Below are 47,988 nucleotides of genomic sequence, written 5' to 3'. Positions count from 1 at the left end.
CATATATATTGTCCTAAATTCTTGAACGCCATAGTACATCTACTTTGCGGATCCTAGCAATTAAAATCATTATAATTAGCCTTCTGATGGAAATTTTTTATCTTATTGATTTGTAACAAAATATTATTCATGAATTCTGTAACTTTATGATATTTATATATTTATTTTTACATGTGATAAAAATATTTGTTAATCAAGCGGATTGATCCTCAAGACACCTTTTAAATTCATTCATGATAAGTATTATCTGCTTATTGCCGAAGAGCAATTTTTAAATGGCAAGATAGCCATATATCTAAAAAAATAGCGTTTAATTTTTAAATCACTTTGTCATTACCACGCGAACGATAAATATCGGTCGCTGTTTTTATGTGTCTTGCTAAGGGTTTAATAATGAGAGACCAAAGATTTTTTGACTATATGACTCGGTTTGGAAACAACAAGAATCGCTCAATGTTTGGAGGCCGAGGACTGTTTTTAGATGGTGCAATGTATGCGCTTATCGCTAAAGGGCGGTTGTTTTTGAGAGGGGGAGGTGATCTCGACTCAAAATTGGAAGCTCTGAACTGTCAGCGTTATTGCCAAATTAAGAAACAGAAAGTAACGACAGTAAATTACTTTGATGTTACTTATCTGCTTGATTCTGACTATGAAGAGTTAGACCTATTGGTTCGAGAATCAATCCAATGCGCTTTAAACTTTAAATCCTGCCCCAAGTCACTTGATAGTTTGCGGCTTAGAGACCTACCTAATATGCAATTAAATCTCGAGCGAATGGCCATTCGTTCGGGCATTTCTGATGTTAAAACCTTTATGTCATTAGGTGCGGTTAAATCTTTTATGCTGGTAAAAAAAGAGTACGGTGATGATGTGGATGTCAAATTGCTGTGGAAATTTGCGGGCGCCTTAGAGGGCATTCACTGGACACTGGTGCGTGATAATAAGAGAAATACTCTGTTGTCTGACTGCCATAATGATTAAGTGCACTGTAAATACTCAACTAACTTAAAGATGCTCATTCTTGCGTGAGATAACCTTGAAAGGGGAAGGCCATTTCTTCGATTATCTTTCTTGAACGGAACCTGTTGATGTAACTCTGAATCTAATCCATGGAGGTCACTTGAGTATATCCGCATATTGTTAGATTAACCGTAAATTACCACTTATAAACAGTACCGTAACTCCCTCTCACTTGTTAGGGGCGTTATTGTGCTGTTTTGTGCCTAGAGAGTGCTTGTTAATACGATGGCTTTCACTTAACTGTTTAATTAAAATCATGTTTTTACCTCACCAGTATTATCCAATAAATGCTTTTACTGTACGCATTGAGTAATTTATCTATTATTTATAGAGAATGCTGTCCGTTAACTTAAAGTTGTTAACAAAATGATCTATACTGCCTTTATAGAATGGAAATAAATGTGGCTAAAATTCATAGTGTTAGGCTTTTTCCCCATGTCCACACTAGGGTTTGAAGTAGCAAGTAAAGCAATATTTGATGGATAGCAAATATACTCAAGTGACCTCAAGGTGCTTGTTCAGCGAGAGTTTATTGGCTGCTGATCAAGGCACTGATTTGAAGGCATAATCATTCTACGGCAAGAATCAGTAACACAGAGCAGGGGCCAATAAAACTCGCCCTTTGGGAGCACATCAACACGCCCATTTCTGCGTCAGATAATCTTGAAAGGGAATACCATTCCTTCCATTATTTTTCTTGAACTGAACTTGTTGATGTTGCTATGAATCCTGCATATTGAGGTCACTTGAGTATAAGATTGGTCACAAACGGAATTGGAGAATTGATTGAGTGCTTGACTACTTTTTACGCAGAGCTGCGTTAGTCATTCCTACATTTATTGGCATCACCATACTGATTTTTGCTATTACTCGGCTGGTACCGGGTGGGCCAGTGGAGAGGATGCTGTCGAGTATGCAGTTTAGCGGCAGTGAGACGGCTGTTGCAATAAGTGATGTCGGTGCCAGTAGTGCTTTATCACAGGATCAAATTGATCAGCTAAATCAGTTCTATGGTTTGGATAAACCGGTCGTCGAGGCATATTGGCAATGGCTAACCAAACTGCTTGCTTTGGATTTTGGTGAGTCAACTCGTTATTATGAACCAGTAACCGATATGATAGCTGAACGTCTGCCTGTCTCTCTGTTCTATGGTGGAATGACCTTTTTCATCGCTTACTTTATATCCATACCACTTGGTTACTATAAAGCCATTAAGCATGGCTCCTTTTTTGATTCAGCATCCTCCATCGCCATTTTTATTGGTTATGCTCTACCGGGTTATGTTGTGGGTGTATTACTGATCACTTGGTTTTCATATCATCTTGAATGGTTTCCTATGGGAGGATTCACAGGAGATGATTTCGATGACTTATCTTCTCTCTCTGAACAAATTAAAGATATTCTCTGGCATGCTGTTTTGCCGCTAATTTGTTATTTGATTGGTGATTTTGCCACTCTCACCATGACCATGAAAAATAACTTGATGGAAAACTTATCGGCTGATTACATCCGCACGGCTATCGCTAAAGGCTTGCCTTTTCGCAAGGCGGTTCGTAAGCATGCTTTACGAAATAGCTTGATTCCTATCGCAAGCCACTTTGGTAATTCACTGCTGTTTTTTATGACAGGCTCATTTTTAATCGAGGTTATTTTCGATATAGATGGTATTGGCCTGTTAGGTTACGAGTCTATTATTGAGAGGGATTATCCGGTGGTAATGGGTATTGTTGCCATTAACGCCTTGATGCTGTTAATAGGAAACATTGTTTCCGATATCTGTGTTGCCCTTGTGGACCCACGTGTGAAGTTTGGGGGCGCATGATGATAGAACTTGATCCTGTTACCTATAAGAAAATACGTCGATTTAAGCAGATTAAACGAGGGTATTGGTCGTTTATCATCTTATCTTGCATGCTGATTTTGTCTATTTTTGCTGAGCTGCTGATAAATAGCAAAGCCTTGGTTGTTCGTTATCAGGGTGAATACAGTTTTCCCATTGTGAGTGATGTAAAACTCGGCAGCGATTTTGGTCTTGGCTACAGTGCCGAAGTGAATTACCGGCAGTTAAAGGCTCATTTTCAAAAACAAGATAATGGTGACTTTGTCCTGCTGCCGATTGTGCCATGGAATCCTTACGAACAAGATTTTTCCGGTGACTATCCTCCAGTAAGCCCAAATTTTGAGTCTAAACACTACTTGGGTACAGACGTCATCGGGAGAGATGTGCTAGCCAGACTGGTTTATGGTTTTCGCATCGCAATGGGGTTTGCATTAATTACCATGATTATCTCTTATTCCATCGGCACTGCGGTTGGGTGTGCAATGGGTTTTTGGGGAGGGAAGTTTGATCTTATTGTACAAAGATTGATAGAAATTTGGTCTATGGTGCCATTTTTGTATGTGATTATGATATTAGTTTCGATCATTCAACCTACATTTACTCTGTTTGTTTTAATCAATGTACTGTTTGGCTGGATGGGTATGACTTGGTACATGCGAACCATGACTTATAAAGAATCAGCTAGAGAGTATGTGTTGGCCGCTAGGGCTATTGGTGCGACCACATCACGAATACTATTTAAGCATATATTGCCAAATACCATGGTAATGATAGTTACTTTAGCGCCTTTTACTATTGCCGGTAATATCACAGCATTAACCGCATTAGATTACTTAGGCCTTGGATTGATGCCTCCAACACCAAGCTGGGGAGAGTTGTTGCAACAAGGCAAGTCGAACTTAGATTCTCCATGGATAGTCATATCTGTGGTTGTCGCAATTGTATCAGTATTGGTGATGGTAACCTTTATTGGAGAAGCAGTAAGAGCGGCATTTGATCCGAAAAAATTTACTCGTTATAACTGACGCAAGGATGACGAAATGAAAACAGTTTTTAAACTTATGAGTGTAATTCTGTCTGGTGTTTCAACCATGGCAATGTCAGCGTCTGAACTGCCAGCCAACCTGAAATGGCAAACCAATTTGGATGACCCTGTTTTTGCCTCTGAACAAGCCATATATGGCGGGACCTTCAGAACTTATATTTCAAGCTTCCCACAAACGTTTAGAACTGTAGGCCCGGATGCTAATGGTTCTTTTCGTTCTTGGTTGTTAGACGCACACCCTTCGTTGGTAACTAAGCATCCTGATACAGGTAACTGGATCCCTTCAATTGCTACGGATTGGGCATTCTCTGATGACAACAAAACGGTGTATTACAAAATAAACCCCAAGGCTAAATGGTCAGATGGTAAGCCTGTTACAGCAGATGATTTTACGTTTGTACTAACGTTAATGCGTTCTAAAGATATCGTGGCTCCTTGGTATAATACCTTTTATGAGAAGGTTATTACTGATGTTATTAAGTATGACGCCCATACGATATCTGTAACCTTGTCAGAGCCTAAAGATAAGAAAGATCTACTCAACTGGACATCATTAGGCCCAAAACCGAGACATTTTTATCAACCAAGTACTGATAACAATGGCGATGGTATTGATGATAACTTTGTTCGAAAGTACAACTTCAAAATGGAGCCAACTACATGGGCTTATAAAATGGATAAAGTTAAGAAAGGGCGCTCTATTACCTTTAAACATGTCGGTCAAGATTGGTGGGGATACAGTAACCCTTACTATAAAAATCGTTACAACGTAGAAAAAATTCGAATACAAGTGATTCGAGACAATGACATTGCTCGTAAGCATTTTGAAAAAGGCGATCTTGACGCTTTTGGCTTAATTCTTCCCTCGCTATGGCATGAGAAGTCGAATAGTAAACCTTATCAACGAGGTTATATCCATAAGTTCTGGGGCTTTAACCAAGTTCCACAAGGAGCGGGAGGACTATGGATCAACACAGCAAAAGCCAATTTAAGTAACCTGCAAGTGCGAAAAGGTCTCGCATATGCCAGTGATTTCGATGGCATGATTAAAAATATTCTTCGAAATGATTATGTAAGGAAACCTAACGGGTTAGGGGTTGGCCAAGATGAATTTACCAATGCGGAGGTAAAAGCTGCACCATTTGACCCAGAAAAAGCGGCTGAATATTTTAGCCAAGCTGGTTTTAACAACATTGGTCCCGATGGAATAAGAACAAACGATAAAGGCGAGAGATTGTCATTCGCGATTACCTATTCAGCTCGCCATCATACGCCTAGGATGGCCTACCTGAAAGAACAGGCAAAAAAAGCGGGTCTTGAATATACTTTAAATCTGATTGACGGCTCTTCAGCGTTTAAATATGTGAATGAAAAGAAACATGACATTTCGTTTCATGACATGGCTGGAGGCGATGTACCGCAGTACTGGGAGTATTTGCATTCAACAAATGCCAATAAACCACAAACCAATAATTTTACTAATTACAGCTCTGCCAAAATGGACAAGTTGGTCACTGAATATCGTGGAGAATTTAGCCGTGAAAAACGACAAGTTCTTTCTCGTGAGATTCAAAAAATCGTGGCAGATGAGTTTGTGATTGTTCCCGGCTATATGGTTCCTTATACCCGAGAAGCGTATTGGCGCTGGATGCAATTTCCTAAGCAGCCAATGACCAAAAAGAGTGAGGCGCTATTTAGTACGGGTACACCTTCGGACTTAGGCAGTTATTGGATTGATCCTGCAATAAAGAAAGAGACATTAGACGCGATTAAAAAAGGTGAAAGCTTTCAACCGGTCACAACCATTAATGATAAGTACCAGTTTTAATGAGTATTGCAGTGAACAGTGAAGAAGTAATCTTAAGCGTACGCAACTTACATACTGAGTTTGTAACAGATGATGATGTGGTTCGAGTGCTTCATGGTGTCAATTTCGATGTTAAGGCGGGAGAGACGCTAGGGCTTGTTGGTGAGTCAGGGTGTGGCAAAAGCGTTACCTCCATGTCGATATTAGGTTTGTTGCCTAAGCCTTATGGGAATGTCGTTGAGGGAGAGATTCTATATCGAAATGTGGATCTACTCGCTGTTCCTCACAATGAGATGCATAAAGTCCGCGGCAATAAGATTTCAGTGATTTTTCAAGACCCGATGACGGCACTAAATCCCGTTCACACTATCGCTAAGCAGCTAGAGGAGGTGTTAATTCTTCATCGACCTGAACTGAATAAAAAAGATAGACAAAGTTATGCGTTAGATATGCTCAACAAGGTAAGAATTCCTCAAGCGGAGAAACGCCTGCGAGAGTATCCGCACAACCTCTCTGGGGGAATGAGACAGAGGGTGATGATAGCGATGGCATTAGCGTGTAAGCCCGATATTCTAATTTGCGATGAACCTACGACTGCGCTGGATGTGACTGTGCAAGCGTCAATTTTGGATCTGATGGTGGATTTGCAACGTGAAACAGGGATGGCGATGATTTTCATCACTCATGATCTCGGTGTAGTGGCGGAAATGTGCGACAGCGTTGCGGTGATGTACCAAGGGAAGATTGTTGAGCAAGGAGATGTTTTTGAGTTATTTGACCATCCTAAGCACCCTTATACACAACATCTATTACAGCTTATGCCAAGTATAGACACACCCCTTAAAAGCAGGGCTGCAGTGACAACATATAAAGCGGATGGCGATAAGTAACAGTCTCTCGCTGGAATTTCAAACCCGTGTCAGTTAGTAACAGATAATAGGCCAACAGACGACAATGACAGAGATATTACGGATAGAAAATCTTACTCAATACTTTCGTTCCGGAGGTGGAGTATTCCGAAAAGGCTATACGGTAAAAGCAGTTGATGGTGTGTCTCTGTATGTATCAGAAGGAGAGACATTGGGTCTGGTTGGGGAGTCTGGTTGTGGCAAAAGTACCCTAGGTAGAACGATTCTAAAACTCTATCAGCCTACTAGCGGTGACATTTACTTTAAAGGCACCAATATTACTCAACTGTCAGATAAAGAGATGCGCCCGCTAAGGAAAGAGTTGCAGATAATTTTTCAAGACCCTTTAGAGTCTCTAAATCAGCGCCATTCAATAGGGATGATAATTGAGGAGCCTTTTATCATTCATAACATTGGTACTAAGCAAGAGAGGCGTCGCTGGGTTGAGGAACTGCTTGAGAAGGTAGGCTTAGCCAAAGAGAGTATAAACCGTTATCCGCATGAATTTTCTGGTGGCCAGAGACAGAGAGTGGGAATTGCTCGAGCGATAGCACTTAAACCTAAACTACTAATATGTGATGAATCAGTGTCAGCGCTAGACGTTTCAGTTCAGGCACAAATAATTGATCTGTTATTAAAACTGCAGAAAGAGATGAATTTAGCGATGATCTTTATTTCACATGACCTATCTGTCATTCGTCAAATTTCTGACAGAGTAGCAGTAATGTTAAATGGGAAGATAATTGAAGAAGGTAGTGTTAGCGACATTTTTGAAGCAGCAAAAGAAGAGTACAGTAAAACTTTGTTAGCGGCTATTCCAGCGAGCCACCCAAAGAATAGACGCAGAAAATAAAAAAACCGAAGCTATTATGCTTCGGTATTTTTAAATCAAACAGGTTTAGAATTTAAAACGTGTAGTGAACATTAACTGGTCACCATAGAAATCGTTAAATTTGCCTTCTAAGCCCATTGAGAATAATTCTGTTGAATGAAAACGTGCGAAAACTGTAGTCACAAAGTCATCATCGTTGTCGATTTCAACGTAACCGAGGCGGCCACCAACTTCTAACTGAGGCCCTAACCACTGACGTACACCAATGTTTAATTCTAGGCCGATGTCATTGCTATGATTTTTATCATCAACCATACGCATTAGCATTTCGCCTGTAAGGTCTGCCCAATTGTTGATAGGTGCGTGAAATCCAAAACCTGCACCCATGTTGTAATCATTTTTGAATTTAGAGTCTGCACGGATAATGGCATGAGCGTTAGGGTGGATTGACTTGCTATAAGCGCCACCGAATGTGACAGGATCAGCACCAATACGTGCTTCAGCGTAGTCGTAGTTGAAATTGCTCATGCTGATACGCTCAGGATCCTGTGCTGCAAACACTGAGCTAGAAGCAAGCACAAGACCTGCAACAAGAAGAATTTTACGCATAATAAAAGTAAACCTATGTCCTATATTAATCAATGGTGATAGTAAGCCAATTACTACTGTTATCCAACACAGTATATTAACCATTCACAGGCGTTAGTCACCAAAAATTTGTCGCTAATGCGCTGTTAAGCTAAATCTTAAGCAATATAAATGCCAAAAACAAATGATTCGGAATGTAATTATTCACCAAATTGATTTCTTTTGGCAGCAATGGCATTAAATATCTTTTCTGTATCAAGTATTCGTCCCCATGGCATAAGATCCGTTTCATTATCAATCATATATTGAGTAAGTTGTTGAGTTAATGTATTGACCAACTCTTCGCCTTTCCAAGGCTTAGCAATATAAAAATCCAGACTTGCGCTATTGACTGCTTGTACGGTCGCTTCAAGATCGGCTTGCCCGGTTAATAACAATTTTTTCGCACAGCGGGTTTCATCTTGGTTATTTAGCTCTATAAGGAAACTGATCCCAGTTTGCTCCGGCATAATATGATCACAGAGAATCAGTGCCAGTTTGGTGTTCTCTTCCGCGTACTCTTCTATCACTTCTTTCGCTTCAGATACCGATTCCGCTCCCTCAATAATAAAGTTATCTTCAAAATGAGATAGGTCTTGTACAACGCTGTCTAATACTTCTCGTTCGTCATCTACACAGAGAATAAGATATTTTTTCATCGTATTTCCTTATTGGTGTTTACCACTGCATTAGCGGGTTGAAATGGTAGCCATACAATCATTTTTGTATATTCATTTTGGCTGGATTCGACTTCTATCCAACCACTGTGCTGGGCCAATATTTGTTGGCAGACCGATAGGCCAATACCAAGTCCAAAATTGCCCTCTTTTTTAGTGGTGTAGTTAAGTTCAAAAATCTTGTCTTGTTGTTCTTGAGGGATACCTTCACCATTATCCTCAAAGGTGATCTTTGCATAGTGAGTGTTGTCTTTAATCGCTTGCTCGGTGCTGACGGTAAGTACACCATGCTCGGGAAATGCATCAATGGCATTGGATACAAGGTTGGTCCACACTTGCTGCAATGCGTTTGTTAAGCAGAGTATTTCAGGTAGAGATTGATACTCTTTTATCACCGTATGCCGTTTCAGCTTGTTCTCGAAAATGACTAAGGTATCTTCAATGCCTTCATGAAGATCAATGACGTGCATGATCTCATCATCTTGGCGAGCATATCCTTTCAGGCTTTTTACCATATCTGCAATTCTTTTGGCACATACCTGAATAGAGCGTAGAGTTGAGCCGGTTACATGATATTTTTCGAGTCCGGTAATGGTGCCAGCCAGATCTTTGGTCTCCTTCGCTAACTGAATGACTTCGTCGAGATCATGGTGCAAGTTAAGTTGAACCACTTTTTTAGCCAGTTGTTTATCGCCAATGGAAGGCAGAATGGATTTGGTCTGCTGACGAATCTCTGATGTAGACATAGGACGAGAGAGAAGAGACTCGTTGAGAATACTTGCACCAAGTTCTTGATGAGACGCAGGGAGAGGCGAGTGTATCAGTTCATCAATTTTTGATGTTAATGTATCGGCTCCTCTCAAAATCGCGGCAACGGGATTATTTAATTCATGTGCCACGCCAGCAACGAGCTGACCCAGTATCGCCATTTTTTCTCGTTCAATGAGTTGCTGATGTGCGGTTTCTAGCGACTCATAAGTTTGCTGTAGTTCAAGTTTGGTATTAATGCTGCGTTGCAATCGTCTATTAAAGTGACGTAATAGTAAATTAGTAAACAGAGGTAACAGTTCACTGTCTGAGTGCATGACTTGAGCAAACACGTCTTTATTCAGTTTGATGACTTTGGTTTTGGTTAGCGTTATCGCGGTAGAGAAGGAGAGTTCACCTGTAACAAATGACATTCCTCCAACGATATTGCCTTTCGCATGCCGAACAACTTCACGCTGTATTTGTAGCTCATCGGCTTTATAAAGCGCGACTTCACCTTCCACGATAAACCACAAAAATTGATTGGGTTCGCCTTCTACTGTTAATAGATGGTCTGGCGAGTAAGTTCGGCACGCTTTTGTTTCATCTTTCTCAGAGAAAAACTCCAGTAGTGAACCGATAAATTGATCAGCTAAGTAAGTGTCACTAAGTTCATGAAAGTTGTGAATGAACCCCGTTCGAAAAGAGTCGAGCTTATTCTCAATATGAGCGCTTAGAATACGAGATTGATCAAGGACGCCGCTGTAATGTAACCAGTTTTCATCTTTGATGCCGAGGATAAACGTTGTGAGCTCTTTTTTGGCGGTATCGAGTAGGGCGTTACGTTTAAGCGGTTTGGTCAAGCAGTGATCGAGGCGTCCTTCATTGACTGCCGCGAGAATGCTATCAATGTCCTCGCCATCACTGAGCAATACTTTACGAGAGTCTTTACTGTGCTCGGTTTTGTCTAAATGGATTAAAAAATCGGCACCGTTAAATGATTGGCTACTAGCCGCAATGGCCATTGCCACTTTTTGCTGCTGTTCTTTGGCATACTCCAAGGTCTGCATTGCTTCCTCTGGAGAGTCAACACAGTAAATATCAAACAAATTTGATAGTGGCGATAGCTCTTTTCTCAATAACTCAGCGGATATTGGATCATCATCTAAATATAATACTAGGTAAGGATTCACAACTACCTCATTTAGGTTTTATTGCTCAATGTAACAACTTTCGATCGTGCGAGTTGAGAGGTGAGTAAAGTTCTTTCACTTATCTGTTGGAAAAGCCTGATATAACTCAAGGTTTTAACTTAAATTCAACTAGGCTAAACTAGGTTTAATTCCTTAGCGATTATAAAGAGAAGTCATGAAAGAGTTGAAAAAAATAGCAGCAATTGGCGGAGCAGTTGTTCTGGTGGCATGTTGGCCGCTTGCTGTCGGACAAATAGCGCAAAATGTGTTAACGGATGGTGCTAACCAACTGAATAATGGTGACTATTCTGTTGAGATAATCAGTTATGATAGAGGGTATTTGTCTGCTCAAGCGGTAACCAGATACTCCGTTAATGATCCGCAACTTAAAGAACAGTTGAGCTTGGATGGCCTTCCTACTGAGTTTGAAGTTGAACATGATATAAAGCATGGTTTGTTGCGCATAGCGGCAGAATCTCGATTAGTTGATGTTCCAGACGTTCCTCTCACCCTGACTACAACAACTCAGCTAAATGGAAATACAGAGTTTTCTCTGTTGTTGGATAAGGTAAATTACAGCTTGGATGATGATCAGGGTGCTATCTATATCAGCAAGTCGACGATAGAGGGAAATGCCACTGTTCTTGGTCAGCTTGATTTTAACTACGACTTTCCTTCTATCCAGCTCGCTTTTAGTAATAATGAGCACGTCTCGTTCTCGAATATGACAGGCAGCGTGAGCGGCAAGAAAGTGAATCAGTTTTGGCATGGTGAACAGTCACTGAATATTGAAACCATCTCTATGATGACCGGGCAAGGTGAGACTTTAGCCAGCGCAAAGGATATTCGCTATAAGTTTTCATCCAATACTAATGAGGGTGGAGACAGAATTGAAACTAACCATCTGTTAAGTACCGGCGAAATCACCTCTAGCGATGGCCAGTTGCAGCAGTTACAGGTGGATTTCTCACTTGGTGGTTTAGATTTAAACTCTTTTGAATCCTTGGTTTCAACTTATCAAAATAATCCGGTTATAACCGAGCAAGTGCTTGCAGAGTCTGCGCCACAAATTGATGTCTTATTTGAAAAAGGTTTTTATCTGGCCATGAATAAGATGCAGTTTAATTTGGTTGACGGTCAGTTTGATTCTCAGTGGCGATTAGAGATACCTGAGGGCATGCAAAGTATTACTCAAGACATCAATCAATTGATACCTCAGTTAACGGGCAACTTAGATACCTATATTTCTAATGGCTTAGCTGATGCGTACCCATTTGTGCATCAGGGAATTGATGAGTTGCTGGTTATGGAATATATGTTTAAAGCGGATGATGGCTATAGAATGGATGCAGAAATTGCCAATGGAAACTTGCAGTTTGCTAGCGGTGAAAAAATTCCACTTATTGCTCTATTGATGTCCGGAATGGCGAATTAAGCATAGATTTTTTTCTCATTGTTAAAAAAGGGCTCTTTTGAGCCCTTTTTTGTGCTTTTTTATCATGGGAAAACATGTTATTACTTGAGAATATAGAAAAGTAATATCCATTCAATTTAATAACCGCAGGAGCAATGACCGTCATGGGAACGATTTACAATTTCAGTGCAGGACCCGCCGCCTTACCTAAAGCAGTAATGGAAAAGGCGCAGTCTGAATTAGTTAACTGGAATGAGTTAGGCACATCGGTGATGGAGATTAGCCATCGTAGTAAAGAGTTTATTCAAGTGGCTGAGACTGCGGAGCAAGATTTACGAGATCTTCTGGACATTCCTAGTAACTATAAAGTGCTGTTTTGTCAGGGCGGAGCGAGAGCTCAGTTTGCTGCTGTTCCTATGAACCTACTTGGTGATAGTGATACTGCAACGTATATTGATGGCGGCTACTGGGCAGAAAGTGCGGTAAAAGAAGCGAGAAAATATTGTCAACCTGATGTGGTGGATGTGAAGAGTGAAAAAGAGGGCAAAGTAGCTATAAAACCGGCGTCTGATTGGACGATAGCTGAAGATGCTGCTTATGTTCATTTTTGCCCTAATGAAACCATTGATGGCATAGAAATAAATGAACTACCCATCACGGATAAACCGATTGTCGCGGATATGTCATCAACTATTTTGTCTCGTAAAATCGACGTTAGCAAATATGGAGTGATTTACGCTGGTGCGCAAAAGAACATTGGTCCTGCTGGCATCTGTATCGCGATAGTGAGAGATGATTTATTAGAGTTGGCAAGAAAAGAGTTGCCAAGCATTCTTAGCTATAAAGTGTTGGCAGAAAAGGATTCAATGTTTAATACGCCGCCAACTTACGCGTGGTACTTGTCAGGCTTGGTGTTTAAATGGTTAAAAGAGCAGGGTGGCGTTGCTGCGATAGAAGAAGTTAACCGAGCAAAAGCCGCGTTACTTTATGACTATATCGATCAATCTGATTTCTACAGCAATAACGTGCATGAGCAAAATCGCTCTTTGATGAATGTTCCTTTTCAGTTAGCCAAACCTGAGCTAGATGGCGAGTTCTTGTCCTTGGCTGACAAAGCTGGACTTAAAGCGCTGAAAGGACACCGTGCGGTGGGAGGAATGCGAGCCTCTATTTATAATGCTATGCCTATTGAAGGGGTAAAAGCGCTAGTAGCGTTTATGCAGCAGTTTGAGAAAGAGAATGCATAAGTCAAACTCGTATCGTATTTAGTATAGTAAAAGCCACTCTATAGAGTGGCTTTTTTAGTTGGTCAGCTTTAATCAGCTATCGCTACAAAGTTTGATGAAGTTGGAAGTAGCGACCTTGTTCTTTCATCAACGTTTGGTGACGTCCTTGCTCAATAATTTGGCCATTTTCTATTAGACAAATATTGTCCATCTGCTCTAAATTGACCAAGCGATGAGTGATAAATATTACCGTTTTATTGGCAAAGAATTTGTCAAATAACGACAGTATTTGTTGCTCAGTTTTCTTATCTAATCCTTCGGTTGGTTCATCCAGCAATACGATAGGGGCGTTATGCAAAATAGCACGAGCAATGCCTATTCGACGCCTCTCACCACCAGATAGCTGTCGTCCACCATCTCCTAACCAAGTATCTAACCCTTTCTCTTCTGTAAGTGATGAGAGCTCTACTTGCTGTAGTATGTCGGAGATGGTCTCATCGCTAGCGTTAGGGTTGGCCATTATTAAATTATCTCTTAGCGAGCCATTAAGAATATCTACTCGTTGACTAACTACTGAGATAGAGTTTCGCAAAGTCGCTTCACTAATTTGCGTCAATGGTGTACCCGCAATGGATATGTTGCCTTTCTCTACATCCCAGTAACGACAGAGTAATTGCAGTAAGGTCGATTTCCCTGAGCCAGTTTGGCCAAGAATAGCCACATGGCTCTGATGTTCTACGTTAAGAGTTAAGCCGTTAATTGCGTTATTTTCTGCATCGGGATAGCGGAAAAATATGTCGTTAAGCTGTATATCAAAGTTTGTTGAGGTCAATTCGCCAGATAATGGGAACTCAACATCTGGTGTTGCAGTAATGATTTCGTTTAGTCGACGAGCGGAGGTTAGTGTTTGACCTAAATACTGAAATGCTCCCGCGATGGGCATCAATAGTTCAAAGCTCGCCATGGTGGCAAATGCGAACATGGCGATCATAGGGTCAGGTGGGTTTCCACCAACACCATCTGCTGCTAACCAAAGAATGGCGATAAGTGCGAGCCCATTGGAAAGCATCAGCAAGCCACTTGCAATTCCGGTTAAGTTAGCGTTAACGGATTGATTTTTTAGAAGTTTAGATTGAGCTTCTAAAATGGCATCGTGATAACGTTCTTCGGCACCAAACAGTACCAATTCACTGTGACCCTGTAACCAATCGAGAGAGGTTACTCTTAGTGAAGCTTTGTTATGGGTAAGCTGATGACCGTTCTTTTTCCCTAATTGATAAAAGAGTACTGGCCATATGAGTAGAAGTGAAAACAGAATGACACCCAAAACCATCGCTAAGTCTGCATCAAACCATCCTAAGAAAAAGGTTAGGGAAATACTCGCGAATAGACCAACAACAATAGGGCTGATAAGGCGTAAATAGACGTGATCCATTGCATCGACATCGGCAACAAGTCGGTTTAGCAAATCACCATCGCGTAAGTTGGCAACTGTCCCTGGAACAAGAGGGGTTAACTTCTTAAAGAAGAAAATCCGTAATTCAGTTAACAATTTAAACGTCGCGTCATGGCTAACGACTCTTTCTCCCCAGCGTCCGGCTGTCCGTGCTATCGCTAATCCACGAACGCCACCTCCCGGCAACATGTAGTTAAACGTTTGTCTTGCTATCGTTAGCCCGGCGATGCCTGCAGCGGAGATAAACCAACCTGAAAGGGTGAGTAACCCAATAGATGCGCATAAGGTTAAGAATGCGAGGATCATACCTAGCGATAAACCAAACCAATGCTTTTTGTATAGTTTAAGAAAAGGAATTAACTCACGCATCAAGATCTCCTTTTTCTTCATTTAACTGTGCTGAACGGCTATGTAACATGGTTGAGAATAGCCCTCCGCTGCTACTTAATTGCATATAGTCGCCTGATTCAACCAATTTCCCTGATTCCATCACTAAGATCATATCAACATTTTGCAGCTGAGTGAGCTGATGGGTAATCATCAAGGATGTGCGGTTTTCTGTTTTGTTTTTGATGCCAGTCATAACCAGTTTCTCGCTACGAGCATCCAAACTTGCCGTTGGTTCGTCCAGTAGCCAGAAGTTACCTTTTTGAAGCATGGCTCTTGCTAATGCAAGACGTTGAGCTTGCCCGACTGATAAACCACCGGAACGGTCACTTATTTGATAATCGAGACCATGCTGATGGACGAACTCCATCGCAAAAGAGTCATCTAAAGCATGGTTAATATCGTTGTTGCTCACGTCATCATTTCCAAGAGTAATGTTCTCTTTTATCGAGCCATGCAGCAGCAGCGGGTTTTGTCCTACCCAGCTAATTTGCTCTCGCCACTGCTTGAGATCACACTGGTTAAGCTCAACCCCATTGACCTGTAAACTGCCTTCATAGGGCAAAAAGCCCAGAATGGCGTTGATCAAGCTGGTTTTTCCTGCCCCGCTTGGGCCAACTAATGCGGTGGTTTTGTTAGCGGCTAGATGGAATGATACTGGACCTAATAGCTGTTTACCTTGTGGGCTTTTAACCACCAGCTCTTTGGCTGTGATGGTTAGGTTTTCAACATCGGTGATAGATTGTGAGCCTTGGCTTAATACCGTAACGTCAGTATCGAGAAATTCTACGATACTCTCTGCTGCGCCAACTGCTTGAGCCTTAGCGTGATAAAAAGTGCCTAAGTCACGAAGCGGCTGATAAAATTCAGGAGCGAGAATAAGTATAAATAAACCGGTAAATAGAGTAATGCCACTGCCATAGTAACCAAAGTCTAATTCGCCAATAAAACTAAAGCCAAAATAAACCGCAGTGATGGCGATGGAGATTGAGGTGAAAAACTCTAATACGGCAGATGATAGAAAGGCGACTTTTAGTACATCCATTGTTCTGCTACGGAAAACTTCAGACGCACCGCGAAGGGTCTCTGTTTCTGCTTCAGTGCGATTAAATAACCTAATCGTTGTCATGGACTGCAGACGATCATAGAAATGGCCGGATAATCGTTGCAGCGCTTTAAAATTCTTCCTATTGGCGTCAGAGGCTTTTTTTCCTACTAGTGCCATGAAAAAAGGTACCAATGGGGCAGTGATGAGAAAGATCAAACCTGCAGCCCAGTTGGTCGGGAAAACCACAATCAGTATGATTAATGGTACTAACACCGATAAGGACATTTGGGGAAGGTAGCGGGCAAAAAAGTCTTGCATATCTTCAACTTGCTCTAATAGCAGAGTTGCCCAAGTTCCTGCTGGCTTTCCTTTTATATAAGCGGGTCCAACCTCTCTTAACCTGTCTAAAATAAGTTGGCGAATATATATTCGTATTTGCTCTCCGGCTTTAAATCCTGCGACTTCACGTCCCCAAGTACACGCTGCTCGTCCAATCACAGACACACCTAAGCCGATAAAGTAATTAACTAGCTGATATTTATCGGTTTGTTCAATAATAAGTTGATGAAGAATGGAAGCCAGTAATCCGGCTTGAGCTAGCAAAAATAGACTGGATAAAACACCAAGAGAAATACTGATAACCAGCCAGCGTTTAGCCAGTTTTCCTTGCTGTTTCAACCAATTGTTTAAGTTTCGTTGTTTAGTTTTGTCCATTATTTTATGGCTTTCTTTAATAATAGTTATTAGGAAGTTCACCTAGTAGCCGGCTATCCAAAATCTGTTCGACAACACGATGGGTAAGGCGAATCAAGCTTCTGCTCAATACTTGCTGTAATACGATCGATGGTTTATCGCTTACATGACCGACCAAGTATACAAAAAGAAATCCAGCGGTAATACCGCCGGATTGTCGTGCCTTGATCAGGCACCAATAAAAGTCTGATTAAACCTTCACGGTGATCTTGATTACTGAGCATTGTCTAATGAATCTAGGTAACGCTCAGCATCTAGCGCCGCCATACAGCCTGTACCTGCGGAAGTGATAGCCTGACGATAGTTATGATCCATAACGTCTCCAGCGGCAAATACCCCTTCAATACTGGTTTGTGTCGCATTGCCATTTAACCCTGACTGAACAACAATATAGTCGTTGTTCATTTCTAGCTGCTGGTTAAAGATCGCGGTGTTTGGTTGATGGCCAATGGCTATAAATACGCCCATTACATCAAGTACTTCTTTAGCATCTGTTAATGTGTCTTGAAGACGAACTGCCGTGACGCCCATTTCATCTCCGAGCACTTCATCCAGCGTGCGGTGAGTATGCAAAATGATGTTACCACTACTGACTTTGTCCATTAGGCGCTTCATTAAGATTTTTTCAGCTCTAAAGCCTTCACGTCTATGAATCAGGTGTACCTCAGCAGCAATATTAGATAAATAAAGAGCTTCTTCTACCGCTGTATTGCCTCCACCGACAACCGCTACTTTTTGATTTCGATAAAAGAATCCATCACATGTTGCACAGGCGGACACTCCACGACCTTTAAAATTCTCTTCTGAAGGTAAGCCCAAATATTTTGCAGAGGCTCCGGTTGAGATTATCAGAGCATCGCAACTGTACTCTTTGCTGTCTCCTTTCAAGCGAAAAGGACGAGAGGAGAGATCAACGTCAGTTATTTGATCGAACACCATTTCAGTTTCAAATTTTTCGGCATGCTCTTTCATGCGGTCCATCAGTGCCGGGCCAGTTAGACCTTCTGCATCTCCAGGCCAGTTTTCTACTTCGGTTGTTGTCGTTAACTGTCCTCCCTGTTGCATACCAGTGATGAGGACTGGATTAAGGTTGGCACGTGCTGCATAAACCGCTGCGGTATATCCGGCTGGTCCTGAACCAAGGATTAATAGTTTGCAGTGTTTTACTTCACTCATTGAGCTGACTCCGAATAATTTTAATTTTTTACGATTGTAAGGAAAATATCTCTGAGGATAAAGGTAAAACAGAGTTCAGATTGGATAATTGGTTTTTATACTAGATGGTGAGGCATCAATATAGGCTATAAATCTAAAGGAATTGATAGCAATAATGCAGCTTGATTACGCTGCAATATTGCTAAATGACTCGGTTGCGCGAGGTTTATTGTTAATCAGTTTTACGCTGACTACCAGAAAAAATGAGCAATGATGGACAAGGTAAGAATACAGACTAAATTAAGCACTATCCCTACACGCATCATCTCTTTTTGTTCGATATGACCAGAGGCAAATACCAGTGCATTCGGAGGAGTTGCTACGGGCAGCATAAATGCACATGACGCTGATATCGCGATGATTACCGACAATATAATAGGAGAGACTCCTAACACCTCAGCAATGCTGGCAAATATAGGGATCAATAGTGCTGCACTGGCGGTATTACTTGCAAATTCAGTAAGAAAAACAACAAAAGCGATAATGGCAAGAAGGGTGATGAACATATTCATTTGGTTCAGCAGTTGGCTTAACTCTTGCGCGAGAAAAACACTTGTTCCTGTCGCTTTGAGAACGTTACTTAAACAGATACCGCCACCAAATAACAGCAATACCCCCCAATCGACGGTTTTTTCTATATCTTTCCACTCAACAACGCGAGTCGCTCCAAGCATCAGTATTGCACCGATAGCCACCAAGGTATCAAACTTAGCATATCCTCCGAGCAGGGCATTGATGGGCTTGCTAAACACCCAAAATGACACGGTAATTAGAAAAATGATTAAGGTAAGTTTGCGTTTATTCGTCCACTCAAGTGGGGTGTGGTGAATATCAAAAGTGTGTTTTAGGTTTGGCTTGGTCATTATGTAGATCACAATGACAGCAATCGGCAGCAAGGTTAATGAAACAGGTAGGCCCATTGCTACCCATTCGGTAAAGCTCAGTCCTAGTTCAGCTGCGGCAATGGCGTTTGGCGGGCTACCGACTAAGGTTGCGATTCCTCCGATCGAAGCGCAATAAGCGATACCAAGTAGAACGAATACATATGTACTTGCGTGCTTTTTCTCATCAATGTTGCTCATGACGCCCAATACTAAAGGCAGCATCATGGCGATTGTTGCGGTGTTGGATATCCACATTGAGAGCATCGCACTCACGGTAAATAGCATCATCACAGCGGTGAACATTTTTCCTTTGGCGGCAATGAGTACTTGATCCGCAATGGCTTTATCTATTTGCTGTTTGTGAAGCGCAGCCGCTAATGAAAATCCGCCAAGAAAAATAAAGATAATAGAGTTGGAAAAATGACTTAATGCTGAGGAGGTATCGAAAATATTAAAAATAACAGCCAGCATAGGTACCAGAAGGGCGGTGATACTGACATGAAGCGCTTCGGTTAACCACAAAATGGCGATAAATATGAGTATGCTTAAGCCTTTTACGACGCTCTCATCATAAGGAAGAGTGAAGAGCAATGTGATAAAGAGTGCACTATCGGCAATGAGAATGAGTGCATTTCTATTAAACATTGATAATGGGGAATGAGAAGATGAAGTCAACATAGCACACTCCTGATAGTTGAACGTCGAATGTCTAAGGCCTGTTGAGCTATTGAGTAGATAATCTATTCAACTTGAATGTCGTCAGATATCAAGCAGTAACAAACAGTGCAAAATAGCGGTGATCCGTTAACAGGTCCTAATAAGTAAAAGTTATTGGTGTAAATGTTACTGATTCAACAGACGGTTCAATAATTTTAAATCGTGGCTTCCATGCCTGTTCCATCAATGACAATTAGAGTAAATATCCAAATATTAGTATAGAAGAGGGTTTGAAAATCAGGCGGAAAGCAGGTTGATTTATAAACAAAATGGAATGAAAAATTGATCTAGATAAATAAATGGCGTGAATATTACGAGGTTTGGCCATTGAGATTAATAGGCTCTTTGGGACCAAGAAATTTAGGTTGAGTAGCAAATATATAGATATCAAGCAGGGCTTTCACACGAGCGAAAACCTCTCTAATCCGAACCTTAATACCTGAATGCTGCTGTGGACCGGGTACTGCCAGACAGACTGCGTGAATGTTGAAGTGCTGAGCAATAAATAGCGCACGCTCGCAATGAAATTTTTGAGTAATGATAATAAATTCATCGGCATCAAAAATTTCTTTAGAACGAACAATAGAATCAAGCGTTCTAAAGCCTGCATAGTCAAGAAAAATAGCTTGTTCAGGAACACCGGCTTTAAGCAGATCTCTTTTCATTGTCCATGGTTCATTGTATGAACGGTGCGCATTATCACCACTTAACAAGAAAGCTTCCACTTTCTTTTCATTGTAGAGAGAGATGGCGGCATTAATTCTGTTAGCGTAATAATCATTCAATACTTTGCCTAAGTATTTACTGGTGCCCAGAACTAATGCTACATCATAGTTTGGAAGATTTTCAGCTTGAACAAAGATTTTATCCTCAGAACCCCAACTGATTAAACGATCGGCAAATAACAAGCTGCACAAGGTCATGATAACCAGTGTACAGAAAGCTATTTTAATTCGTTTATTGACAGTAAAGTTCAAATTCTTTCCTCAAACATAGCGGCTCTAAACATGACGATTTCTTTGTGCCCAAATGCCGATAAGTGAAAATGCAATCAGTATCGTTAAAATGAGTATTTCTGAATCCAATGAACGCAACCAGCTAGCGAGATAAGGGGACGCTTTTACAATGAGCAAGCCATAACCAAATGCGTTAAGCAAGATAAAAGCGACTGTTCTCAGAATAAATGGTTGTCTAATCATCAACTTTCTAACCAGTCGATTTATATCGTTACCTAACATTACCAAGAAACAAGCGATAAAAGCGATGGATATTTCTGGTATATATTGTGCGATATAGCCGCCTAATGGGGCAATAAATTCAAGCATGGATATCTCTTGGCGTATGAACTTGCTGAGTGGGTTATAAAAAGAGGTTGTTTATATGGTAGAACCGTTATTCACACAAGCATATTGACGCAGATTCAGTATAATATCTCACTTCCGATTTAATATTGTGCGGTTTATCTCATTTATGTCTTTCCTTCCTATTGATTCGATAAAAGAGCAGTTTAATCAACTGATTAAGCATCATCATATTGTCGTTGAAGCCGAAACGGGGTCAGGGAAGTCCACTCGGTTACCTCTCTGGGCGAGTCAGTTTGGCCGCGTATTGGTTGTTGAGCCAAGACGCATTGCTTGTACTTCTCTAGCCAGTTACATCGCTCAACAAGAGGGGAGTAAGTTGGGTGAGTCTATTGGATATGCTATTAAGTTAGATGGTCAGTATAGTGATGACACGCAAGTGTTGTTCGTTACCCCAGGCGTTGCGCTACGTTGGTTTTCCGAAAATAGATTGAGTGATTTTGATATAGTCCTGATCGATGAGTATCACGAGCGACGTTGGGACATGGATCTTTTGGTGGCAATGTTGAAAGAGAACGCTAGCCATCGGCTTGTGATAACGTCTGCCACCATAGAAGGTGAAAAACTAGCAAAGTATGTAAAAGCAAAGCGACTGGTAGCATCAGGTAGATTACATCATGTCGTGGTGAGCTATAGGGCGGCGGATAGCCATTATCTGCCTGACGGGAGAGGGCTAGATAAAAGAGTAGTGGATGTCGTACGTACAGAGCTCGCCACATGTGACGGTGATATCTTGGTTTTTTTGCCCGGCCGTAAAGAGATTAGTATGTGTGCCCAGATGCTCGTCGCCATTGATGGCGTAGATGTCGTGCAATTGCATGCATCTGTATCGGACCGAGAGAGAGAGAGAGCATTAACCCCCTCAGTTCAGCAAAAAATCGTGTTGGCCACCAATGTGGCAGAAACCTCATTAACTATCGCCAATATATCATTAGTGATTGACTCCGGTTTGGAGCGAAGAACCAGCCAAAGAAATGGTCGTACGGTGCTAAGTTTAACGGCGATATCTAAAGCGAGTGCGAACCAGAGGGCTGGACGAGCGGGTCGGGTTATGGATGGTCAGTGTATTCGAATGTATGGTCAGCACGCCGCACTTGCAGCAGTGACTCCTCCAGAGTTACTGAGAGGAGAGTTAACCGAAGCGATGTTAGCGAGTGCTTGTTGTGGGTTTCATCTTGATCAGCTGGCCTTTTTGGAATTATTGCCAGAAAAATCAATCCAACAAGCAAAGAAAACATTAACTGTTATGCGAGCGATTGATCGTGAAGGAATAGCAACAGAACATGGTGAAATACTCTATCCTTTAGCAATTGACGTGCTTTATGCCGACCTATTGACTAGAATGCCAACCAGAGCCCTGCAAGAAGCAATGATCGATCTTGCTGCAGGCTTATCTGTTGCTGGATATCTATACAAATTACCAACGAGTGAAGAGAAATTAAAACATTTGGCAGACTGGTTGCCTGCCAGTTGTGATGTCGAGTTGATCATTCGACTCGTTCGAGGAGAGCAATGTCAGGCGTTAGACGTTGACCACCAAGCGCTATTTGAAGCACAAGCGATGGCACGACAAATACGGAAACTGTTTCATCTACCTGAATTAGAAGTCGCTTCTCGTTTTGATAGAAAATCCTTTTTTACCGCAGTGGTGGATACTCACCCTGAGCTGCTCTATGTCCGTCGAGAAAAACGTAGGCAAATGCTGGCCAATGGTTATGTAGAAATATCGCCAGCTCGTAATAGTCTATTTAATGACGAAGCAGAGGCTGCAATCGTCTTTGATCAACACTCAACTCCGGGACGAGGAGTAAAACAGACGTTAAACCTCGGTACGATAATGTTTCCCTGTTCGTTGTCGTATCTGTCGGAGCTCTCTATTGGCGATTGGGTTCAAGGGGAAACAGTTGTAGAAGATGGCGTGTTGTATTCTCAGCTAGCTTTAACTTATGCCGGGAGAATAATTTGCCGCAAGCTGGTTGTTCCAGAAGGTAACTTAGTGCTGAAGCCCATTATAGAAGCCGTTGTTGCTGAAACTTTTCTTAGTGGCTTTGCTCGGCAACGAAGCGAAGAGATCACTCATTGGCGACTTTATGTTGAGCTGGGTTTAGATGCATTCTGTCAACAGCACAATGATCTGAGTTTTGAACAGTGGTTTACTAAACAATTAGTGGATCTGGGCATTTCTGACGCTGACGAGCTAGAGCTGTTTCAAGCAGAGGATTTTCTGTTTGAAGGAATCCCTTATTGGCAGTATGAAGAGTTTGCTTCTACCTATCCGTTGATATTAAATCTAGGTGACCTGCAACTGACGGTTGAATATCATGCGGCTCAAAAACGGGTCTATGTTATCTATAAAAATGGATTACGAAGAGGCGATCCAAAAAGGTGGGAACTACCAAGGTGGCAAGGGTGGCGAATTCAGTATAAAAAAGGTAGCCGTATTGTTGATGTACGTTAATTGATCACCGAAGTTACTGTTTTTTAATAACCTTTTTAATTACTTCGGTAGTTGAAATATTAAAAACGTTATACATTACTTCGTTAGGCTGTAGGTTGTTTGTTAACAGCTTGGTTTTTATATGCTTTTTGTCTTAATTAACCGATGACAAAAGATTGTTGTTTTATATCGTATTGATGTATGTAAAAAGGTGCGTAATAGTAGCCTTACGCGTTTGTTGTTTACCGCTATCCTGTGGAGGAGATAATGGAAAAAAATGAAGCTGTATCTGTGGTTTTTGATTACACGTCATTTTTAGGTGCGTCTAGTAAGAAAAAACTAACATTTATAGAGATACTTTCGTCAATTGCGCCAGTATTTACCACGGTATGGAAGGACAGTGTCAAGGATTTAACTGCGCCCGAAGACAGGTTATGGCAACAAGCAAGCAAATCTTTGTCTACTCGAAGCAGTGATGAAAGAAACTTGATTCGCTTAGTAAGGCTCGCAAAACTAGAAGGCATTGGTGAACTGACTTTGATGATGCCTTATGAACTGGATAGAAACCAAATTGAACTAATAGCTGAAAAAACCAATACAACCATACAGCATACGGCTCAAGATCAGTTTACTATCAACTTGTAGTTCACTGTTAATTCATTGTTTACTAATGACTTATAGTTGATTAATGATATGATCTACCTTCTGATTTCTTCTTTTAAAATTAACCTTTTTAAATCAGAACAGCGGTTTTCTTTCGAAACAATGACAGCCGCTAGTCAGTGACTTATACAAGTCAGATATTGATTATTTGCGATTGTATGAGCCGTTCAATAAGTTAACGAAAATGATGTTACTATGGTTCAAATAAGCGGGCTTAACTTGTGAGTTATCATTAAGAAAAGCTCGCTTTTTTATCGATTTATCCTAGCCTTATAAGGTATCGTTTTTGTATTGTTTAGGTATTCAATAGAACAGAGTGATCAAAGAACTAACTAGAGAAAGTAAATTGGCAAAATTTAAATATTCTCATTGCGCATTGGTGTCCCTACTTGTCAGCGGCTCAATATACGCAGAAAGTCATCAATTAACAGTGAAACAAGAACATATTATTAAGCGTTTGCTTAGTGATGAGTTTTTACACTCCACCTTATCGGAATCTCAGCAAAAAGAAGAGCTTAAGTGGTTTATGGATGCGGCTAAACCTTTTCAAGGGATGACCATCCGTGTGGTATCTGAGAATATTGCAACGCATAGGTATGAATCTAATGTATTGGCGAAGGCATTTACTGAATTAACGGGTATTCATGTGGTTCATGAAATCACCGAAGAAGATGATTTGGTGAAGAAGCTTCAAGTTCAGTTGGATACCGGAATTAGCTTATATGACGCGTACGTTAATGATGCTGACTTCTTAGGTACTCATTACCGTAGTCAAAAAGTGGTCGCTATTTCTGAGATGATAAATGATAAATGGCGCGATATTACGTTACCTACGCTGGCTTTGGATGATTTCATAGGCATCGATTTTGTCACTGGCCCAGATGACATTCTCTATCAGTTACCTACCCAACAATTTGCTAACTTGTATTGGTATCGGCATGATTGGTTTTCTCGTCCCGATTTACAGAAACAGTTTAAACAGCTGTACGGTTACGCTCTAGGTGTCCCACAAAACTGGGCGGCTTATCAAGACATTGCCGAGTTCTTTACCGAGAAAGTTCAATACATTGATGATAGAAGGGTGTGGGGCCATATGGATTATGGTCATTTTGACCCCTCATTGGGCTGGCGGATATCTGATTCATGGTTGAGCCTTGCCGGAGCAAACCAAACAGATTCATCGGTTGGCGATTGGGGCATTCGTTTGAACGATTGTCACCCGGCGGGCGCTAGTGTTTCAAGAGGGGGCGCTCTTGATAGTCCTGCGGCAATATACGCGGTAAACAAATACGTTCAATGGTTAACGCAGTACGCTCCACCAGAAGCCATTGAACAGGACTTTGTCTCCTCTAGTGAATACTTGGCTAAAGGAAATATTGCTCAACAGATCTTCTGGTATACAGCATTTTTGCCGGATCTTTCTGCTGCTGACTCTTCGGTAATGAATGAGAAAGGGGAACCAGTGTGGCGTGTCGCACCTTCACCGAGAGGAAAGTACTGGAAAGAAGGAATGAAATCGGGATATCAGGATATTGGTGGCTGGACATTTTTGTGGCTTACGCCAGATAAAAGAAGCGCAGCAGCATGGTTGTACGCACAGTTTACAGTATCTAAAACCGTATCCATGCAGAAGTTTTTGAATGGTTTTACTCCCATACGTCAGTCCGACATTCAATCCTCCTATTTACAGGCAAGATCGAAAGAGTGGGGGGGATTATTGGAATTCTACCAAAGTGACGCTCGAAACTATTGGACACCTACCGGTTTTAGCGTGCCCGATTATGCTGAACTTGCAAGTGTCTGGTGGCAGCATATTGGCCCAGCGGTTAAAGGTGATGTCACGGTCGAAGATAGTATGCGTATGCTCGCGGATGAGATGGATTCACGACTTAAAAAAATAGGAAATAGAGCGGATATGCGCTGTGAACCTCGACTAAATGATAAGTCTGATGCGGAGGTTTGGCTCAATAAGGAAGGTGCGCCATGGAAAGAGATCATCAACGAAAGTACACCTAAAACGTTATCATTTGAAGAGTCATACCAACAATGGAAAAAATAGTACATTTGCCGATACTACTTTTATTACTTCTTTCGTCCAAATTGTTGGCTGAGGATACACTGACGCTATTTACCTACCACAATCCTCCGTTAGTGTCGGTAGAAGATAAGAAGGTTGTTGGCGGCAATTCTTGGCATGTGGTTGAGCAGTTACTTAATAAAACCTCAACCCCTTACAAGGTGGCAATTAAACCTGCAATGAGAGGGATGTACTCAGTAGCGGAAAATCGGAATACCTGTGTATTTCCTATCGATAGAACCCAAGACAGAGAATCTAAGTATAGCTGGGTTGGCCCAATTGCCATTGTCCAATATGCATTATACAGTGCAGCTAATCGAAGCATTCCACTGACAACCTTAAATGATGCTAAGCGCTATAACATAGCAACCTATCTTGGCAGCAGCATAGGTCAATACTTAAGGCGTAAAGGTTTTCATGTTCGTTTGACTGGAGAGATGAAACAAGGGTTGTTGATGCTGCAACATCGCCGTGTCGATTTTTGGGTTGTTGATGTCAATGCTGCAAATAAATTATCACAAGAGATGAATATAGAGTTAGGTGAACCTGAGTTGGTTTTTTTCACCAGTGTTAACTATATGGCTTGCCATCCGGAGATGGCAGGCCAACAGTTAGATAAGTTTGATCAAGCGTTAAATGAAATGTATATCAGTGGTGAGATTCAGCACTTGCTGGAACTGAATCTCTAAATTTATCTAAATGAACAACATTCTCCGTGTTGCGAAAAGCGTGGTTCTATTTTAGTAACTGCTTAAGTGACCCGTTTTCGCTTTTGATATCCATAATCGCCAGAAACGCACCGCAAGACCATACAATACATGCCATAGTAAATAACAATCCACCGTCGTTCCCTATGATTTCACCAGCGCTATTAAACTCGGGCATAACAACACCTAACGGAGTGAATAGATGGAAGAATATAGCACCGGACATGATGCCTACACTCATCACTGCGCCAACACCATGAAAACGAGTAAAGAGTAGTATTGCCGCGATTAGCTCTGCAAAACCAATTAGGTAACCACCGATGTTGCCAAACCAGGTAAAACCAGACCACTCTCCCAATGTGCCAAAAATAAATTCAGTCTCATATGACCCGGTAAATTTAAAAAATAGTGACTGGATAAAAACAAAAGCAATGAATGCTGATGGAATAAATTTTAGTAGTTTAGGCTTCATGAGACTTCCTGTTGGGTCATAGTAAATTGTGTATATCTATTCGACCTAGTATTTAGTAAAAATATTTCAGGGAGATGTAAATATTTGATAACAGGATTAGTGGATGATGGTGGGAATGACGTAAAACAGGGACTTAATTGTCCCTGTTACGTTAGTAAATTGACTCGATCAGCGATTAGGGCTTATTTTACGATAAGGTCATATTCCTTATCTAAGATATCGATGATCTCCTGTTTAGGGTTGGAACTTAGTGGCACTTTCTTCCCCGTGATTTTTTCAGCAATATTTAGATAGGTTGTGGAAACTTGCATAATCGCTTCTTGAGGGAGCAGATTGTTATTGGCTAATGCTTCTCTTTCAACCATTCGGTCTTTGTTGAGTAAAATATCAGCGTCAGGAAAGTAATTTAGCAAGAATTGACGGAAACCTTCTTTAGAGTTTTCTACAATATTGCCGTTTTGGTACTCTTGCTTATCCCAGATTCTAGATGAATCTGGTGTGCCCACTTCATCCATGTATATAAGTTTGGACGAGCCTGAACGATCAGTGACATAACCAAACTCAAATTTGGTATCAACAAACAGTTGGCCTACTTTATCAAGGGCATCGTGGATAACATTAAAGCCTTGTTTTAGTAGTTGCTCGTACTGAGGAATATCATCCGCAGAATTGAAATTAAAAGAGGCGTAGTTATCAATAATGTTTTGTTGGGTGATATTGACGTCGTCTGCTTCAGGAACACCGGGTATTCCCTTTAGTATCCCTTTTGTGGATGGCGTAATGAGTAGGTTTGGTAGCTTACTGTCTTTTTCTAGACCTTCGGGTAACTTTATACCGCAGAACTCTCTTTCGCCTTTTTGGTATGCACGCCACATTGAACCAGTGATGTAGTTTCGGCAAATAGCTTCAATCATAACGGGTTTGGCTTTTTGAACTATCCAAACAAAAGGGTGAGGAATATCTAGAATATGACTGTCTGCTAAACCTTGCTGCTTAAATAGTGAAAACCAGTGATTCGAAATGGCATTGAGTGCAGCGCCTTTACCGGGAACGCCTTTAAGTCCATTTTCTCCAGACCATATACAGTCGAACGCAGAAATTCGATCACTGATGACCATAATCGCCAATGGTGCGTCTGGTGAAACGTCATACCCTTTAAGTTTAATTAGTCTCTGACTATCTTGTTTAGTTAACCAATAAACAGAACGAACTTTTCCACTATGCACTGCTTGGTCAGTACGGATAGGAAAATCATCGTTAACAGCAAGGACTTGATCTGCAAGACTCATTCGACATTCCTTAGTTTGTCTAATAATTAATATAGTGCCATCTTAATAGCTAGCATCGGCATCGAAAGAGAATAATACCAGAACTTTTTAAAGCTTCCAGATAAAAAGCAAACGTTTGCTTAATATTGCGGAACTATAATAGTAAAAAGCCATTAATGCAGGAACATTAATGGCTATGAACTTGATATGTTAAGTTTTAGTTAGTGTAACTGAGCTGTTGATAATGAAGAGGCAGTAGGTTGAGATAAGAAAAAAACTTCGCAACTATAATTGCTGGCAATCCGTTGAATTCGGTTTTTGGCGTCCTGTTGAAGATCGCTACTTGCAACAATAGCGCTGGCTGTTCTCGCTTGAATGGCTTTAACGACAATTTGTTCTTCGCTGAACTGTATTGAGGGCTTCATATGGATGACTTTATCGCAACTAACATTATGTCTTGTTAGTTCATGTTGAGTAGGACGAGGACAGTTAGCGGTAAATAAAACCCATTGTTTTTTATTTGATAGCTTAGCTAAGTTTTGGTACACGCTATTTTCTGCAACAGGGAAACTGATTGCGCTAGATGAAATAGGGCTTAATACTGAGTAGGCTTTTTTATTTGCGTTTATTTGAAGCATCATACTGTTCCTATGTACATACTGTATAAAACAACAGTACTTGTAATTTGATCGGAGTGCAACTGTTTTTTTGCCTGTTTAGTAAACAGAGTGTGGAAAAAACAAGCGAGATCGCTTTGCAAAGCCCAGAAATAAAGAAGAAAGCGTTGTTTGCGAGAATTTATGAGCTTTAGCTAAAGATGCAATTTTGCGCAGCATAGTCATGCTGGGTTAACCGTTAGTAATCAAAAGTTGCGGAAAGTAAGACGTGAACGTATTAACGAATCTAAGTCAGTGTTAGATAACGTTGAGAGAAAATGGCTATTGACTTCGATGATTTTGAACTAAAGAGTTTAATGCTGTTCTCTTTTGCATTTTGATATTTATTGGCGATAACGAAATTCAATCAGATTGTCTAGGCGACTGAAGCTACAACTATTTTTGCATGCTATCGTAGCGGCTTCCATTGAGTGTGAGTTCATCTTTATTGAATAGACGGACGTCTAATGTTGCGATGTCATGGCAACTAGCACACGAGAAATGGTATTTTCCGTCTATATAGTCATGACGGGCTAATAGACTCATTTTACTACACCAATCACATATACCTTGTTTTTTGAACACAATGACTCTCCTTTAGCAGAAATTTCAGAATCTAATATTCGGATAACATAGACGATTATGCCGATTTTCTGATCCCAAACGGGGGATCATTAAGGTAATTCGACCAAGGATTATACATATAAATAGAGAAAATGTTAATTGTTTGTTATCGCGGGTTAGGCTTTGCTGCTTTTAACATGAGAAATCACTATTTTAATCGCGGAATTTAGTCTCTTCATCTCTTCATCGCTGCCATGTGTGTCTGGATGGTAGATGCGGCTTAACATTTTGTAACGTAGTTTGATCTGTTTTTCATCAGGAATGCGATTAGGGACATAACCAAGAACGGCACAAGCCGTTACCAGTTTATTGTCATTGGATACGGTTTTTTCTACTTGTTGATTTCGTTTAAGTTGAAGATGGGCTTTGTTCAGGTGCAGTTGAAGTGATCTAATTTTTTTACTTTGCTGTGCAATGGTTTTTTCCAACTTTGATAAATTGCTCTGTTTGTGGCTTCTCATTTTTCGTCGTAGTGCGACAGCAAAAACAACGACAAGTAATATGGATGAAATAATAATGATTTCTGGTTCAACTAAGCGACTTTTCTCAGGTTTTACTGTTGTGCTGCTTTTATTAGAGTCGGTGGTAATGTCTTGATCAATATGTTGATCCAGTAGGGCGATAGATGAGACCTGTTTTGCACGTTGCTGGTTGAAAAGTGCTTCTAATACACGAGAATAGCCATCTTCAGCATCACTGTTTCCCGTATCTATTGCCAGTTGGTACCAGTTTTCAGATACGTTGAGTGGATTTATCGGTTGTTTTTGTTGTTCATACAACTGACCAAGAGATTGCAGCGCTTTGCTATCTCCTTGCAGCGCGGCTTTTAGATACCAATAGTGTGCTTGCTTAAACTTATTTTCTGACTGATATTGCTGTGCAACCGCTATTTGTGCTTCGAGTTGATTGTCTTCTGCTTGTTCAATCAGTTCTTTGCTAGGCTGGGCGAGTACAGTAGAGCTAACAAGAAAGAAAAGCCAAACATAGTGAATAAATGCTGTACTGCTTCTCATACTAATGCCGCTCTCCCTGTTAATTTTCAACTGTTCTCTATCATTTAAGCATCTTATGAGCTTTTGCACCATCGACAGGCTTATTTACTGATAGCTTACGCCCTTTTTTAAGCCCGACTTCATAATCGGCGGTGATATTTTTCATTGCTTCTTTTAATTGCTGTTTAAATGTTTCACGGTCTATATTTTTGAACTCTCGGTCAATATAGTTGTTTATTTTGTTATTGGAGTCATCATCTGGTGCTATTACTGGTAGCTTTTCTAATGCGCCTTCTACCCAACCTGAAACAAAAGAGTTAACGCGTCTTGTGACTTCTGTATTGCTGGTTCCTGAACCGGCAAAACTATTGCGAAACTGACCAGTTTGTTCGTTCATCTCGCGGTAGATAATATCGAAAGCAAATGCACCAAAAATCGCTCTGTCTGCTTCCCCGATAAACTCAACACGTTTTAAACCTTTGTGATTTAGCAATACGGCTTCAACACCAAATTTTGTATTGATGCCTCTAATTACTCGTAGAATCGTCGAACTAATACTTGCAGGTAGCAGATGGGTAGATTGTGTTTTGCCCATTTTAATAAATTCAATATCGTCTTTATCAAGGCCATACTTAAGCATAAGGCGGTGCGCCATTTTAATTGCTTGAGCAGCTTCGTTAACGTTTGCTGAATTTCCGAGTTCAAGACACTTAGCGATCTTTTTTAGGGCTTTCTTTTTATCCATTGAAATTATTAAAAACAACCAGTTTGAAAAGGCCAGTCGGCCATTTTACCGATTTTTTGTGGGGAATTAAAGTTATCCCCGTAGATAACAGGCAATAAAAAACCGCCTATAAAGCGGTTTTTTGATAAGAGTGAGATAAGGTTTAGATACCTAATTCATCTAACAGGTCATTAGAGATGTCGTTTGCTGCGGTATCATTCTGGCTGTTCTTTGGTTTTTTATTCTGCTCAGCTTCTAGTATTGCGTCAGGTGATTCATCTTCTTCAATATCAAACTCTTCAAGCTGAATAAACTCGGTTTTATCCATCGCCAGTTCAAGGTAGAAAATGTTGTTATTTTCTGTAGTAAAGGTGACGCGTCTCGCCTGTGGACGATCGAGGTTAGTATCAATGGAAATTAATACTTGTTTGTTAATCGCCAGCATCTTAGGTTGGTTTTGAGTGATGTTGGTTTTAAGATCTTTACGAATCTTACTGGTAAAGTCACCAACCAACTGGTTCATTAACTCACCAAGTACATCACCAACTTCATCAGAGGTATGCAAAATGGCCAACTCTTCTTCTGGCATTCCCATATTTCTCATATAGTTTGTGTAAACTTCTAATGCCGCTTGAGAGGTAAAGTTAATTACCACTAAACCTGAGAAACCGCCGTCAAAAAGAACAAAACAGCCAAAGTCGGGTTTTAAACAGGTTTTATTGATTTTTTGCACCATTGCTGAGTATCCAACATTAGAGTTGGTAGCAGAGCTGAGTACGCCAGAAACTGATTGGCACAGTTTTAAAAGGATATCTTCTGTTGTTACTACTTTATTTTTTTTCATTTTGATCCGTTCTGTAGTATCGACACTACTTTGCAATTTTCAATATTGAATAAAAAGATTAGCAGTCTCAGTGGTTTTGTTAATATTTCAAATGTTGTAAAGTGACCGCAATCATAAAAAACACATATACCCGTACTGCAGGAATCAGTGATGTCGGGGCAGGAAGCGATATGTTACCAAGATTACAAAATGAAATTAATGTAGATCCAGTTGTCGTAACGTTTTTATCTAGGCTAAAACAGCGTGGATTTAGCGGCGATATCGAAACCCAATATGCGAGCCGTCTTGCTGTTGCAACTGACAATAGTGTGTATCAACAGCTTCCTCAGGCGGTAGTTCATCCTAAATCAACTGAAGACATTATGCTAATCGGATTTATCTCAAAAGATGCCGATTTTGAAAGGATAACATTTTCTCCTCGTGGGGGAGGGACTGGAACAAATGGTCAGTCACTGACTCAAGGCATTGTTGTTGACCTCTCTCGGCATATGAATCAGGTTCTTGAAATCAATCAAGAGCAAGGATGGGTTCGTGTTCAAACAGGGATAGTTAAAGACCAACTTAATGACGCTGTTCGGCCTTATGGTTATTTCTTCTCCCCGGAGCTCTCCACCAGTAATAGGGCGACTCTTGGGGGCATGATCAATACCGATGCATCAGGGCAAGGTTCTTTAGTTTATGGTAAGACGTCCGATCATGTTTTATCGCTTCAAGCGGTATTTGCAGACGGTTCGGTTTATGAAACTGATGGGTCAAAGGGCTCTGCCGAAGAAGGGGAGTATGCGTTTAATGCGCTTTCAGTTTCTGAACAAGTGTGTCGTTCAAAACGAAACGAGATCGTTGATAAATTCCCTAAACTTAATCGCTTTCTAACCGGTTACGATTTGAAAAATGCTCTTAATGAACAGGATGAATTTGATTTTACGCGAATTCTCTGTGGTTCAGAGGGGTCGCTAGCTTTTATCACTGAAGCAAAACTGAACTTAACTGCCATTCCTAAATCTCGCGTGTTGGTCAATGTTAAATACGACAGTTTTGATTCTGCTCTGCGAACGGCGCCATTATTAGTGCAAGCAAATGCTCTATCCGTTGAGACTGTGGATTCCAAAGTTCTCGATCTGGCTAAGCAAGATATCGTTTGGAATACGGTTAGTCATCTGTTGCAAGATGTGCCAAACAAAGAGATGTTGGGCATTAATATTGTAGAGTTTGCTGGGCTGGATGAGTTAAAGATACAGCAAGACGTCGATAAGCTAACCGCGGCTCTCGATACGATGATTGAGCAAGAAGTTAATGGCGTGATTGGTTATCAAATCTGCAATGATCTGGCCAGCATAGGGCGTATCTACAATATGCGTAAGAAAGCGGTTGGTTTATTAGGCGCGACAAAAGGTAAAGCCAAGCCGATAGCATTTGTTGAAGATACTTGTGTACCACCAGAAAACCTTGCTGATTTTATTGCAGAGTTTCGTCAACTACTGGATAAAAAATCGCTACATTACGGTATGTTTGGTCATGTCGATACTGGCGTTCTTCATGTTCGGCCAGCGCTGGATCTTTGTGACCCTCAGCAAGAGCAACTCATGTTGGAGATTTCAGAACAAGTTGTCCAACTGGTTGCTAAGTATGGCGGTTTGATGTGGGGTGAACATGGCAAAGGATTCCGATCTGAATATGGACCTGAATTTTTTGGTGATGAGTTGTTCCATGAATTGCGTCGAGTTAAATCTGCTTTTGACCCGCACAATAAAATGAACCCCGGTAAAATCTGTACGCCCTTGGATAGCGCAGCAGAACTGGTCAAAGTCTCTGGAGTAAAACGTGCTGACTATGATCGCCAAATTGACGTTAAAGTGCGAGACAGTTTCCAGCAGGCGATGGAATGCAATGGCAACGGCTTATGTTTTAATTATGACGTCAATTCACCAATGTGCCCTTCAATGAAGGTGATGGCTGATCGACGTCACTCTCCTAAAGGTCGGGCAGGTTTGGTCAGAGAGTGGTTACGTCAGCTCACTGAACAGGGTATCGATGTCCTTGATATGGAGAAAAAGACGTTACAGCATAATCCAACCATCAAGATGATGATTGATAGAGTGAGAAATAGTGTTAATAAGCGTCACGAATACGATTTTTCGCATGAAGTTTATGAGGCTATGAATGGTTGCTTGGCTTGTAAAGCTTGTGGAACTCAATGTCCGATTAAGGTAGATGTTCCGAGTTTCAGGGCGCGTTTTTTAAATCTTTATTATTCACGTTACCAACGACCTGCAAAAGATTACTTGGTGGCGAACATCGAAACTATGCTGCCAGTGATGGCGAAAGTACCAAAAGTGATCAATATGGCTCTTTCGCAAAAGTGGATGCAAAGTTTAACGGCTTCAACAATTGGTTATGTGGATGCTCCACTATTATCATCACCAACGCTACAACAATATCTGGTCAATCAACCTGATATCAAATTTGATATGCAGAAGTTGGCGGCACTGTCTAAAGAGCAAAAACAGCAGTATGTGCTTATCGTACAAGACCCATTTACCTCATATTATGAGGCAGAGGTAGTAGCAGACTTTGTTGCTCTATTAAAGAAAGTCGGTAAACAACCAGTGCTTGTTCCTTTCAAGCCCAACGGTAAAGCTCAGCATATAAAAGGGTTTTTAAAGCAATTTACTGAAACGGCAACCAGTACCGCCTCTTTCCTAAATATGCTTGCTGATCTAGATATCGACATGGTTGGGGTAGATCCTGCCTTAGTGCTCTGTTATCGAGATGAGTATGCCGATATATTGGCGGAAGATAGGGGCGACTTCACCGTGCTTAATGTTCACGAGTATCTGTTTGCCCAACTTGAATCGTTGCAAGTGGGTGAAGCTTCTCAGCAGCCTCCTTGGTATCTATTTGCTCACTGTACCGAGAAAACTCGAATGCCAAATGCAGAAAAAGAGTGGCAAACGATATTCAAGTACTTTGGTGGTGTTCTTGAAACTGTCTCTGTCGGTTGTTGTGGTATGGCGGGAACATTTGGACATGAATCCGATAAATTATCAGTATCCAAAGATATTTATGATTTAAGCTGGAAGCCTAACTTTGCCAAATTAGCCAAAGACCGCTGTTTAGTCTCAGGCTACTCTTGTCGAAGCCAAGTAAAAAGGTTTGAAGAGGAGAAGGTTAATCATCCGCTTCAGGCTCTACTTCAATTAGTATAAAGGAGTATCCATGCAGCCACTTGAACTTAAGGTACCACCAGTACTGGTTTTTATTCTTGCTGGTGGTTTGAGTTATTTGCTTGCGATGATTGATCTTTTTTCAATAGGGTTTCCACTGACATGGCTGGTTTTTGCAGCCTGTTTTGTTGCCAGTGGTTATTTTGGTTTAAGCGGTATAGCCGAATTTAAAAAGGCGAAAACTACGGTACATCCAGTTGATGTGCACAAAACATCAACCGTGGTTGAAAGTGGCGTGTACAAAAGAACTCGTAACCCGATGTATTTAGGTCTGCTTCTACTTTTGATTGGCTATGGCTATTGGCAGCAAAATTTATTGTGTTTGTTGGTGCCAGTATTTTTTGTTCTTTACATGAATCGCTTTCAAATTGAACCAGAGGAAAGGCACTTACAGCTTAAATTTGGTCAAGAGTATGGTGAATATAAAGCTCGAGTTAGACGTTGGATATAATAAAAAGGTCTGCAATTAAGTTGCAGACCTTTTTAATGTTCAATTCAGATTCGAGGATAACTTTGCTTGGCTAGGCAGCGATATCAAGCTTTTGCAAAAAAGCCTCTTTACACTCAAAGAAACGGGCAACTAAAGCGTCGACATCTTCTTGCACATAAGGTCGTAAACCACTGGCAACCATACGCTTAACGCCTTTACCAACTATGATGCCATCTTCTTTAAAATCAAAGTTGAGTGTAACAACACCACGTTTACCCTCTACATCAAACGTAGCACCAGAGTAAACCACTTCTGGGTGACTGATATCTAAACGGTCAAATTCAATTTCCATGCTTTCATATATGACCAATGGTCGCTGACAATTTATCATCATCTGCTGCTCTTCCATTAGAGGAACCATTATGTGTGGGAAATTCATACCAGAAAACTGCACATAGTTTTTTACTACATGTTCAATAAAATCTGGGTCGTGATTGACTTCGCCATGATGGCTCATATGAAGATACTCTTTGCCTTTTTCATCCAGCAGTGAGCTCTCTGTGTCTCCCTTATCTTCGATATGTAGAGCAACCCCGTCGCTTACCATGCCAGAGAAGTCGAATCGCATCTTTTGACTAATGCCTTCTTTTTTCAGTAATACAGCAAAAAGAAGGTCACCAGGAACACAAAAACGCTTATTGTCTTCATCGTGAATAGGGTTAAAGTCGCCAGCTACTTTTTTAGCGAAGTGACTTGCTTGCTGACGAGTAAATTGAAACTGCTCGTTGTTTACTGAAAAATAAGGTGATAGAAACATAATATTCTTTTCATAGCCAAAAACAGGCCAATTATATACAAATTTGTGTATTGAATGGTCTATCCAGTGGCGGGGATTTATAAGATAGTGCGACTTTAACAGATTAATGCTGATAACAAATAGTGTTATTCGCGACGGTTAGTGTGACCCTATTTGGCGCTAAAGAGAATATCTCTGCAAATTAACGGATGAGATTTGTTATGATGGCAAAACATATAAAAGAACAATAGAGGACCGCTATGTCTACTTCTTACTTAACAGAAATGACGTTTTTTGAACGATTTGTTGCTGATATTTTGTCTGGTAAAAAGGTAATCACCATTCGTGACGAGAGCGAGAACAACTTTTTAGTTGGAAGTACGGTGGAAGTCAGTACTTTTGAAGAGAATAGGTGGTTTTGTCGTTTGAAGATAAATAGTGTCGAACCCATTCAGTTTGAACAACTTACCGATTATCACGCCACACAAGAGAACATGACATTAACTGAACTTAAACAGGTTATTTCAGACATTTATCCTGGAATTACCAAACTTTGGGTTATCTCTTATCAACGAGTCGATTAAGGGATGATAAATAAAAGTAGATAAACTGAAAGCTTCTCTTTGCAATTCAGCCTTTAACGGGTAAAATTCCGCTCTTGATGAATTTCCGGTATGCGTATTACTGAGTGAGATTCATTAAGAAAATAACTTAAACTTTTGAACTCGCATGTGTTGCTTGGTACGCAACACCACTGTAAGGATATATCATGCCTGTAATTACTCTTCCTGACGGTAGTCAACGTCAATTTGATAACCCTGTGTCAACTCTTGATGTCGCTGCATCTATCGGCCCTGGTCTTGCTAAAGCCACCATTGCTGGTCGTGTAGACGGCAACCGTGTTGATGCTTGTGACTTAATCGAAAGCGATGCAAGTCTAGAAATCATCACCACAAAAGATGATGATGGCCTAGAAATCGCACGTCACTCTTGTGCGCATTTATTGGGTCACGCCATTAAACAGCTTTTTCCTGATGCCAAAATGGCTATTGGTCCAACCATAGACAGTGGCTTCTATTACGATATCGATCTTGAGCATTCTTTAACGCAAGAAGATCTCGATGCGCTAGAGAAGCGTATGAAAGAGCTGGCAAAAACCAAATATCAGGTTATTAAAAAGACGGTAAGCTGGCAGGAAGCGCGCGACGTGTTTGAAGCGCGTGGCGAAACATACAAAATGGAAATTCTGGATGAGAACGTTGCAAAAGACGATCGTCCGGGTTTATATCACCACGAAGAATACATTGATATGTGTCGTGGCCCGCATGTTCCTCATATGGGTTTCTGTCAACATTTCACCCTGTTGAATGTTGCCGGCGCTTATTGGCGTGGTAATAGCGACAATAAAATGCTGCAACGTATCTACGGAACAGCTTTTCATGATAAGAAAGCACTTAAAGCTCACTTAACACGTTTGGAAGAAGCTGCGAAGCGCGACCACCGTAAAATTGGTAAGCACCTAGATCTTTTCCATATGCAGCAAGAAGCGCCGGGAATGGTGTTCTGGCATCACAATGGTTGGTCTATCTTCCGTGATCTAGAAGTGTTTATTCGTGCAAAATTGGACGAATACGGCTATCAAGAAGTTAAAGGCCCATTAATGATGGACCGCGTATTGTGGGAACGTTCAGGACACTGGGATAAATACGCTGATGCTATGTTTACCACCAGTTCTGAGAACCGCGAATATGCCATCAAGCCGATGAACTGTCCTGGTCATGTACAAATCTTTAATCAAGGTTTGAAATCATATCGTGATCTACCATTACGTATGGCGGAATTTGGTTCCTGTCATCGTAATGAGCCGTCTGGTGCTCTACACGGGTTAATGCGTGTACGTGGATTCACCCAAGACGATGCACACGTATTTTGTACTGAAGAGCAGATTCAAGACGAAGTAACTGAATGCATCAAGATGGTTTACGATGTCTACAAGACATTTGGTTTTGAAGAGATAGAAGTAAAACTATCTACAAGACCAGAAAAACGTGTTGGTAGTGACGAGATTTGGGATCGCTCAGAAGAAGCACTGAAAGAATCGTTAGAAAATCTTGATATTAAATACGACATTCAAGAAGGTGAAGGGGCATTTTATGGCCCTAAAATTGAATTTACCCTTCATGACTGTTTAGATCGTGCATGGCAATGTGGTACAGTGCAGCTGGATTTCAACTTGCCGGGTCGTTTGGGCGCAACTTACGTTGGTGAAAACAACGAAAGATTGATTCCTGTAATGATTCACCGTGCAATTTTAGGTTCTTTAGAGCGCTTTATCGGAATATTAATTGAAGAGTACGCTGGTTTCTTCCCAACTTGGTTGGCACCAGAGCAAGCTATAATTATGAATATTACCGACAAACAAGCTGATTACGTTAAAGAAGTTGCAAATAAATTGCAAAAATCTGGATTTAGAGTCAAACCGGACTTGAGAAATGAGAAGATAGGCTTTAAAATCCGCGAACACACTTTAAAACGTGTACCGTACTTGTTGGTATGTGGTGACCAAGAAATGGAAGCCGGTGAAATCGCAGTACGTACTCGTAAGGGCAAGGACCTAGGTAAATTTAAGGTAGAGGACTTTATAAGTCACCTTAATGCTGAGGTTTCAAGCCGTAAGCTCAATCTGGAGGAATAAACTATTAAAGGCGGAAGACGTGGCCAACAACCGGCCAAACAAAACCAGCACCGTTTAAACGGTGAAATTCGTGGCGTTCGTGAAGTTCGTTTAACTGGCGCAGATGGTGAACCAGTTGGTGTAGTACCAATTGCTGAAGCATTAGATGCAGCCGTAGAAGCTGGTATGGATCTTGTAGAGATCAGCCCTAACGCCGAGCCACCAGTTTGTCGTGTGATGGACTATGGCAAGTTCCTCTTTGAGAAGAGCAAAGCTGCTAAAGAGCAGAAGAAGAAGCAAAAGCAGGTTCAGATTAAGGAAGTTAAATTCCGTCCTGGAACTGATATTGGAGACTATCAGGTAAAACTACGCAACCTGACCCGTTTCCTAGAAGACGGCAACAAAGTGAAGGTAACAATTCGCTTCCGTGGTCGCGAAATGGCACACCAAGAGATCGGTGTCGATGTTCTTAATCGTTTGAAAGTGGATACAGAAGAATTAGCTGTTGTTGAATCTTTCCCAACGAGAATAGAAGGTCGTCAAATGATCATGGTGCTAGCCCCTAAGAAGAAGTAATTATCGGCCTGCAAGTAATTAAGCCCTGTAGTCTCGTACTACGGGGTTTTATTCGCCCTAATTACTATGTTTATTAACAACTAACAATGCGGAGTTCTTCATCATGCCTAAGATGAAAACCAATCGAGGTGCTGCTAAGCGTTTTAAGAAAACAGCTGGTGGTATAAAGTTTAAGCACGCTACAAAACGTCACATCCTGACTAAGCGTACTACTAAGAACAAGCGTCAACTACGTCCTAACGCAATCCTTCCTAAATGTGAAGTGGCTGCTGTTATTCGTATGTTGCCATACGCTTAATTCTTTTTAGTTTATTTAATAGTTTAGGAGAGACATAATGCCTCGCGTAAAACGTGGTGTACAAGCTCGTGCATCTCATAAGAAAGTTCTAAAGCAAGCTAAAGGTTACTACGGTGCACGTTCACGTGTATATCGTGTAGCTTTCCAAGCAGTTACTAAAGCTGGTCAATATGCATACCGTGACCGTCGCAATAAAAAGCGTCAGTTCCGTCAACTATGGATCGCTCGTATTAACGCTGCTTCTCGTCAAAATGGTCTATCTTACAGCCGTTTCATTAACGGTCTTAAGAAAGCATCTATCGAGATCGATCGTAAGATCCTTGCTGATATCGCTGTATTCGACAAAGCTGCTTTTGCAGTTCTAGTAGAAAAAGCGAAAGCTGCTCTTTAATTAGACGCAGTTATACAGACTTTTAAAAAAGAGACCTTAGGGTCTCTTTTTTTTTGTGTAAAAATTTACTTTTTGCTTATGATTACTCTGATTAGTATATATTTGTGATTGGAACAAACGTCATGTTGAGTAGTGATAATAAGGATGCAAAACGATGACATACGACGAGTTTAATCAATATTGCCAGTCTTTATCGGCGACGAGCTACGTAATGCAGTGGAATGATTCTCATGTTTGGAAAGTTGGTGGAAAAGTATTTGCCATAGGTGGATTAGGCCCAGACCAACAGCCAGCATTTATTTTTAAAACGTCAGATCTCAATTATCAATTTCTAGCGGATCAATCGGGTTATAAACCTGCACCTTATTTTGCCTCGAGAGGAATGAAGTGGATCCAACATTATGAAAGTAGCGAAGAGACAGATGAAGAGCTGATATATTATCTAAATGAATCATATCGGTTGGTATCCTTAGGGCTGACAAAAAAGTTGCAGAAAGAGCTGGGATTAAACCAGCCGTCGCAGAATGATTAAGTTAGATTGGCAACGTTGGGCTAATGATGAGACGAGTCACTTGCAATTATTTATCTCAATAAGAAGAGTAATATGGTCAATCAAGAGCAAGAAATAGCGCAGTCGCCTTGTATTCGGCACTGCTGCTTAGATCAAAATGACAGATGTGTTGGCTGTTTTCGAACGCTCGACGAAATTGCCGCTTGGCGTTCATTTAACCAGCAACAAAAATTAGCGGTATTGCATGAATGTGATAAGCGAAAGAAACTAGCTGATGCAGGATTTTAAGTGTTGTTGAGTGCTGGTAGTTAGAATACCAACACTCAATTCACCGATCATTAGCTGAAGGGTTAAACGATATTATTTATCATCTCTACTAACTCATTTTCAGTTGTCGGCATCTTTGCCAGCTCAATGGATGGAGAAGCTCCACCTTTTAACATATAAACTGTGGTTGTACAGTGGTCGTGGTGAAACCATTTTCCATTAATACATACATCTGTATAACACTTTGGGTCTTGTTTTAGTTCCATACGACACTCCTTTGCTTTTACCGTTGTGTAACTAGCTGTTAACATATTACGTATTGTTGTAACGACAATATGATCTAGATCAATTCATGTTACAAATTACCTATAAAGGACTAGTGGTTTTTGTCTTTTTGGTGACTTGAGTAGGCACTGATTTGAAAGCATGGTTTTAAAAGGTTAGTAACGTAGAGTAGGGTATAACAATTGATGTCGTGCTCTGGATAACTTTAGGAGGATATATTAAATGAAAATGTTATGGTTAAAATTATTGGTAACCGTGCTGCTATTTGCGGCTCTTTTTGCTGCGGTATATTACAAGGTAGCAAGTGGCACAATGTAACGTCAGTAATTGCCTCTACTGACGTTATTGTCCTCAGTGTTAGCGGTTAGCTAATTTTACTCGAATCTTACTTTTTGCCACCTCGGTTAAGTTAAGAGCTGAGATGGCCGCAGTAGCTTCATCTTTCTCTGGCATCTCAACAAAAGCAAATCCTTTTGATTGTCCAGTTTCTTGATCAAGCACTAAAGTGCACTCTTTAACAGAACCGTGAGCGGAGAATAATAGACGAATTTCGTGTTCAGTTGTTGCGCGAGAAAGGTTGCGAACTAAAAGTTTCATATAAAACCATAAGATATTGGGATTCGGGCTAGATTGTCTCAATATATCGGCAGTAAACCAAGCAGAGAATGCAATTAGGTAATATTCTTAACAGTTTCAGAATATGAACTAGGATACATGTCTATTTTCTATGACTAAACTAAAGTGTTATCAGTACGTTGTATTATATACTTAAATGCATAGTAGAGTCATTTCATAGGTAACCTGCATGAAGTCATTTCAATGGGATAAGAGCTTTGAAACAGGAATAGATGAGGTTGATGAACAACATCTCTATCTAGTTGAGTTGCTTAATAAATATGGTGAACTTACCAATGAAAATGACTTTTCGTTGGAGGATGCAAAGCAAGTGTTGGTTGAGTTGTCAGCGTATACATCTTATCACTTTTACCAAGAAGAGATGTTAATGAAGAGAGCTGGAATTTCGCAGCAGCACTTTCAAGAGCATCACGCTACTCACCAGAAATTCATTAGAGACTTAAATGAGTTTGCTGAGGCTGTGTCGGATAACCGAGACAATTTATCTCAATCCTTATGGGATTTCTTAGCACAGTGGTTGGTTTATCATATTTTAGGCAGTGACCAAAATATGGCACGACAGATTGCAGCAATAGAGCAAGGTGTTGATTCTGACTATGCTTATGAAATGGGGGAGCGAGAACATGACGAAGCAGTTGGCCCACTGTTGAAATCACTAAAAGCTATGTTTGAGCAAGTGTCAGAACGAAATAAACAGCTCGTCCTGCTTAATCAATCATTAGAAGAGAAGGTGAGGCAGCGCACTGAACAACTCTCTCTCGCAAACGAGAAGCTACAACGACAATCTTTTACCGATGTACTAACCCAATTACCCAATCGACGATTTGCTATGCAAGAGCTGTCTCAGCAGTGGGATTTTGCTCAGGAGAACGATAGCGATTTGGTCTGCATGATTATTGATGCTGATAAATTTAAGCAAGTTAATGATAATTGTGGCCATGATGCGGGAGACTCGGTACTGATTAAACTGGCTAAAGAATTGCAGTCGGGCTTTAGGCAAGTTGATACGGTATGTCGGCTTGGTGGTGATGAGTTTATTGTGGTTTGCCCTAACATAGATCTTAATAACGGCATGAAACTAGCACAGAAAGTGCATCGCCAGATTCAGTTAATTAGAATGGAGTACGATCAGTATTGTTGGCATGGCAGTATTAGTGTTGGGGTGAGTTGTAGAACGGCACAAATGAAAGATCTCAGTGAGCTTATTAAGCTTGCTGATGAGTCTGTATATAAGGCAAAAGATTGTGGTAAAAACTGCGTTCGTTCTGTTCAACTCGCTTAACGGCAAAGACGACACTAAAAACCAAAGGGCCCATGATTGTGGCCCTTTTTTCATTTTCGCTTCTCTACCATTTAACTCATCATCTGGTTATCCAGCACGAGTTATCTAGTTTTGAAATGCACGAAATTGGCCGATGTTTTTCTGAAGCTTAAGCTATGGAGAGCGACTTATAGCAAGACAAAACCTTTCTAAAGTAGCGTTTTACCCAGAGCTTGTTTAAAAATTGTGGTTTTTTTAAGCAATAACACGCTTAACTACATATTCAGATTGGCAATATCGTTTGGTTTGATTACTATGTACAGCTATTCAAATACTATGTACTAGGCGTGTTGACCTTTCAAAATGAAAGCGCCATTTTGAAAGAGCAAAACGCCTTAATTATGGACACTACCCTTGGGTAGATGAGGAAAAGATGCAACATCTACAAGAAATTATATCTAACGCACAGCTTGCGATTGAGTCTGCTGATTCGTTAGTCGCACTAGACGAAGTGCGAGTTCAATTTCTAGGCAAGAAAGGCGAGTTAACCGCTCAACTTCAAAGCTTAGGTAAACTTCCACCGGAAGAACGTCGTACTGCTGGTCAAGAGATCAACAAAGCGAAAGGTGTCGTTCAACAGGCAATCGCTGCGAGAAAAGATGCATTGCAACGCGCAGAGCTTGAAGCAAAACTTGCTGCGGAAACGATTGATGTCACTCTGCCAGGTCGTCGTATTGAGAACGGTGGTTTACACCCTGTTACTCGAACCATCGAGCGTATTGAAAGCTTCTTTGGTGAACTAGGATTTACTGTAGAGTCTGGCCCTGAAATTGAAGATGATTTTCATAACTTCGATGCTTTAAATATTGCCGATGACCATCCAGCACGTACTGATCACGATACCTTTTTCTTTAATCCTAAGTTAATGCTTCGTACTCATACTTCTGGTGTTCAAATCAGAACGATGGAAGAGCGTCAGCCACCTTTGCGTTTTATTGCTCCAGGTCGTGTATATCGTAACGATTATGACCAAACGCATACACCAATGTTCCATCAGGTTGAAGGAATGTTAGTGGATGAAAATGTGAATTTTGCCCAGTTGAAGGGTATTCTTAATGACTTCCTTTGTAACTTTTTTGAAGAAGATCTAGAAGTCCGTTTCCGTCCTTCCTACTTCCCATTTACTGAACCATCAGCGGAAGTTGATGTTAAAGGTAAAAATGGCAAATGGTTAGAAGTACTAGGCTGCGGCATGGTGCATCCAAATGTATTGCGCTCTGTTGGCATTGATCCTGAAAAATATTCAGGCTTTGCGTTTGGTATGGGTGTAGAGCGCCTAACAATGCTTCGCTACGGCGTTAACGATCTTCGTGCGTTCTTTGAGAACGATCTTCGTTTCCTTAAACAGTTCAAGTAATTCGAGGTAGTCGAACAATGAAATTCAATGAATCATGGCTACGTGAGTGGGTTAATCCTGCGATTACTACAGACGAGCTAACACACCAAATCACAATGGCTGGCCTAGAGGTCGATGACGTATTACCCGTAGCTGGAACGTTTAGCGGCGTAAAAGTCGGTCAAGTGGTGGAGTGTGGTCAACACCCAGATGCAGATAAACTACGAGTGACCAAAGTCGATGTTGGTGAAGAAGAGCTTCTTGACATCGTTTGTGGTGCTCCTAATTGTCGTCAAGGTATTAAAGTTGCCGTTGCTACTGTTGGAGCGGTTTTGCCTGGTGATTTTAAAATCAAGAAAGCTAAGTTGCGTGGTCAACCATCTCACGGCATGCTGTGTTCTTTTACTGAACTAGGTATTGATGTTGAGTCTGACGGTATCCTTGAGCTGCCAGTCGGCGCCGAAATAGGTACTGACTTCCGCGAGTTCTTAGATCTTAATGATGTAACGATTGATGTCGATTTAACCGCTAACCGTGCTGACTGTTTTAGTCTTCGAGGTTTAGCTCGTGAAGTTGGTGTTCTTAATCGTGAAGAAGTGAAAACGCCAGCTTTTGATGCGGTTTCTTCTTCTATTGATGACACGGTTGCGGTTGAAGTGAAAGCTGCCGATGCCTGCCCTCGTTACTTAGGACGTGTGGTGAAAAACGTGAATGTAGCGGCTGAGACTCCTATCTGGATGCAAGAGAAGCTGCGTCGTTGTGGTATTCGCTCTATTGATCCTGTTGTTGATATCACCAACTATGTTCTGCTTGAACAAGGCCAACCAATGCATGCTTTTGATCTTGATAAGATTGATGGCGGAATTGTGGTACGTCTGGCTGAGCAAGGAGAGAAACTCACCTTGCTAGATGGTAATGAAGCTGAGTTAAACAGCGATACATTGATCATCTGTGACCATAAAAAACCTTTAGCCATTGGTGGTGTATTTGGTGGTGAAGGTTCTGGTGTAACAAGTGCTACCCAAAATGTACTACTGGAGTGTGCGTTCTTTGCGCCTGATGCTATTCGTGGACGTGCTCGCAGCTATGGCTTGCACACAGACGCCTCTATGCGTTTCGAGCGTGGTGTTGATTACTCTCGTCAAACCGAGTGTATGGAGCGTGCGACTCAATTATTGGTTGAGATTTGTGGTGGTGAAGCGGGACCTATTGCTGGTTTTGAATCTCAAGATGACTTGCCAAAACCGAACACAGTTTCACTACGTCGTAGCAAGTTAGATGCACTTCTTGGTCATGAAATTAGCTCTGAAGATGTTGTAGAAATTCTAACTCGTCTTGGTTGCCAAGTATCTGAAACAGAACAAGGCTGGAGTGCGGTATCTCCTGCATGGCGTTTTGATATTGCTATCGAGCAAGATTTAATTGAAGAAGTAGGTCGTATCTATGGATACGATAACATTCCAAACCAAGCACCTGTTGCTGCGTTGAGCATGAACCTACATAAAGAGGTTAATCAACCGCTAAAACGTGTTCGTGATTTGCTTGTAGATCGTGGTTATCATGAAGCGATTACGTATAGCTTTGTAGAACCAGAGCAGCAAAAATTACTTGTGCCGGAAATAGAGCCTTTGATTTTGCCGTTCCCAATCTCTGCCGATATGTCGGCGATGCGTCTAGGTCTTATGCAAGGATTGTTAAATACCGTTGTGCACAACCAAAAGCGCCAACAACCACGTGTTCGTTTGTTTGAATCAGGTTTACGCTTTATTCCTGATGAGCAAGCTGAAAACGGTATGCGACAAGAGCAAATACTTGCAGGGGTTATTGCTGGAACTCAAAGCGAAGAGCATTGGGACATTGCAACTAAGACTGTTGACTTCTTTGACCTGAAAGGGGATTTAGAAGCAGTATTAGAACTCACGGCGAATGAAAACAGTTACTCTTTCAAGACAACAAAACACCCAGCATTACATCCTGGTCAGTCTGCGGCTATTGTCGTTGATGCAGGTCTGGAAACGGAAAGAGAAGTAGGTGTTATTGGTACTGTTCACCCAGAACTAGAGCGTGCATTTGGCCTAAATGGTCGAACTATCATATTCGAAGTTGAATGGGATGCCATTAACCAACGTGTTCTTCCTGAAGCTGAAGCGGTATCTAAATTCCCTGCTAACCGTCGCGATATTGCGTTGGTTGTGGATGATAGCGTGCACTCTGGTGATGTTGTTGCGGCATGTTTGTCAGCCGGTGGTGCATTATTAACGGATGCTAAACTATTTGATGTGTATGTCGGTAAAGGCGTAGAAGAGGGCAAGAAGAGTTTAGCTATTGCTCTTACACTACAGTCGGTAGAGCGCACTTTAGAAGAAGCCGATATCGCAGGTTCGGTTGATGCCATTGTTGCATCTGTTGCGGATAAGTTTTCAGCAGCACTACGAGACTAGTCTGACATGAGGTACTCAGTTACCTCATGTTTGTCAGATAATAGAGAGTAAAAAGGGTTCTTTCGAACCCTTTTTTATTTTCAACCCTTAAACCACCTTCTAGGAAGGTGGTGATCGTCCATTAGGGCTTTGCCCGAAGGACGCTCATGTTCAATATATCCATGTTTGTAACCAGCAAATC

At 41.1% G+C, this 47,988-nt stretch carries 43 protein-coding genes; 24 read left to right on the top strand and 19 right to left on the bottom strand.

The features are described from left to right. Window positions 1-393: 393 nt before the first annotated feature. The 6 genes from F0227_RS18080 to F0227_RS18055 all read left to right on the top strand — a co-directional run bounded on the left by F0227_RS18080 (window position 394) and on the right by F0227_RS18055 (window position 7,473). Window positions 394-981: a TfoX/Sxy family DNA transformation protein gene (locus tag F0227_RS18080; protein WP_171754646.1), complete on the top strand. Its 588-nt coding sequence runs from the start codon at window positions 394-396 to the stop codon at window positions 979-981. Between the two features lie 829 nt (window positions 982-1,810). Then, window positions 1,811-2,842 (top strand): ABC transporter permease subunit, encoded by a 1,032-nt coding sequence (locus F0227_RS18075; protein WP_171754645.1) that lies wholly within the window; start codon window positions 1,811-1,813, stop codon window positions 2,840-2,842. Continuing rightward, window positions 2,842-3,885: an ABC transporter permease subunit gene (locus F0227_RS18070; protein ID WP_171754650.1), complete on the top strand. Its 1,044-nt coding sequence runs from the start codon at window positions 2,842-2,844 to the stop codon at window positions 3,883-3,885. Before F0227_RS18075 ends, F0227_RS18070 begins: the two co-directional genes overlap by 1 nt. A 15-nt stretch (window positions 3,886-3,900) precedes the next feature. Beyond that, on the top strand, window positions 3,901-5,733 hold the full coding sequence (locus tag F0227_RS18065; RefSeq protein WP_171754644.1) for an extracellular solute-binding protein: 1,833 nt from the start codon (window positions 3,901-3,903) through the stop codon (window positions 5,731-5,733). After that, a complete protein-coding gene (locus tag F0227_RS18060) occupies window positions 5,733-6,602 on the top strand; it encodes an ABC transporter ATP-binding protein (protein WP_171754643.1) in 870 nt (289 codons plus the stop codon). Before F0227_RS18065 ends, F0227_RS18060 begins: the two co-directional genes overlap by 1 nt. Window positions 6,603-6,666: 64 nt before the next feature. After that, window positions 6,667-7,473 carry an ATP-binding cassette domain-containing protein gene (locus tag F0227_RS18055; RefSeq protein WP_171754642.1) on the top strand — a complete coding sequence of 269 codons (807 nt, stop codon included), beginning with the start codon at window positions 6,667-6,669 and terminating at the stop codon, window positions 7,471-7,473. A 45-nt stretch (window positions 7,474-7,518) separates the two neighbouring features. On the opposite strand, the gene F0227_RS18050 is transcribed toward F0227_RS18055, so the two are convergent. The 3 genes from F0227_RS18050 to F0227_RS18040 form a co-directional block, all read right to left on the bottom strand. Then, window positions 7,519-8,061, bottom strand: a complete 543-nt coding sequence (locus F0227_RS18050) for a hypothetical protein (protein ID WP_171754641.1) — start codon at window positions 8,059-8,061, stop codon at window positions 7,519-7,521. Between the two features lie 179 nt (window positions 8,062-8,240). After that, window positions 8,241-8,738: a response regulator gene (locus tag F0227_RS18045; protein ID WP_171754640.1), complete on the bottom strand. Its 498-nt coding sequence runs from the start codon at window positions 8,736-8,738 to the stop codon at window positions 8,241-8,243. Beyond that, window positions 8,735-10,696 (bottom strand): ATP-binding protein, encoded by a 1,962-nt coding sequence (locus tag F0227_RS18040; RefSeq protein ID WP_171754639.1) that lies wholly within the window; start codon window positions 10,694-10,696, stop codon window positions 8,735-8,737. The genes F0227_RS18045 and F0227_RS18040 overlap by 4 nt, the downstream gene beginning before the upstream one ends. A 175-nt stretch (window positions 10,697-10,871) precedes the next feature. Between F0227_RS18040 and F0227_RS18035 the strand changes: the two genes are divergently transcribed. Together F0227_RS18035 and serC are read left to right on the top strand one after the other, a co-directional pair. Continuing rightward, window positions 10,872-12,131: a DUF945 family protein gene (locus tag F0227_RS18035; protein ID WP_171754638.1), complete on the top strand. Its 1,260-nt coding sequence runs from the start codon at window positions 10,872-10,874 to the stop codon at window positions 12,129-12,131. A gap of 134 nt (window positions 12,132-12,265) precedes the next feature. Further along, window positions 12,266-13,357 (top strand): 3-phosphoserine/phosphohydroxythreonine transaminase, encoded by a 1,092-nt coding sequence (gene serC / locus F0227_RS18030; protein ID WP_171754637.1) that lies wholly within the window; start codon window positions 12,266-12,268, stop codon window positions 13,355-13,357. 82 nt (window positions 13,358-13,439) lie between these two features. Here the strand turns inward: serC and cydC are convergent, their stop codons facing one another. The 6 genes from cydC to F0227_RS18000 all read right to left on the bottom strand — a co-directional run bounded on the left by cydC (window position 13,440) and on the right by F0227_RS18000 (window position 21,121). Then, window positions 13,440-15,161, bottom strand: coding sequence for a cysteine/glutathione ABC transporter ATP-binding protein/permease CydC (gene cydC, locus F0227_RS18025; RefSeq protein ID WP_171754636.1), 1,722 nt, complete (start codon window positions 15,159-15,161; stop codon window positions 13,440-13,442). After that, on the bottom strand, window positions 15,154-16,941 hold the full coding sequence (gene cydD, locus F0227_RS18020; RefSeq protein WP_171754635.1) for a cysteine/glutathione ABC transporter permease/ATP-binding protein CydD: 1,788 nt from the start codon (window positions 16,939-16,941) through the stop codon (window positions 15,154-15,156). Before cydD ends, cydC begins: the two co-directional genes overlap by 8 nt. Before the next feature lie 252 nt (window positions 16,942-17,193). Next, window positions 17,194-18,156 carry a thioredoxin-disulfide reductase gene (gene trxB / locus F0227_RS18015; protein ID WP_171754634.1) on the bottom strand — a complete coding sequence of 321 codons (963 nt, stop codon included), beginning with the start codon at window positions 18,154-18,156 and terminating at the stop codon, window positions 17,194-17,196. Between the two features lie 230 nt (window positions 18,157-18,386). Continuing rightward, complete coding sequence (locus tag F0227_RS18010; protein WP_171754633.1) at window positions 18,387-19,757, bottom strand: DASS family sodium-coupled anion symporter; 1,371 nt, start codon at window positions 19,755-19,757, stop codon at window positions 18,387-18,389. A 350-nt stretch (window positions 19,758-20,107) separates the two neighbouring features. Continuing rightward, on the bottom strand, window positions 20,108-20,719 hold the full coding sequence (locus F0227_RS18005; RefSeq protein WP_171754649.1) for an ElyC/SanA/YdcF family protein: 612 nt from the start codon (window positions 20,717-20,719) through the stop codon (window positions 20,108-20,110). A 78-nt stretch (window positions 20,720-20,797) separates the two neighbouring features. Next, a complete protein-coding gene (locus F0227_RS18000; protein ID WP_171754632.1) occupies window positions 20,798-21,121 on the bottom strand; it encodes a DUF3392 domain-containing protein in 324 nt (107 codons plus the stop codon). A 145-nt stretch (window positions 21,122-21,266) separates the two neighbouring features. On the opposite strand from F0227_RS18000, the gene F0227_RS17995 reads away from it, so the two are divergent. From F0227_RS17995 to F0227_RS17980, 4 genes are all read left to right on the top strand, one after another. Then, the gene (locus tag F0227_RS17995; protein ID WP_171754631.1) at window positions 21,267-23,615 is read left to right on the top strand and encodes a helicase-related protein; all 2,349 of its coding nucleotides are present in this window, start codon (window positions 21,267-21,269) and stop codon (window positions 23,613-23,615) included. A 246-nt stretch (window positions 23,616-23,861) separates the two neighbouring features. Continuing rightward, window positions 23,862-24,239: a transporter gene (locus F0227_RS17990; protein ID WP_171754630.1), complete on the top strand. Its 378-nt coding sequence runs from the start codon at window positions 23,862-23,864 to the stop codon at window positions 24,237-24,239. A 364-nt stretch (window positions 24,240-24,603) separates the two neighbouring features. Beyond that, the gene (locus F0227_RS17985; RefSeq protein WP_171754629.1) at window positions 24,604-26,316 is read left to right on the top strand and encodes an ABC transporter substrate-binding protein; all 1,713 of its coding nucleotides are present in this window, start codon (window positions 24,604-24,606) and stop codon (window positions 26,314-26,316) included. Next, complete coding sequence (locus F0227_RS17980; protein WP_171754628.1) at window positions 26,304-27,023, top strand: ABC transporter substrate-binding protein; 720 nt, start codon at window positions 26,304-26,306, stop codon at window positions 27,021-27,023. Before F0227_RS17985 ends, F0227_RS17980 begins: the two co-directional genes overlap by 13 nt. A 46-nt stretch (window positions 27,024-27,069) precedes the next feature. On the opposite strand, the gene F0227_RS17975 is transcribed toward F0227_RS17980, so the two are convergent. The 7 genes from F0227_RS17975 to F0227_RS17945 all read right to left on the bottom strand — a co-directional run bounded on the left by F0227_RS17975 (window position 27,070) and on the right by F0227_RS17945 (window position 32,621). Continuing rightward, a complete protein-coding gene (locus F0227_RS17975) occupies window positions 27,070-27,513 on the bottom strand; it encodes a hypothetical protein (RefSeq protein ID WP_171754627.1) in 444 nt (147 codons plus the stop codon). Window positions 27,514-27,695: 182 nt separating this feature from the next. After that, window positions 27,696-28,802 (bottom strand): phosphoribosylaminoimidazolesuccinocarboxamide synthase, encoded by a 1,107-nt coding sequence (locus tag F0227_RS17970; RefSeq protein ID WP_171754626.1) that lies wholly within the window; start codon window positions 28,800-28,802, stop codon window positions 27,696-27,698. A 200-nt stretch (window positions 28,803-29,002) separates the two neighbouring features. Continuing rightward, complete coding sequence (locus F0227_RS17965) at window positions 29,003-29,422, bottom strand: hypothetical protein (RefSeq protein ID WP_171754625.1); 420 nt, start codon at window positions 29,420-29,422, stop codon at window positions 29,003-29,005. Window positions 29,423-29,833: 411 nt separating this feature from the next. Beyond that, window positions 29,834-30,022, bottom strand: coding sequence for a hypothetical protein (locus tag F0227_RS17960; protein ID WP_171754624.1), 189 nt, complete (start codon window positions 30,020-30,022; stop codon window positions 29,834-29,836). Between the two features lie 155 nt (window positions 30,023-30,177). Continuing rightward, complete coding sequence (locus tag F0227_RS17955) at window positions 30,178-31,074, bottom strand: J domain-containing protein (RefSeq protein WP_171754623.1); 897 nt, start codon at window positions 31,072-31,074, stop codon at window positions 30,178-30,180. Between the two features lie 40 nt (window positions 31,075-31,114). Continuing rightward, window positions 31,115-31,798: a DUF2786 domain-containing protein gene (locus tag F0227_RS17950; RefSeq protein ID WP_171754622.1), complete on the bottom strand. Its 684-nt coding sequence runs from the start codon at window positions 31,796-31,798 to the stop codon at window positions 31,115-31,117. A 142-nt stretch (window positions 31,799-31,940) separates the two neighbouring features. Then, window positions 31,941-32,621, bottom strand: a complete 681-nt coding sequence (locus F0227_RS17945; RefSeq protein WP_171754621.1) for a DUF3334 family protein — start codon at window positions 32,619-32,621, stop codon at window positions 31,941-31,943. A gap of 170 nt (window positions 32,622-32,791) precedes the next feature. Here F0227_RS17945 and F0227_RS17940 point away from each other — a divergent pair, with 170 nt between their 5' ends. Together F0227_RS17940 and F0227_RS17935 are read left to right on the top strand one after the other, a co-directional pair. Continuing rightward, window positions 32,792-35,827 (top strand): FAD-binding and (Fe-S)-binding domain-containing protein, encoded by a 3,036-nt coding sequence (locus F0227_RS17940; protein ID WP_171754648.1) that lies wholly within the window; start codon window positions 32,792-32,794, stop codon window positions 35,825-35,827. A gap of 10 nt (window positions 35,828-35,837) precedes the next feature. After that, window positions 35,838-36,296 carry an isoprenylcysteine carboxylmethyltransferase family protein gene (locus F0227_RS17935; protein WP_171754620.1) on the top strand — a complete coding sequence of 153 codons (459 nt, stop codon included), beginning with the start codon at window positions 35,838-35,840 and terminating at the stop codon, window positions 36,294-36,296. A 70-nt stretch (window positions 36,297-36,366) separates the two neighbouring features. Here the strand turns inward: F0227_RS17935 and F0227_RS17930 are convergent, their stop codons facing one another. After that, the gene (locus F0227_RS17930) at window positions 36,367-37,092 is read right to left on the bottom strand and encodes a DUF3581 domain-containing protein (RefSeq protein ID WP_171754619.1); all 726 of its coding nucleotides are present in this window, start codon (window positions 37,090-37,092) and stop codon (window positions 36,367-36,369) included. A gap of 239 nt (window positions 37,093-37,331) precedes the next feature. On the opposite strand from F0227_RS17930, the gene yqfB reads away from it, so the two are divergent. The 7 genes from yqfB to F0227_RS17895 all read left to right on the top strand — a co-directional run bounded on the left by yqfB (window position 37,332) and on the right by F0227_RS17895 (window position 41,809). After that, window positions 37,332-37,655, top strand: coding sequence for a N(4)-acetylcytidine aminohydrolase (yqfB, locus tag F0227_RS17925; RefSeq protein WP_171754618.1), 324 nt, complete (start codon window positions 37,332-37,334; stop codon window positions 37,653-37,655). Window positions 37,656-37,840: 185 nt separating this feature from the next. Beyond that, window positions 37,841-39,766, top strand: coding sequence for a threonine--tRNA ligase (thrS, locus tag F0227_RS17920; RefSeq protein WP_171754617.1), 1,926 nt, complete (start codon window positions 37,841-37,843; stop codon window positions 39,764-39,766). 3 nt (window positions 39,767-39,769) lie between these two features. After that, a complete protein-coding gene (gene infC, locus F0227_RS17915) occupies window positions 39,770-40,321 on the top strand; it encodes a translation initiation factor IF-3 (protein ID WP_171754647.1) in 552 nt (183 codons plus the stop codon). 103 nt (window positions 40,322-40,424) lie between these two features. Further along, entirely contained in the window at window positions 40,425-40,619 is a 195-nt protein-coding gene (gene rpmI, locus F0227_RS17910) for a 50S ribosomal protein L35 (protein WP_171754616.1), read from the top strand. A gap of 37 nt (window positions 40,620-40,656) precedes the next feature. Next, the gene (gene rplT / locus F0227_RS17905) at window positions 40,657-41,010 is read left to right on the top strand and encodes a 50S ribosomal protein L20 (protein ID WP_171754615.1); all 354 of its coding nucleotides are present in this window, start codon (window positions 40,657-40,659) and stop codon (window positions 41,008-41,010) included. A gap of 154 nt (window positions 41,011-41,164) precedes the next feature. Continuing rightward, window positions 41,165-41,542 (top strand): MmcQ/YjbR family DNA-binding protein, encoded by a 378-nt coding sequence (locus F0227_RS17900; RefSeq protein WP_171754614.1) that lies wholly within the window; start codon window positions 41,165-41,167, stop codon window positions 41,540-41,542. Between the two features lie 72 nt (window positions 41,543-41,614). Then, a complete protein-coding gene (locus tag F0227_RS17895; RefSeq protein WP_171754613.1) occupies window positions 41,615-41,809 on the top strand; it encodes a DUF1289 domain-containing protein in 195 nt (64 codons plus the stop codon). Between the two features lie 62 nt (window positions 41,810-41,871). Here the strand turns inward: F0227_RS17895 and F0227_RS17890 are convergent, their stop codons facing one another. Further along, window positions 41,872-42,054, bottom strand: coding sequence for a hypothetical protein (locus tag F0227_RS17890; RefSeq protein WP_171754612.1), 183 nt, complete (start codon window positions 42,052-42,054; stop codon window positions 41,872-41,874). Window positions 42,055-42,430: 376 nt separating this feature from the next. Beyond that, on the bottom strand, window positions 42,431-42,670 hold the full coding sequence (locus F0227_RS17885; RefSeq protein ID WP_171754611.1) for an RNA-binding protein: 240 nt from the start codon (window positions 42,668-42,670) through the stop codon (window positions 42,431-42,433). Between the two features lie 208 nt (window positions 42,671-42,878). On the opposite strand from F0227_RS17885, the gene F0227_RS17880 reads away from it, so the two are divergent. The 3 genes from F0227_RS17880 (at window position 42,879) to pheT (ending at window position 47,807) form a co-directional block, all read left to right on the top strand. Further along, entirely contained in the window at window positions 42,879-43,991 is a 1,113-nt protein-coding gene (locus F0227_RS17880) for a GGDEF domain-containing protein (protein ID WP_171754610.1), read from the top strand. A gap of 412 nt (window positions 43,992-44,403) precedes the next feature. After that, the gene (gene pheS / locus F0227_RS17875; RefSeq protein ID WP_171754609.1) at window positions 44,404-45,387 is read left to right on the top strand and encodes a phenylalanine--tRNA ligase subunit alpha; all 984 of its coding nucleotides are present in this window, start codon (window positions 44,404-44,406) and stop codon (window positions 45,385-45,387) included. Window positions 45,388-45,404: 17 nt separating this feature from the next. Continuing rightward, window positions 45,405-47,807, top strand: coding sequence for a phenylalanine--tRNA ligase subunit beta (gene pheT, locus F0227_RS17870; RefSeq protein ID WP_171754608.1), 2,403 nt, complete (start codon window positions 45,405-45,407; stop codon window positions 47,805-47,807). The last annotated feature ends 181 nt before the right edge of the window (window positions 47,808-47,988 follow it).

The organism is Vibrio sp. 99-8-1 (assembly GCF_013114595.1).
In the GTDB taxonomy this organism is placed as follows: domain Bacteria; phylum Pseudomonadota; class Gammaproteobacteria; order Enterobacterales; family Vibrionaceae; genus Vibrio.
Note: the sequence above shows the minus strand (reverse complement) of the source record. Positions and strands in the feature narration are given on the sequence as shown.

Bases quoted from the DNA above. Each gene is read 5' to 3' on its own strand.
- F0227_RS18080 (WP_171754646.1), top strand. From the start codon at position 394: ATGAGAGACCAAAGATTTTTTGACTATATGACTCGGTTTGGAAACAAC.
- F0227_RS18070 (WP_171754650.1), top strand. From the start codon at position 2,842: ATGATAGAACTTGATCCTGTTACCTATAAGAAAATACGTCGATTTAAG.
- F0227_RS18065 (WP_171754644.1), top strand. From the start codon at position 3,901: ATGAAAACAGTTTTTAAACTTATGAGTGTAATTCTGTCTGGTGTTTCA.
- F0227_RS18060 (WP_171754643.1), top strand. From the start codon at position 5,733: ATGAGTATTGCAGTGAACAGTGAAGAAGTAATCTTAAGCGTACGCAAC.
- F0227_RS18055 (WP_171754642.1), top strand. From the start codon at position 6,667: ATGACAGAGATATTACGGATAGAAAATCTTACTCAATACTTTCGTTCC.
- F0227_RS18050 (WP_171754641.1), bottom strand. From the start codon at position 8,061: ATGCGTAAAATTCTTCTTGTTGCAGGTCTTGTGCTTGCTTCTAGCTCA.
- F0227_RS18045 (WP_171754640.1), bottom strand. From the start codon at position 8,738: ATGAAAAAATATCTTATTCTCTGTGTAGATGACGAACGAGAAGTATTA.
- F0227_RS18035 (WP_171754638.1), top strand. From the start codon at position 10,872: ATGAAAGAGTTGAAAAAAATAGCAGCAATTGGCGGAGCAGTTGTTCTG.
- serC (WP_171754637.1), top strand. From the start codon at position 12,266: ATGACCGTCATGGGAACGATTTACAATTTCAGTGCAGGACCCGCCGCC.
- cydC (WP_171754636.1), bottom strand. From the start codon at position 15,161: ATGCGTGAGTTAATTCCTTTTCTTAAACTATACAAAAAGCATTGGTTT.
- cydD (WP_171754635.1), bottom strand. From the start codon at position 16,941: ATGGACAAAACTAAACAACGAAACTTAAACAATTGGTTGAAACAGCAA.
- trxB (WP_171754634.1), bottom strand. From the start codon at position 18,156: ATGAGTGAAGTAAAACACTGCAAACTATTAATCCTTGGTTCAGGACCA.
- F0227_RS18010 (WP_171754633.1), bottom strand. From the start codon at position 19,757: ATGTTGACTTCATCTTCTCATTCCCCATTATCAATGTTTAATAGAAAT.
- F0227_RS18005 (WP_171754649.1), bottom strand. From the start codon at position 20,719: ATGACCTTGTGCAGCTTGTTATTTGCCGATCGTTTAATCAGTTGGGGT.
- F0227_RS18000 (WP_171754632.1), bottom strand. From the start codon at position 21,121: ATGCTTGAATTTATTGCCCCATTAGGCGGCTATATCGCACAATATATA.
- F0227_RS17995 (WP_171754631.1), top strand. From the start codon at position 21,267: ATGTCTTTCCTTCCTATTGATTCGATAAAAGAGCAGTTTAATCAACTG.
- F0227_RS17990 (WP_171754630.1), top strand. From the start codon at position 23,862: ATGGAAAAAAATGAAGCTGTATCTGTGGTTTTTGATTACACGTCATTT.
- F0227_RS17980 (WP_171754628.1), top strand. From the start codon at position 26,304: ATGGAAAAAATAGTACATTTGCCGATACTACTTTTATTACTTCTTTCG.
- F0227_RS17975 (WP_171754627.1), bottom strand. From the start codon at position 27,513: ATGAAGCCTAAACTACTAAAATTTATTCCATCAGCATTCATTGCTTTT.
- F0227_RS17970 (WP_171754626.1), bottom strand. From the start codon at position 28,802: ATGAGTCTTGCAGATCAAGTCCTTGCTGTTAACGATGATTTTCCTATC.
- F0227_RS17965 (WP_171754625.1), bottom strand. From the start codon at position 29,422: ATGATGCTTCAAATAAACGCAAATAAAAAAGCCTACTCAGTATTAAGC.
- F0227_RS17955 (WP_171754623.1), bottom strand. From the start codon at position 31,074: ATGAGAAGCAGTACAGCATTTATTCACTATGTTTGGCTTTTCTTTCTT.
- F0227_RS17950 (WP_171754622.1), bottom strand. From the start codon at position 31,798: ATGGATAAAAAGAAAGCCCTAAAAAAGATCGCTAAGTGTCTTGAACTC.
- F0227_RS17945 (WP_171754621.1), bottom strand. From the start codon at position 32,621: ATGAAAAAAAATAAAGTAGTAACAACAGAAGATATCCTTTTAAAACTG.
- F0227_RS17940 (WP_171754648.1), top strand. From the start codon at position 32,792: ATGTTACCAAGATTACAAAATGAAATTAATGTAGATCCAGTTGTCGTA.
- F0227_RS17935 (WP_171754620.1), top strand. From the start codon at position 35,838: ATGCAGCCACTTGAACTTAAGGTACCACCAGTACTGGTTTTTATTCTT.
- F0227_RS17930 (WP_171754619.1), bottom strand. From the start codon at position 37,092: ATGTTTCTATCACCTTATTTTTCAGTAAACAACGAGCAGTTTCAATTT.
- yqfB (WP_171754618.1), top strand. From the start codon at position 37,332: ATGTCTACTTCTTACTTAACAGAAATGACGTTTTTTGAACGATTTGTT.
- thrS (WP_171754617.1), top strand. From the start codon at position 37,841: ATGCCTGTAATTACTCTTCCTGACGGTAGTCAACGTCAATTTGATAAC.
- rpmI (WP_171754616.1), top strand. From the start codon at position 40,425: ATGCCTAAGATGAAAACCAATCGAGGTGCTGCTAAGCGTTTTAAGAAA.
- rplT (WP_171754615.1), top strand. From the start codon at position 40,657: ATGCCTCGCGTAAAACGTGGTGTACAAGCTCGTGCATCTCATAAGAAA.
- F0227_RS17900 (WP_171754614.1), top strand. From the start codon at position 41,165: ATGACATACGACGAGTTTAATCAATATTGCCAGTCTTTATCGGCGACG.
- F0227_RS17895 (WP_171754613.1), top strand. From the start codon at position 41,615: ATGGTCAATCAAGAGCAAGAAATAGCGCAGTCGCCTTGTATTCGGCAC.
- F0227_RS17890 (WP_171754612.1), bottom strand. From the start codon at position 42,054: ATGGAACTAAAACAAGACCCAAAGTGTTATACAGATGTATGTATTAAT.
- F0227_RS17885 (WP_171754611.1), bottom strand. From the start codon at position 42,670: ATGAAACTTTTAGTTCGCAACCTTTCTCGCGCAACAACTGAACACGAA.
- F0227_RS17880 (WP_171754610.1), top strand. From the start codon at position 42,879: ATGAAGTCATTTCAATGGGATAAGAGCTTTGAAACAGGAATAGATGAG.
- pheS (WP_171754609.1), top strand. From the start codon at position 44,404: ATGCAACATCTACAAGAAATTATATCTAACGCACAGCTTGCGATTGAG.
- pheT (WP_171754608.1), top strand. From the start codon at position 45,405: ATGAAATTCAATGAATCATGGCTACGTGAGTGGGTTAATCCTGCGATT.